General features: G+C 59.8%; 32 protein-coding genes and 2 pseudogenes (1 of these 34 only partly in view). 14 read left to right on the forward strand and 20 right to left on the reverse strand.

The window, feature by feature from the left end:
• Window positions 1-159: 159 nt before the first annotated feature.
• A pseudogene (locus BM133_RS33505) lies at window positions 160-882 on the reverse strand (IS481 family transposase); the annotation flags it as partial.
• Window positions 883-1,343: 461 nt separating this feature from the next.
• Entirely contained in the window at window positions 1,344-1,967 is a 624-nt protein-coding gene (locus tag BM133_RS33510; RefSeq protein WP_093443736.1) for a tyrosine-type recombinase/integrase, read from the reverse strand.
• 294 nt (window positions 1,968-2,261) lie between these two features.
• On the opposite strand from BM133_RS33510, the gene BM133_RS33515 reads away from it, so the two are divergent.
• The 3 genes from BM133_RS33515 to BM133_RS33525 all read left to right on the forward strand — a co-directional run bounded on the left by BM133_RS33515 (window position 2,262) and on the right by BM133_RS33525 (window position 3,844).
• On the forward strand, window positions 2,262-2,633 hold the full coding sequence (locus tag BM133_RS33515; protein ID WP_093443738.1) for a hypothetical protein: 372 nt from the start codon (window positions 2,262-2,264) through the stop codon (window positions 2,631-2,633).
• A gap of 85 nt (window positions 2,634-2,718) precedes the next feature.
• Window positions 2,719-3,009 carry a barstar family protein gene (locus BM133_RS33520; protein WP_093443740.1) on the forward strand — a complete coding sequence of 97 codons (291 nt, stop codon included), beginning with the start codon at window positions 2,719-2,721 and terminating at the stop codon, window positions 3,007-3,009.
• Window positions 3,010-3,466: 457 nt separating this feature from the next.
• Window positions 3,467-3,844 carry a DUF4288 domain-containing protein gene (locus BM133_RS33525; RefSeq protein ID WP_093443742.1) on the forward strand — a complete coding sequence of 126 codons (378 nt, stop codon included), beginning with the start codon at window positions 3,467-3,469 and terminating at the stop codon, window positions 3,842-3,844.
• 108 nt (window positions 3,845-3,952) lie between these two features.
• Here the strand turns inward: BM133_RS33525 and BM133_RS33530 are convergent, their stop codons facing one another.
• Window positions 3,953-4,603 carry a hypothetical protein gene (locus BM133_RS33530; RefSeq protein ID WP_093443744.1) on the reverse strand — a complete coding sequence of 217 codons (651 nt, stop codon included), beginning with the start codon at window positions 4,601-4,603 and terminating at the stop codon, window positions 3,953-3,955.
• 181 nt (window positions 4,604-4,784) lie between these two features.
• A complete protein-coding gene (locus BM133_RS35020; protein ID WP_143100295.1) occupies window positions 4,785-5,261 on the reverse strand; it encodes a hypothetical protein in 477 nt (158 codons plus the stop codon).
• A gap of 1,666 nt (window positions 5,262-6,927) precedes the next feature.
• Here BM133_RS35020 and BM133_RS33535 point away from each other — a divergent pair.
• The 5 genes and pseudogenes from BM133_RS33535 (at window position 6,928) to BM133_RS33555 (ending at window position 13,430) form a co-directional block, all read left to right on the forward strand.
• Window positions 6,928-7,476 (forward strand): hypothetical protein, encoded by a 549-nt coding sequence (locus BM133_RS33535; protein WP_177225032.1) that lies wholly within the window; start codon window positions 6,928-6,930, stop codon window positions 7,474-7,476.
• Between the two features lie 60 nt (window positions 7,477-7,536).
• Window positions 7,537-8,241: pseudogene (locus tag BM133_RS33540) on the forward strand (NYN domain-containing protein); the annotation flags it as partial.
• A 461-nt stretch (window positions 8,242-8,702) separates the two neighbouring features.
• Window positions 8,703-10,622, forward strand: a complete 1,920-nt coding sequence (locus BM133_RS33545) for an AAA family ATPase (protein ID WP_093443748.1) — start codon at window positions 8,703-8,705, stop codon at window positions 10,620-10,622.
• Entirely contained in the window at window positions 10,609-11,448 is an 840-nt protein-coding gene (locus BM133_RS35025) for an HNH endonuclease family protein (RefSeq protein ID WP_143100297.1), read from the forward strand. Before BM133_RS33545 ends, BM133_RS35025 begins: the two co-directional genes overlap by 14 nt.
• Before the next feature lie 350 nt (window positions 11,449-11,798).
• The gene (locus BM133_RS33555; RefSeq protein ID WP_093443752.1) at window positions 11,799-13,430 is read left to right on the forward strand and encodes a hypothetical protein; all 1,632 of its coding nucleotides are present in this window, start codon (window positions 11,799-11,801) and stop codon (window positions 13,428-13,430) included.
• Between the two features lie 323 nt (window positions 13,431-13,753).
• Here BM133_RS33555 and BM133_RS33565 read toward each other — a convergent pair whose 3' ends face one another.
• The 7 genes from BM133_RS33565 to BM133_RS33595 all read right to left on the reverse strand — a co-directional run bounded on the left by BM133_RS33565 (window position 13,754) and on the right by BM133_RS33595 (window position 28,415).
• Window positions 13,754-14,929: a hypothetical protein gene (locus BM133_RS33565; protein ID WP_093443754.1), complete on the reverse strand. Its 1,176-nt coding sequence runs from the start codon at window positions 14,927-14,929 to the stop codon at window positions 13,754-13,756.
• A 502-nt stretch (window positions 14,930-15,431) separates the two neighbouring features.
• Window positions 15,432-18,050 carry a DEAD/DEAH box helicase gene (locus BM133_RS33570; RefSeq protein ID WP_143100298.1) on the reverse strand — a complete coding sequence of 873 codons (2,619 nt, stop codon included), beginning with the start codon at window positions 18,048-18,050 and terminating at the stop codon, window positions 15,432-15,434.
• Window positions 18,047-20,005, reverse strand: coding sequence for a phospholipase D-like domain-containing protein (locus BM133_RS33575; protein ID WP_093443759.1), 1,959 nt, complete (start codon window positions 20,003-20,005; stop codon window positions 18,047-18,049). The genes BM133_RS33570 and BM133_RS33575 overlap by 4 nt, the downstream gene beginning before the upstream one ends.
• Complete coding sequence (locus BM133_RS33580; protein ID WP_143100299.1) at window positions 20,002-20,571, reverse strand: hypothetical protein; 570 nt, start codon at window positions 20,569-20,571, stop codon at window positions 20,002-20,004. The genes BM133_RS33575 and BM133_RS33580 overlap by 4 nt, the downstream gene beginning before the upstream one ends.
• A 45-nt stretch (window positions 20,572-20,616) precedes the next feature.
• Entirely contained in the window at window positions 20,617-21,336 is a 720-nt protein-coding gene (locus BM133_RS33585) for a hypothetical protein (protein ID WP_093443763.1), read from the reverse strand.
• An 805-nt stretch (window positions 21,337-22,141) separates the two neighbouring features.
• Entirely contained in the window at window positions 22,142-22,411 is a 270-nt protein-coding gene (locus BM133_RS33590; RefSeq protein WP_093443765.1) for a hypothetical protein, read from the reverse strand.
• Window positions 22,412-23,495: 1,084 nt separating this feature from the next.
• Window positions 23,496-28,415 carry an NACHT domain-containing protein gene (locus tag BM133_RS33595; RefSeq protein WP_143100301.1) on the reverse strand — a complete coding sequence of 1,640 codons (4,920 nt, stop codon included), beginning with the start codon at window positions 28,413-28,415 and terminating at the stop codon, window positions 23,496-23,498.
• 528 nt (window positions 28,416-28,943) lie between these two features.
• On the opposite strand from BM133_RS33595, the gene BM133_RS33600 reads away from it, so the two are divergent.
• On the forward strand, window positions 28,944-34,994 hold the full coding sequence (locus BM133_RS33600; protein ID WP_093443769.1) for an ATP-binding protein: 6,051 nt from the start codon (window positions 28,944-28,946) through the stop codon (window positions 34,992-34,994).
• Between the two features lie 648 nt (window positions 34,995-35,642).
• Here BM133_RS33600 and BM133_RS33605 read toward each other — a convergent pair.
• From BM133_RS33605 to BM133_RS35030, 5 genes are all read right to left on the reverse strand, one after another.
• Window positions 35,643-36,749, reverse strand: coding sequence for an IS5 family transposase (locus BM133_RS33605; protein ID WP_093443771.1), 1,107 nt, complete (start codon window positions 36,747-36,749; stop codon window positions 35,643-35,645).
• Window positions 36,750-36,881: 132 nt separating this feature from the next.
• Complete coding sequence (locus BM133_RS33610; RefSeq protein ID WP_177225033.1) at window positions 36,882-40,523, reverse strand: SIR2 family NAD-dependent protein deacylase; 3,642 nt, start codon at window positions 40,521-40,523, stop codon at window positions 36,882-36,884.
• A gap of 508 nt (window positions 40,524-41,031) precedes the next feature.
• Window positions 41,032-41,721 carry a DUF2971 domain-containing protein gene (locus tag BM133_RS33615; protein WP_093443775.1) on the reverse strand — a complete coding sequence of 230 codons (690 nt, stop codon included), beginning with the start codon at window positions 41,719-41,721 and terminating at the stop codon, window positions 41,032-41,034.
• Window positions 41,722-41,753: 32 nt separating this feature from the next.
• Window positions 41,754-43,049 (reverse strand): phospholipase D family protein, encoded by a 1,296-nt coding sequence (locus BM133_RS33620; RefSeq protein ID WP_093443777.1) that lies wholly within the window; start codon window positions 43,047-43,049, stop codon window positions 41,754-41,756.
• A gap of 371 nt (window positions 43,050-43,420) precedes the next feature.
• Window positions 43,421-44,047, reverse strand: a complete 627-nt coding sequence (locus BM133_RS35030) for a hypothetical protein (RefSeq protein ID WP_177225034.1) — start codon at window positions 44,045-44,047, stop codon at window positions 43,421-43,423.
• 132 nt (window positions 44,048-44,179) lie between these two features.
• Between BM133_RS35030 and BM133_RS33625 the strand changes: the two genes are divergently transcribed.
• The 3 genes from BM133_RS33625 to BM133_RS33635 all read left to right on the forward strand — a co-directional run bounded on the left by BM133_RS33625 (window position 44,180) and on the right by BM133_RS33635 (window position 47,678).
• Window positions 44,180-45,994 (forward strand): 3'-5' exonuclease, encoded by a 1,815-nt coding sequence (locus BM133_RS33625; RefSeq protein ID WP_177225035.1) that lies wholly within the window; start codon window positions 44,180-44,182, stop codon window positions 45,992-45,994.
• Window positions 45,991-46,671, forward strand: a complete 681-nt coding sequence (locus BM133_RS33630) for a PIN domain-containing protein (protein WP_093443779.1) — start codon at window positions 45,991-45,993, stop codon at window positions 46,669-46,671. Before BM133_RS33625 ends, BM133_RS33630 begins: the two co-directional genes overlap by 4 nt.
• A gap of 344 nt (window positions 46,672-47,015) precedes the next feature.
• Window positions 47,016-47,678: an AbiV family abortive infection protein gene (locus BM133_RS33635; protein ID WP_177225036.1), complete on the forward strand. Its 663-nt coding sequence runs from the start codon at window positions 47,016-47,018 to the stop codon at window positions 47,676-47,678.
• 452 nt (window positions 47,679-48,130) lie between these two features.
• Here the strand turns inward: BM133_RS33635 and BM133_RS33640 are convergent, their stop codons facing one another.
• The 3 genes from BM133_RS33640 to BM133_RS33650 form a co-directional block, all read right to left on the reverse strand.
• The gene (locus BM133_RS33640) at window positions 48,131-49,438 is read right to left on the reverse strand and encodes a hypothetical protein (protein WP_093443783.1); all 1,308 of its coding nucleotides are present in this window, start codon (window positions 49,436-49,438) and stop codon (window positions 48,131-48,133) included.
• Between the two features lie 229 nt (window positions 49,439-49,667).
• Window positions 49,668-51,398: a UvrD-helicase domain-containing protein gene (locus BM133_RS33645; protein WP_093443785.1), complete on the reverse strand. Its 1,731-nt coding sequence runs from the start codon at window positions 51,396-51,398 to the stop codon at window positions 49,668-49,670.
• The gene (locus BM133_RS33650) at window positions 51,385-53,142 is read right to left on the reverse strand and encodes an ATP-dependent nuclease (RefSeq protein WP_093443787.1); all 1,758 of its coding nucleotides are present in this window, start codon (window positions 53,140-53,142) and stop codon (window positions 51,385-51,387) included. The genes BM133_RS33645 and BM133_RS33650 overlap by 14 nt, the downstream gene beginning before the upstream one ends.
• Before the next feature lie 237 nt (window positions 53,143-53,379).
• Here BM133_RS33650 and BM133_RS35035 point away from each other — a divergent pair, with 237 nt between their 5' ends.
• Window positions 53,380-54,840 carry a hypothetical protein gene (locus BM133_RS35035; protein ID WP_143100303.1) on the forward strand — a complete coding sequence of 487 codons (1,461 nt, stop codon included), beginning with the start codon at window positions 53,380-53,382 and terminating at the stop codon, window positions 54,838-54,840.
• Between the two features lie 31 nt (window positions 54,841-54,871).
• Complete coding sequence (locus tag BM133_RS33660; RefSeq protein ID WP_143100304.1) at window positions 54,872-56,260, forward strand: DUF6035 family protein; 1,389 nt, start codon at window positions 54,872-54,874, stop codon at window positions 56,258-56,260.
• 393 nt (window positions 56,261-56,653) lie between these two features.
• Here BM133_RS33660 and BM133_RS33665 read toward each other — a convergent pair.
• A protein-coding gene (locus tag BM133_RS33665; RefSeq protein WP_093443793.1) for an IS3 family transposase occupies window positions 56,654-57,671 on the reverse strand; the annotation gives its coding sequence in 2 pieces (ribosomal slippage) (window positions 56,654-57,558 and window positions 57,558-57,671; 1,152 coding nt in all); it runs 133 nt beyond the window's last position.

Below are 57,671 nucleotides of genomic sequence, written 5' to 3' on the forward strand. Positions count from 1 at the left end.
GGTGTTTGGAAGCTTGCGCGTCGCTGGCGTGACCAGCCGCTGTGTCGTGCTGCGCATCGAGCCCGTGCGATTGCTTGTCTCGACCCATTCGGGCCTTCGTCGCTGACGCCTTCGCACCTTGGGGTGCTGCGCCCTTCGGTTGCCTTGGGGGGTGGCTAGCTAGATGTCGAGTTGCAATAGGTTATTCCCGCCCAAGCGGGAAGCAGGAGGCCTGTAGCCCAGAGCCGAATGAGGCCGCCTTGCGTTGTAGTAGCTCAGGAACGCAGGCAGCCATGTCGTGCGTTCATTGCTGTTGGCCCATACGCGGCCATAGGCCCACTCGCGCAGACAGGTCTGGATGAATCGCTCGGCCTTGCCGTTGGTCTGTGGGCGATAGGGCCTGGTGAAGGAGTGTTTGATGCCCAAGGCCTGGCAAGTCTTGGCGAACAGCCGCGAGCGATAGGCCGAGCCGTTGTCGGTGATCAGGCGCTTGATGGTGACGCCCAAGGCTGCGTAATGAGCCACGGCCGCCTGCAGGAACGCCACGGCCGAGCCCTTGCGCTCGTTGTCGTGCATCTGCACGAAGCCCGCGCGCGAGTGATCGTCGATAGCTACGTGAGCGAACTCCCAGCCTGCGCCTCGCGTGGCATCGCGACGATCGCCTGTCACACGGTGGCTGGGCTGCACGATGCGCCCGAGCTTCTTGGTGCCGATGTGCAGCAGCTCGCCGGGCGCTTCTCGCTCGTAGCGAACGATTGACGCAATGGGGTCGAGTGCCTTCAGGCTGGACAGTCCCAGGCGTGCGAGCAGGCGGCTGACCGTGGATACGCTGCGCCCCACGATGGTGGCGATGCGGCGCATGGGCATGCGCGAGCGGCGCAACTGCTCGATACGCCGATCCAGTTTGTAGAGCTGACCTTCGAGACGGGCGCCGCCAAGGTGAAGCCCGAGGTCACGGTTTCGCTTGCGGAGCTGGGGACCTTGGTCAGTGAGGTTGAACGCCTATCCGGGAGCTTCATGGGGCTCTAGAAGAGGTTCGAAACGAGGGTGCGTTACACGAAGGAGTGGGAGGACTCGAATCCCACTGGGTATGCGAACTGGCTGGTCTATCAGGTGACGCTCAAGGCGTAGGGCGGGACGCTGTTGTTCATGGCCGAGGCCAGGTCCGAATCGACTTCAGCTTTGGGGCTTGAAGCGGTCCTTCAGAACATCAAGTCGATCGACCGCTTCAGACTGGTTGCGGTCAGTCGGCGCGGCCCGCTGAATGTCTGCTGTGCGCCGCAATCGAGCCATCCGGCAGCGCATTGATCCGCCTCACCGCCGCAGCAAGGAGGACGGATCTGCGCTGCTCAATTGACGCTCGCTCAGATTTCTGTCTGCTCCGAGATCTCCAGGGCGTCATCCACCTCGATGCCCAGGTATCTGACGGTCGACTCGAGCTTCGAATGGCCGAGCAGCAACTGCACCGCACGAAGGTTTCTCGTCCGCCGGTAGATCAGCGTAGCCTTCGTCCGCCGCATCGAGTGAGTTCCGTAATCGGCAGGATCTAGTCCAAGCTGTCTGACCCAGCCACCCAGAATTCGGGCGTACTGCCGGGTCCCGAGGTGCGGCGAGCCGTGCATTCGGCTCGGGAACAGGAAGTCGTCCGATCGCAGGCCGGTGAGCTGGATCCACGCATGCACAGCCTCTCGGGTTCCAGGCGTGAGCTCAAACTGCACCGGACGCTGGGTCTTGTGCTGCATCACCGTCGCCCGTGGTGCAACCTGCTCCCCGTGGCAGACGTCCCTGACCTTCAGGCTGACAAGATCGCAGCCGCGCAGCTTGCTGTCCAGGCCCAAGTTGAAGAGAGCCAGCTCGCGCACTCGGCCCTCCAGTTGCAGCCGCACCCGCAGCGCCCAAATGTCCTTGAGCTTGAAAGGGGCCTTCTGGCCGACGATCTTGCCCTTGTTCCAGGGCACTTGGCAGGTTGCAGTGTTTACTGATCCCATGATGGTCTCCCATCGAGTTGAGGGAGCCTCAGCATGCTCTGGCCGGACTGCAGCTGTCCTTGATGCAGCGCCCAAGCAGCGCCTGCTTTTTTCTAGGATAGACATCAGCTTTCGCGGCCATGTTTGGCCTTCGGCAAGGGGCACAATCGGCCAGAAGCAGACCGTCGTTGCCGCGGCAGAAACCGGCGATAGCCAGTTTTCTTACGTAAAAATCGGCGACCGGACGGGCATAACGGAGTGCATGAAGTGGGGCATCAAACAGTTGTATATGGGTCCATTGAAGTCTTTCAATCCATGGACGTTCTCGGCGCCGACGCTCGTACGGACGAAGCATTGATGCGCTTGCCGGAGGTTGACGATTGGCCGTTCCTTGCACGTTCGATGTTCAGCGTCACTCCGCCTGGCTACGGACCACATGGCTCATACCTGTACAGGGTGATTTCGTTCGGCGCTTCCTACAAGGCCGTTGAATGGGAATGGGCTGAGTGGTTGCTGAAATTTGAGCGGTTGCTGGCTATGCTCGACTTCACATACGCGAGAGTGCATCTTGAGACGGAACTAGTCGGCAATCACACATACAGATGGAATGGGCATTCCGACGACCATAAAAAGATTTCACCGGCGCATTGGCAATTTTCGGGAGGGCCTCGCACCTTCTCGGATTGACGCCCCCCTTACTGCTTATAGCGGCCAGAAGCCGACCTTCGACAGCGACTCGCAGTTGTGTCAGAAATGAGGAGATTGGAACGGCATGGTGGTGCGTAAAGACGAGGTGACGATAGATCTGAGCGACGTGAGCAGCTCGCTCGAACTTCAGAATCGACTGATGATCTCGCTCGACTTTCCAGGGTGGTACGGCCGGAACTGGGACGCCTTCTGGGACGCAATCACAGGGTTGGTGGAAATGCCGCACCGACTGCGATTTGCCGGCTGGGCCGACTTCGCAAACCGCCATCCGCGTGATGCTAAGCGACTCCGTGAGTGCCTTGCCAGGATGCGAGCCGTACTGCCAACCCATGCCGCCGTCGTTGCCTATGACTAGGGGGCGGGACGCGGCCACAGCCGGACTATTGCGTTGTTCACGTTAGGAGCACCCATTGAGCCTGCCTGATACGAAAGAGGCCATTCGCCGCCGGCTCTTCATCGCGGCTGTTCGCAGCGGCAACCAGACTCCACAGTTTGGCTTTCAGATCTGCCCCGACTGCGGCGGCCGAGGCTCCATTTGCGTGGAGCGAGAAGTGAGTGGGCGCCGGAGTGCGGCGTTCGAGGAGTGCCCGGAGTGCCACGGTGAGACCATAGTCCCTGCATAGCAACTCACGCGATACAGCCGATCAAAAAGCCCGGCGGTGCATCCGTTTTTGAGTAGCGGCTACTTCTGCTCAGGGTCCGTTCACGACGGGAGCGCGACCGGCTACAGTCGGCCAGAACAAGTCGTTCAGAGATTCGGTTGAGCGGCTGTCGCTCTACCAGCTCCTAGCCACTGGCGCGACAATCTTTGTATGACATACGACAAGAATCTTTCACCGGTGGGCTGGTATGTGGTTTCGTACCTGCTGCGCTTCGTGGAGCTGAATGACGACAGAAAGGACGATGATGAAGCTCGATTCCTGTCGTGGGAGAACACAATTCTTGTGCGCGCGCGAACCCTTGACGATGCCTATAAAAAGGGCATGACGGTGGCTCGCGAGAATGCGAAGCCATACAAGGGTGGACCGGAAGGTGTACCTGTTCAATGGAAGTTGGTGGGTATCACCGATGTCCTTCCAATCTACGAGAAGCTGGGAGATGGGGCGGAAATCTTATGGACTGAGCGCGCCCCTCGAAAGCTCAAGAATCTCAAGCAAATGGTTAGGCCGAAGGGCTCTTTCCGGCAGTAGCCGCAAGCCCTGGTGCAGGGGCGGCGAAGCTGAGCTGGAGGTCCGCTTGCGGGATAAACCTATGTCGCCTTCGGGCCCAAAGCCGTCATAGAAATCGCTTGAAAGCGGTCATCCGGCAGGTACGCTGTGACCCTGTGCTAGCCGCTGCGCAAGCTGGTAGAACGTCTGCCCGCCAATGACAAAGCGACCTGAATCACCCGCGGAGATGCGAGCCTCGGCAATTGCGGTTGCTTGTTTCATCTCTCCCTTAAGACGATGGCAAATCAAGCGCTCCTTCCAAAAGTTCCATGCCGTGTTCGGCACTCTCTTGAGGATGTCCAAGTTGAAAGCTTCGCCCATTTTCATGAACGCATCGATGGTGCGCAGGTGTTGATTGGACTCGATGGATGCATTCGCTTCTAAAAGGCACTGGCGGGTAGAGTTCAACAGCCCCTCATCATTCCACTCCGCAACTTCAATCGAGCCTTCGTACAGGGCGATACCAAAGAGGGTGTACGCCCCATCGGCGCGAAGCCCCAAGGGCTCCTGCAAATTGGCTGTCATGCCCAAAATGTTCCATAGCTCAGCGTCGAAGGCCATCGGCTTACATGACAGCCTGCGGTACAGCGTTTTCTCTTTCGCGTCGCCTGAAATCAAGAGCGAAAAGAACATGTCCTCCTCAACGCGAAAGGCGTTATGGGCTTTCGTCTTCCAACCGAGCGTCTTGCCTTCGCGCTTGAGGCAAGCGCCAACCATCTTGTTGAGTTCTGATTGCTTCATGGGGTCTTGCAAGGGGTGAGGCCGATAGGCAGCTTCTGGCCGACTGTAGCCGGTCGGGGAACCGTCGTGAATGGACCCGAAGCGAACTTTTCATTGCTGCAAAACGGTTGTCGACTCGAATTCGGACGATGCCGAGCGATCGAGGTCAGACCGCACTAGGAATGCCTCCGGCGGCGCAGCATCAATAGACGACAACTAGATCACCTGAGACCCCAAGAGGCCAGTTGCCACGACAGAAGATGCGAGCTATCGCACACCATTGGCTTGGCGCGTGCCCGGCAATCTCCTTTGCGGCTAAACGCATTGCATACGCTGCGGTCTTCATCGCCGGCCAAGAATAGTCGTGCCAGGAGGAACGCAGACATGCGAGCCCGTCGCTGCTGCGAAGGGAAGCCAAAGCAAGCCGATATTCATCGTTGCCGGCGGTGCTGGAGACCTGTGGAGGCATCTCAAGTGGGGTGGGATCTTGGGGTGACTGGGGCAGCCAGACCATCGAGCCCAGAGTCATATCCAGAGCCGGGATGCCAGTGCTTGAGTTCTCGTCATCCCAGAACGACAAGGACGTGATCGCGAGGAAACCAGGTTCCGATGGAAAGGAGCCCGCACGCTCGAACCAGCGTGCGTTGGAAATCAACTCGCGGAGCTCATCGGATGTCATCGCAGGAACAGGAAGGAATCTAATGAATGTCTGGTGTTGGCCGACAGTGCCCATTCGTAGGTGCCCAGCGGATGTCGGCAATCGCTGCGAAGCGGACATCAATGAAAGCCGAATGAATGACGACACAGGGCCCCAACGCGGAATTTCCCGTTGCCTCTCTCAAGCGTTGAAATGCCCTGGTCGCCGCATCGGCGTTACCGTCAAAGCCTCGACCCCTGCGCGTGTTCGGAGATTCGGCGGATCGTCGTCGATTCCGCTCTTAGAGGAGTCCACCACGTCTCTCAAGTCTTTGTACCGCCGGAACGTGAGCCAGTCATGCGGTTGCCGGAGAGCGCAGTTGGCGGGGCGGCAAGATTGGGTTCCGCACGATCCGTCGCGATACTCCGATACGCAAGCGCGTAAGTTCTGTGTTTCGTCTGCAGTCAGCGTTGCGCCATCGGCCAACTTCGCCAAGAGCGGCTCAAGCTGGAGTGAGACATGCTGGACATTGCATCGCACTTCTGAACCTCCGTCCGATTCTGCAGGCGGGTCGCCGTCGCCTCTTGAGGTCAGATGCCCTTCAAGCATGAACGGTTCTTCATACTTGCGCTTGTCTCTCCACAATCCGGACAAGACGACGGCATCGCTTTTGAAGCCTTCAAACCTGACAGTGACGTCCGTCTCATTGGGCGTCCCGCTCCGCAACGAATCCATCCCAAACAGCGGGCGTGAACCCGAGAGGCCTTCGATGTGCACGAGACGCGCATGCTGAAGCCGCCGCCGAAGGTGCACTACATCGATGGTTAGGATCACCGTCGTGGGCCACGATGCAGTCTCGCCGGCCCAATAGGCCTCGCACTTCCATCTCAAGGCGTTGTGCCACCGTCTATTGGTAAATGTTCCCGTGCCCTCGTAGCTCGCCCAATACATAGTCTTCGCTCCTACTCAGTGTGCGTCAATTCTCCACAACGCCGCGCTGCAGTCGATGTCTCCATCGCAGTAAAGAGTCGCTTCTGGTTGAATGCCGTCTCTATTGGCCGGAGATTGGTGGCTCTAAGCGAGATTGCGAGATACTGCTGTGCGATGCCTCTTGGTAATCGCGGCCTCATCGAGGATAGACGTCGCGTATTGAACGCCGCATCGACCCAACTGCTTGCCGCCGCCCCCTAGCCCCACGCCAGACTGCGGCGCTGTGCTCCCACACGTTCAAATAGGCAGCTTGCGCAGGCATCTGTTCCCGGACATCCAGCAGCTATGCCTGAGCGGTGCGCACCTGCGAGTCGGTTGTGGACGGAGTGTCCCTGCGGTGCCGTTTCCTCGTCTATTTGCGCCGGTCGCCAGCGGTTCTGCGCTGGCGAACCGTAGCGTTCCGCCCCGTGGGCGTGAGTGAAACTGTCAAGAGCCCATCAGCTGCAGCGCTCGCGACCGACCTCGTCTTTGGGACCCAGCTCGCCCTGGAGAACTGCCATCAGCCGCGGTGTCTGTGCGGACGCAGGTCTAGGGTTTGCACCGGTCTCGCATCACCAGAATATGGGGTGTTATTGGCGTAACCAAAGATTACATTGGTTGCATGAAGCTTCTATTCCGACCTCGGCTTTTGCTTGCGCTTTGCGCCATTCTCATGGTGGCTGCCTGTGGGCATGCACCGGTACCGAAGCTGCCTTACCCGGCAGTTCAGAGCTCGAGCTTGCTGAACCAATACCTGTTCGCTCTGCGCGCGGCGGAAAAGCGTCAGATCGCGTATCCGGACGAGCCCTTGTGGTTGCGCGACGAAGGCGGCAGGAGCGTCGACACCGCCTTGAACGCCGATAACGCGGCGATGGTGTTCTATGGCCTCTCTCACGGCGCCGGGAACGACAAGGTCACCAACGAGATTTTGAGTTTGCTGTCACCGATGCTTCAGCGATATGAAGCGGCCTATGAGAAGAGCCAGGGCAAGTGGTACCAGGAGGAGTATGTCGAGACGATTGGGGTGCAGCTCGCGATGCTCTCAGCGTTCCAGCCCAGGCTCTCCAACCTCTTGCCGGGGACAGGGAGGATGATTCCTACGGGTGTCGCCGCGCCCACACCGCCGTCGGTGTCGGACAACGCTCGACAGCTATTGCAGTTCCAAAAGACATCTCAGGATGAAGCGAAGCAGAGCATCCTTTTGAAGGCTGGCGACCTTGCAAGGTCAGAGCGGCTGAAGGCGCCAGCAAAAGAGCGCTTGCAAGTGTTGCTTGCAAGATACCGCTGACCGGCCGTGCTGTCGGATGAAGGTTGCCGGAAGCGCTTTCGCTGAACCCGCATCCCTCGAATGAATCCTTCAAACGCCAGCGGTGAAACGCGAGTGGCGGTGCTTGTCGACTGCGACAACGTTACGCCGGAGATACTTGAATATGCGTTGCGCGTGATCGCGCAGTTCGGACGTGTCGTCTTGCGCCGGGGCTACGGGAATCACGGCACGTTGGCTCACAAGTGGCAGGAAGCGCTGGTCCGGCTGGCGTTCACACCATGCCTGCAATATCAATATGCTCCTGGCAAGAACACCGCGGACATTGCACTGGCCCTCGATGCGATGGAGGCCATGTTCGATCACCGGGCCGACACGTTCTGCCTGGTCACCAGCGACTCCGATTTCGCCTACCTGTGCCGGAAGCTGCGTGAGCGTGGCGCGACTGTCTGCATCGTCGGCGAAGCCAAGACGCCAGACGCTTTGCGCAATGCCAGCGATCAGTTCTTCGAGTGGGTCAAACCCGAGTCGCCTGAGCCTGCGATGGATGTGCAGGAAAGGGTTGCTGCCAAAGTTGCGGCGGCGAAGCCGGAGACGGCCAAGGCGGCGGTCAAACGCAGGCCGCGCTTCTTGGTCGATGCCGTCAGCCTGTTGGCCGGTGATACATCGGAAGGCAAGGTTGGCCTCGGTGTGCTGGGCCAATACCTTAAGTGCACCGATCCGGCCTTCTCGCCGAAGTCCTATGGTCACTCTGGCCTGTTCGACATGGTGCGGACCTACGACATGATGGCGTCTCTGAAAACTTCGAACCTCAGTTTGAGCATGTTTGCGGACCGTAGTCTTAGTAATAACGCGCCACCGTCGCAATCACGAGATCGCGCTGTGCAAGTTCGAGAACCGATCCGGCATTCTGTCGCTGGCGTCAAGCAACGGCTCCGCCCTACATCAGCCGTTTTGACCTCCACCACTCCGCCGAGTTTCATTGAGCATAGAAGCGTTCGGCACGGCACCCCTAAACTGCCAGACAACGCTAATTGGAGGCGCCGCTTACCGAAGCAGCGCAACGGCTCGGAGGCAACGCCACATCAACCATGGCATACGACGATTGAGGAGTCTCTCGCGTGAGAAGAATTTTTCGCCCGCAGTGTCCCGACTATCTCGTCAGGTTCCTTGCGGATCGACCGAACGAGATTCTCGAAACGGACCTGTCGTCCAGCGGACCTTCCAGAAGCCGCTCCCTGGACTTGCCTATGCTCCTGGGCAAGAACTACAAGCCATTTAGAGTGTTCTTGGGTGATGTGTTTGAGAACAAATGCTGCTACTGCGAATCTCTACTTGGATCTGTTGCCGACGGAGAGATGGATCGCTTTCGCCCAAGAATGCTATATCCACAGTTGGCTGCGGACTGGAGAAACCTCTATCTTGCCTGTCCAAGCTGCGCCCGAAGCAAGGCACGCCGGTTTCCTGTGGTTGAGCAGCGAAGCGAAGGGGCGGCAAGCTACTCCGAAATTCTCGCAAGCGAAGCGCCGCTCCTGCTAGATCCGTGCGCTGAAGATCCGGCGATCCACTTGTCGTTTACGACAGACGGCGAAGCTGTTGGGCTGACGGAACGCGGTCGGACGACCGTCAACGTCTTGGCACTTAATCGCGTCGGGCTGATGTTGGCTCGTCGCCAACAGATGCGGATCGCCCAGTCGGCCGATCGTTCCGAGCAACGAAAGATGCTGGGCCCGGGCGCACCGTATTCAGCAGCAGTCCGAACCGTCGTTGGCGGGGACGAAGGCACAGCGGCTGCGCCAAAAGATGGAATCGCCATATCCATTCAACGGAGCTCGGAGCAGGCGCTCTCGCAGATCGATACCGAGAAGGGCGAAGGACTCGAGAACTATCGCTTTCTCGCAAGATATGTTGAACGACTTCGCATCGAGAATTTCGGGCCGATTCGACTACTCGATCTAGACCTTAGTGCACCGCATTCCCCGCAAGGACCATGCTTCGCTCTTTTGGGCGAGAACGGAGTTGGCAAGAGCACAGTGCTTCGAGCACTCGCGATGGCGTTGTCAGGAAAAAACTATATCAAGCGTCTACGGCTGACGAGCAATCGCCTGCTCGCCAGAAATTCGTACAGTGGCGAGGTACGAGTCCGGATTTCCGGCCAATCAGATGAGTTGGTCATGACGATGCGGAGGAACAAATCTATCGAATTCAGCTCCACCACCTCGAGCTCGCTGGTGCTGGCGTATGGCGCCACGCGTTTGCTTCCGCGCAGGGGACATAGGCCAAAGCAGGGACTGCGTCACGCGAAGATCGACAATCTTTTTGATCCATTTCTCCCGCTGACGGATCCGATCTCGTGGTTGAGTCGGTTGGAAGCAAAACGATTGACTGAAGTCAACACTGTTCTGGCGAGCCTGCTTCCGTCTGACCAACAGCTTCAACTCGTTCGTGACGAAGTCGGCGCCGAAATTCGATTTGTCGTTGGTGGCGATCCGGCAAGAAGCATCGCCGATCTGAGCGATGGGTACCAATCCATGCTAGGAATGGCAACTGACATCATGGAGGTCATGTACTCGGTCTACGACTCGCTGCAAGAGGCTCAAGGCGTCGTTCTCATCGATGAACTCGGCAATCACTTTCATCCGTCTTGGCGGATCGCGTGTGTCAGCGCGCTGAGGCAGGCATTTCCGTTCGTTCAGTTTATCTACAGCACACATGACCCATTGTGCTTGCGCGGGTTGCACGCTGGCGAGGTGGCGGTATTGAGACGAGACAGACTTGGTCAGATTTACGCGATGGAGAATTTGCCGCCGGTCGACAAGCTACGCGTTGAACAGCTTCTGACTTCCGAGCACTTCGGCATGAACAGCACGCTTGATCCAGCGATGGAAAAGGCAGTGAAAGAGTACGAAGTTCTCTTGGGAAAGAGCGCGCGCACGCAGGAAGAGGAGCAGCGACTCACTGAACTTGTGGCGGAATTAACTGACGCTAAGTATCTAGGGTCTACCCGTCGAGAACGGCTTGCACTGCAACTCGTTGACTATGAGGGCGACTCGCCTGCACCAGCATCCTCATCAATCGACGCGGCAGCACTCTCGCAATCCACGCTGTCGAAGCTTCGGCGTTTGATGACAGCAGTCGAGCCAACGCAAGAAAAACATGATCAAGGTTGAACGACCGGTCGGAAGCATCCCGGATGGGCTCGCACGAAAAGCGGCTGCTGAGTTGCGCAAGCATCGCGCAGAACTCAAGCTTGATCAAGACGCAAAACTGACCTTCGATGCGTACTCGGCGCGGCCAGTTAAGGCGGCGCTGAACGACGTATTCGCTAGAAAATGCGCATTCTGCGAATCGTTTTTGCTTGGCACGCAACCGGGAGATGTAGAACATTTCCGTCCAAAAGGAAGGGTCGTCACCTTCGATCCAGTGACCGGCGTAAAGACGAGTCGGCGCGGCTATTACTGGCTCGGTGCCAAATGGTCAAATCTCTTGCTGTCGTGCGCAGATTGCAATCGACCGAGAACACAACCAGACGCCGACGGCAACGACCAAGTCTTCGGCAAGTGGGAATATTTTCCAGTTCTTGACGAAGCGACGCGCGCGAAGGGGCCGGGCAAACTGTCTGGTGAGATCGCGTTGCTATTGAATCCATGCAGCGATGACCCGGCGGAGCATCTTGTTCTGCGCGAGGATGGGGCCATCGAGCCACGTCAGATAGCGGGCGCGGAAAGTCCGAAAGGCTTAGCGACCATCAAATACTGCGGTTTGGGCCGACTCGAACTGCTACAAGCGCGCGCGCGACACAAGCGGTTCGTGATGGCAGCGATCCGCCACACAATTGGCGCACTCGAGGAAGGCCGCGATCCAGGCGCCGATCTCGACGATCTGGTCGCGCTGCTCGACGTGCGCGACGGCGAGTATGTGGCATTCACGCGGATGCTAGTGAAGAAGCATATGAGTGTGTACTTGAAGACGCTCGATTTGGACCACCTCGATTGATACTACGTGTTCGATCGAGACGGCAATCGACCGCGAACTCGTGACTTCAATCGTGCGCCGAACCGGCGAGAAGCGCCAGCTTTCGACGAGTCAATTTATCGATGGTTATGAACTGCTGCGCCATTCCGTATGGCGCCCACGCCCCGATGCCAAACTCGCAGCGTGAGCGTCATCGAGAGAATCAAACAACATGGCGGCAGCCAAGCTAGAGGCGCGACAGGCCGGCTCGAAGGTCGGCTTTTTTTTGAGCGAGGCTGTGTGGAAATGCACTCGTCGCATGATTTCAAAACTAGAGTACGGTCGCCTGTCAGCAACCCCCAAGCGATGGGCGACGTTTCACGAAAATCGCCATGATTAATGTTGAGTCGATCCAGAACCTGCATGTGTTGCTCTCTCATCGCGATTTTTACGGCGCGGCGCGCAGCATCGACGACATACTTTATCGCCCCATCTCCACAGACTTGCTTTGCTTGCTCTCGATCCTTGCTTTCGAGAACAGTGAAGAAAAACGATTCCGGTCTTGGGCTGCGTCCTGCCTCCCCGTGTCCGCCTGCCAACAAGCGAACGGCGCAGAAGTTATGCGCACGCGTTCAGTATTCGGCCGCATCCAGATCTTCGAATGTTGGAAGCAGCTATTGACAAGGGCAAGTGTGCTCGAAAGCGGAAAGCAGAACCGCATCGAACTGGCCGCAACGCTCCATGAATTGTTCGCACGCATCAACGACCGCAAGGAGGAGGGAGATCCACACCAGCATCTTGTTAAGGCAGGTATCCATTTCGCGCGCGACGATTGTCTGTTCAAGCTTTATCGCGCGCAGAAGATTTTCCTAGATGGACAACACCTCGCGCCTTATGTCGCGGCATTTGAGCAGCAGCACGGCTTCGAACTCGAGAGCTACCTCGGAGTAATCTTCACAATCGTCATGCGATGCCAGGCGAAGCGGAGGGTGGAACGATTCAATCCGCTCGATCTTGACGGCTGGTGCATCGATCTGAATGAGGTACACCGGGAGCTAAAACTCGATCTCGAATTGCTGAGGACGATGATGAACGCTATCGCCTTCACGCTTGATGAGGGCATCGCCTTCGCGCGCGGCACTGTCGACGACCCTGCCAGCTTTGAGCTATTCAGGAATCGGCCATTCCTGAAACTGTCGGAAACACGTTTTCTGCCGATTGAAGGGAAGCTGGTCGAGGAATTGTTGTTCGACAACCTCTTGCATCGACTGCACTTTGCATCAGGCCGCGATGTCCGGTTTTACACGCATCTTGGCTATGACTTCGAGCGATATACACAAAGCCTAATCGAAGATTTCTGTGCGTCCGATACCCGTATTGCATACGAATGCATTCCAGAATTCGCTTACGGCAAATCCAACGCCAAGTCGCCTGACGCCATGGTGCACTGCGCGCAGAATCAGACTTTAATTGCCTTCGAGGTGAAGTCTGCCCGCTACCTCGACAGTATTCTCACTAGCGGCAATGCGCCGGAAGCTGTCGCTGATAGCTTCGAAAAGCTCAGGGATAAGCCCTGGAAACAGATGCATGACGCGATCGAGCGGATCGTCGATGAGCGTCGACACGCTAAATTGACCGAAGCGCTTCGTTATCTGTTCGTCGCCATCACGATGAACGAAATCCCACATTCGTTGCAGGATTTTGGAATAAAGATAAGCGGATTGGACAGAAGCTGTTGTTTTTTTTCGTTCGGTATTCATACATTTGAACTGCTTTTGATCGCAGCAAGTCTTTCTAGCGAGTACACGATTTACGACATGCTTCGCAATGCCTTCAACGAACGACATCGAATATCGAACCGCACGACCTTCATAAGGTTTCTTCGTGCAGAGAATGGCGCGAGCCCGCTTTACGCAAAAATCAGGAGTGACGCTATTCGCAGGCTTCAGGTCTCCCTTGATAGGCATCTCAGCGAATTCGGAGGCAGCACAGAAGACCCTCTGTCTGGCCGCAGTCGGGCGTAAATCGAGCAGATTCAAGATGCTTGGGTCAATTGACAGTGCGCCGGTCGGTTTCTTTCTCATGATGTGCAACACATATGCGGGCCTGTCCAAGCGGAGGCCTGCGAAGCAGCGCGCTCGGCCTGCTCCAGCCGCACCACGCGCCAGGCGCAGAGGCTGCTCACCACAGCCAGCGGCGCTGCCGCGGTGAACATTGCGGGTAGCCGAACTCCTGCGCCACCGCGCCGCCCAGCAGCACGCCCAGCACGCCGCTGAAGCCGTAGCCGATCACGGTGAAGAGCGCCTGCCATCTGCCGCGCAGCCGCCTCGAGAAGCGGCGCGAAATGTCATGCCGTTCTGTTCGTCGAACGATCAGCTTGGCCTGTTGAAACCCATGCGGCTGCGTTTGTGATCCATCGAATCGGCTTGATCAAAAGCGTCAGCCCTCGCAGCAGTGGCAGGATCCCGGCGATCGCGACCAGCGCGATCCCCCACCAGCCCATCAAGATCGACAACCAAGCCTGAAATCCAAGTTGCTTCCCTAGTGCGCCGAACACGCCGGAGAGCAGGCTGGGGTGGCGTGCCAGAAGATAGATTGAAGCGACCTTCGAGCCCTTCTCCGCCACACGCTTACCGACGGCCTCGCTTGTCAGGACGGTGCGGCCCATCATTGCTCGCCGGCGCACCGACGCAGCCTCCTCGACAGGCTTGCCCACCACCGAGGGCTTTCCGAGGTATTTAACGGCCTTGGTCACGCCGAAGACCGACAGGACATCGGCTCCCGCCCAAGCGACATCCGAAACCGCAATGGCTTCGCCCTTTCGGTACTTCTGCTCTAGGTCCGTGACGCCGCCTGCGAAGAGCTTCTTGATGGTTTCCAGCACGCGATCCGTTTGGACGCGCTGAATCTGCCCGTTCTTGTCGAGCACGAATTGGCCCAGGAAGTGATGCCCATCAACGACGATCGCCTCGATCGCGTAGATGCCCCGAAGCCGAGGGCCGTACGCCGTGGGCTCGTCTTCACCAGAAGGCGCGGATTTGCGCTTGAAGAACTCGAAGATCGATTTCCAGGCGCCCTCCAGCTTCGCCTTGGTCCAGAGCGTCGCCATGTCCGTCACCATGAAGTGATCGACGATCGGAATGACGCCTTCTCCGTACGCAAGCAGGACTTGCTGAAAGCGCGCATCGCTGCCGAACAGCTCGAGCACGCTGCGAGCGCGGTCCTGGTACTTGATCAGCGCGAGTTCCAGCTTGAGTGTGAGCTCGCGATCGCCCGCTGCGTCGATGAAGAGTTGCGTCAGGGCCGGCGATTCCCGGGTGGCCTCGTATACGTGCGGAGAAAATTGGCGCGCGGCCACGATGTCGGCCAATTGCTCTTCATAGCTTGCGGTGCCGGTCCAGTAGCTCATGCCGGCCGACAAGACCAGGGCGATGACTGCCAGAGCGCGCCAGCGAGTGAAAGGTGGCCCGGGTGCGTTGGGGCTTGAAAGGGCGTTGGGCGATTCGGCTTCGCTGAGGCTCATTGATTCTTGAGGTTCTTGATGAAGTAGAAGGCGCGGACGGAGCAGGTCAGGGCCAAAGCTCGGGGAGGGCATCCTGCCATGGCCGCGCGTCCGACGATCACGGGTCGTGAGAGAAATCAGCTCCTGGGTCAGATAGGACCAGTACCAGGAGGAGGGCGGTAGTGCGAAATGTGGGGTCGTGCGGCTGATGAGGGAGGGTAGCTGCGGGAGTCTTCGCTTTCGGGTCGGAAAGGGGGCCTGTGTGATCGCATCTCATCCTTCGACCAGCCGTTGATTGCCAGGCTCTGGTTCTTTGCGTCTCTGGCGTGGCCAGCCGCTGTGTCGTGCTGCGCATCGAGCCTGTGCAGGTGCTTGTCTCGACCCGTTCGGGCTTCCGTCGCTGACGCCTTCGCACCTTGCGGTGCGGCCCTTCGGTTGCTTTGTGAGAGGCGCTCGCGCGCTCTCTCAAGCATGGCAAAAACAAACTTTGCCGCCTCACGAGCTCCAGCTTGAGTTGGGCTTATCAGCTAAGTCGATCAAACCCTCCGCCCGGCGAAAAATTAGGCGCCATCTCGTTAATGGCCCGGGCGAGCGCCGCAAGTTCTGAATCGTCGCCATGAGTTGAAAGCGGGATGACGACGCCGTGCAACTGCGCCCGCAGGTCGCCCCAGCGGCGGCGCAGCACTGCCCAATTGTGCTCGTCGTAGGTGCCCTTGAAGATCACCGGCAGGATCTCGATGCGCGGCACTTCGCCGGGGCTTTCCGCAGGTCGGTGCTCGAATTCGGTCAGCAACTGCTCCCAATGGCTACCTAGACGGTCCACGCGACCAATCTGCTGTTCCACCACGCCCGGGTTCCACTCGGGGTGCAGCAGAACAACCGTCCTGCACGCACGGTGCAAGTTCAGGCCTTCCCGGCCAACGACCGATTGCGCGACCAGTACGCGCGGGAAGCTGTTATGGCGGTTGAAGGCCAGTTGCAGCAGTCGCCGCGTCGAGGACGGTGTCTTGCCGTACATCAAGCGGGCGAAGCTGCCTGCGCGGCGGCCGAACTCCTCGTTGAGTCGCTCCGCGACCTGCTTCCACAGGCGATCCGCCTTGAGGGCATCGAGCGCGCCGTCGCCGTGTTCATCACCTTCGTCGCGCTCGAGCGCGGCCTCTACGACGTGCCGGAACTCCGCCGCCCAAGCGGCCGTCGATTCCTCCTCCGGATCGAGCACCTCGGTCAGCGCGCGCACTACGACCGGGATGTCGCCGGGGCACCGGCGGAACGCATCGAACAGCCGCAACAGCAGTCCCTCCGGCGGCTCGGCCGCGAGCCCTTGCTCCAGGACGCCGACAAGGCCTTCGCGTCGCCTGCGCTGCCGCTCTTCGATGGCCTCGTACTGCGCGGCCAGTCGCAGATTGATGTCCTTCAAGCCCTCGTCTTGAAACAACCCGAGTTGGCGGCTGGCTGCCAGCACCGCGGGTTCATCCTCCGCCCGGATAACCGCTTGCCCCCAAGGCCGCTCCTCTTTGAGCGCGAGCAGCATCTGTCGCGCATTGAGCAGCGACACGAGCGCGCGCATTGGGCGTGTGTAGCGGCCGAACACCAGCACCTTTTCGCCAGCACAATGGGCGGCCTCGATCGCACGCACGGCGGCCCGCAGTCCCGGATGCTCCATCAGCGCGTCCTGGCCGTCGCCGCCGGCAACGCTTTCGCGAATGACCTGCAGCCACCAGTCCACCCGCTGAGAACGCTTGTCGGCCGCTTCCGCGGGCGCCGCACCTGTCGCGCTGCCACTGTGCTCCTGTGCATCCATCGCTTCGTCAAGGGCGAGTTGCACCTTGTCCTCCTCCTCATCGAGGTGGCAGCGATCTAGCAGTTCGTTGATGCCATGTCCACTGCCCATCGTCAGCCGCAGCCGTTGCGCCCTCGGGTCGAGCCCTCCGGCGGCGGTGATCGATAGAGATTCCGCGGCACACACGGCGCGCCGCCAGCGCAGGTCTAGGTCCTCTGGTAGCACCGCGATGGCCGACTCCCTGCGGTAAGCGTGTAGCGGCTCGCCCGTCAGCGCTTGGAAGCTGCGAACCTTTTCGCTTTCGCGCTTGTCTCGCCGCAGCAGGTATGGGTCCAGCAAAGCTTTGAAGCTGGCAGCGGCCTGCTCGAATGCCTCGCGGCGATCCGCGCTCGTGGGCAACTCCTGCACCTTGCGGCACGCGTCTACGTAGGCGTCGATCGCCTGATTGGCTCCTTGCGGCTCCGCACCGATGCGCTGCAGAACGTCCATCCACTGGCGGGCGTTCAGTTCTACTGGAGTGGCGGTCAGCGCGAGACGGCGGGACCCGGGGTTGGCCACCGTGACCTTCTCGAGGAGCCGAGTCAGTCCGGACGCGTCACCTCGGCTTTTGTGCGCCTCGTCGACTACGACCAGGTCGAAGAGGCCGAGGCCAAGCCCGACCGCGCCCTCAAGGGCGTGACGGTACTCGCCCCGGCGGCCGTATGCGCCGGCCTCGAGTACACCAGGCCAGAGGCTTTCCTCCAGCAGGCCATCCAGGAAGTTGGCCAAGTAGCCTCCCTCCCTGACGGCACGCAGGGTGATGTGGGCGGCCGCCGCATGGATGCGGGGATCCTTCAGCAAGGGATTGTCAGCCGAATTGCGCGGCACGCGATTGCGGCGCACCTTGCGCCACTGCGCGAACAGCGCCGGTAGCATTGTCCAGCGCCAAGGCTCGGCGTTGGCTCCGAGGCGCCAGTTCGTGAAGGCGTGCGAGAGCAGAACAACTTGTTCTTGATCCCAAGGCCGCGGCTCGGCGCCGGCCCATGCATCAAGGTACTGCTGTAGGCTTCTTAGCAGTGGGCTGCACCTAACTCCGCCGGCTTCGAGTTCGTCTCGCCACTGGAACCCCAAACCCGGTGGCACGAGGATCACCACCCGGCCTTCGGCTTGCACGACGGCGCGCACCGTGGCCACCGCGATCCGTGTTTTTCCCATGCCGACCTCGTCCGCGACGATAACGCCGTTAGACGGGAGCCGGCTCGCAACGGCGCGCAGGCTTCGGCGCTGCCCATGGTCGAGCCTCCAGACGGCGTTGGCCGCTTCAGGTTCTTCCGAGAGCTGGCGAAGCGTGTCGGCCACCGTCGACCAGCCGCAGAATGTCATCGCGTCTCCCTGAACGATCGGAGATTGCAAAGTCCCCAGGCGGCAGCTACGCGTGCGAGAGCTGCCTCGTGCCGTGTCGCGGATTCGCCGCCGCGCACGCATGCATGGGCCGGGCGCGAGGCGTCGATCCGGAGCACCTCGAGCGGGTCCAGTCCGAATTGCAGGAACTCGGCAAGCCCTTTGCTGCCTGCGGCTCGAAATAGGACTTCTTCGAGGCGAACGCACCAAAACGGCCAGTCCGACTCGTTCACCGTCGTCTGTTGCTGTGCAATTTTCTCGAGTTGCCACATCATGGTCCGCACTGGTGAGGAGGCCGCCTGGCGCCCGGCATCAACGGGTTGCGGCGCGCCGGCAGGCGTCCCGCCTTGGACGAAATCGTCGTCGTCGCCATCGTCCAAGCGCGCGGGGAATTCCATCAAATGGGAAGCGAGGTCGACGACTTCGAGAGCCGGTGCTTCGCCAGCGGCCACTCGGCCCAACTCGTCGACAATGGGCACGGACGCACCTCTGTTTCCGCTATCCCAGCGCAGCGCGGTCTGTCGCGGCATCGCCCCGAGCCAGAGCCACGCGTCGCCCTCGCGAGCGCAGGGCTCGCCGACGGCATCGAGTACGCCGAGGTCCGCGGGCGCCGCGGCGCTGCCGGGTGGAAGAGTAAGCAACCCCTTGCCGTCGGCGTGCTGCCGCCATTGCAGGAAAGCTACTGGGCCCGCGATGAATGCGGGTGGCCTTGGGGGCATGGGCTCACCTTTGGAAGGAGGAGCGTTCAAGGAAAGCCCGCCCTCGCCATTGCGCTGCAGCGGGACAAGGGTTGTGACAGCCAGCGTGCCGGCCGGCGCGGACCAGGGCAGACGCGGGAAGTCGAGGAACACCCCCACTTCGAAGTTGCCCGCCTGGCCGGTGCGGTTGAGGAAACCCGCGGGCGTGAGATTGCCCGAGCCGAGATACAGCCATGCACTCGTGCAGGCTTCAGTCCGGCTGTTCGCGCTGAAGATGAATTTCGCGTGCAAGGTCCGCAACGATTCCGCGCCAAACATAAGGGGCCGCGTCGGCGTTCGCACGCTCCAGCCGGCCTCCTCGATGGCGCGCATCGAAGTCGCGACCGACTGGCAGGCTTTCTCGTTGACATAGACGTCCACGTTGGCCGATTGCGTCAGAAGTCCGAGCGCATCGATCTCCCGCACTATCCGATCCAGCACTGCCGGCACGCCGCCGCCGGTGTTGGCCTCGAAGAAACCGGAAGCGAGTGCAAGCAGGTTGCGTCGGGTGCCGCCCGCGTACTCGCGCAGGTAGCCGAGCATGCCCTCCAGCAGCGACCGCTGCCGGTTGTCGAAGATGCGCGGCTTCGCAGTCCCGGCATGGCCGGCGCACAGCGCGGCCCACGCGGCGAGTTCTCGCACGGCCAGTGAAGTCTCGCTGTCGCGGCCCGCAAACTCGACAAGCGAACCGTCGTAGTGCCTACCCAGCCAGCCGAGGATCTCGCTCGCCATGCCAACGTCGGCGCAGCGCTGGGCTAGAGTCTCATCGCCCTGACTGAGTTCGCCGCTATCGACGTCAAAGCACCAAGCGAGGTCCAGGCTGTCTTCCACCGTCTGCTGAGTCCAGTTGGCCGTTGTGACAATGACGCGCAGACGCCAACCAGCAGTACGACTGCGGAAACCCAATAGCGCAACCTTGGCGTGCATGAGCCGAAACGCTCCGCCGGGTGCAATGCGCAGCGGCAGGTCAGCCACGCCCGGCACGTCGAGCACCGAGACAGGCTCGTGGAACGGGTCGAGCATGACCCCCAGCACCAACTGGCCGTAGCGAGCGCGGACGCTCGCCGGCTTGCGCGTGAAGCGTTCGGCCGCCGCGTCGAGAAACCCCGCATCCGCCGAGAAACCGCACACCCAGCCGAACAGGCCTTCGCAGTCCTCGGGCGGCTCGAATAGGTGAAGCAGCGAAGGTGCGGCGCTCATTCCGCGCCATCCTGTGCAGCAAAGCGCTCGTGCAATTCGCCTTGCAGTTCCAGTTTCAGCAAGTACAGATTTCGCATCCGGAACGACAGGCCCTCGGGCCAGTCGATCTCGCCGGCCAGATGTACGCCGGCTTCTTCGCCTACCTCGCCGACAGCGTCCTCCGCATCCAAATCGTGAAGGGTGGGGGGCGCAGGACCGCGGCGAAAGGCCGCTCCCGGCCGCAGCACATTGCCCACGAGCGCGACGACTCGGCCATCGCGCTCCGCTAGGCTGCGCAGGACTGCGGCTGGGTCCGCCGTAGCACAGGCGCGGCAGAACTCGTTGGCCTCGGCATCCTTGTGTTGCATCCGCAGGAATGCATCGGCGGCGATGTGCAGAGCCTCGAGCTCTTCGCGGACCGCCGGCACCGCATCCGCGAGCGTCATCCGCTCCGACGACGCGTGGGCGATCCGCGCTTCGAGGGCGTCGAGCAGTTGCAGCGCCGAATCTCGCGCCTGCCACAAGCGCGCCCCGGCTTCGAGGTCTTGCCAATGGGCGTCGTCCTGCACTTCGGGCGGGCGGTCCAACCAGGTCAGCGGCCCTGTTGGCGGCTCATGCCGCAGGCGCTCCACCTACGCCAGCGCTGCGCGCCGCCGTGATTTTTCTTCTGACGTCTCATCCACGCCACCGGAGCGAAGCCGGCAGTCGAGGTGCTCGAGCGCTTCGCCGGGCAAGCGGGTGCAGGGCGAGAGCCCATCAGTAACGGTGCGCGTCGTCATGGTGACAGCCTCGCCGCTGACCCATTTCGACAGGTGCTCTTCCATCGGCCGGTTCGACGGCCGATAGTTACCTAGTGCCGCGTCAAGGAAGGCGCGGCCTTCGGCGGTCGTTTGCAGGGAGTTGAAACGCCGGTTCAGCGAAGTCGCGAAGCCGAGCGGCACCAGCGCGCTGCCGGCCGCCATACGCATCGGCTGCGTTACGTAAAAGCCGCGGGCCCGAAAACGCGCATAGAGCGGGCCTTCCTCTAGGTCGTGCTCACGAGGGAACTTGTTCCGGCCGCGCAGTCGGGGATCCGAGGCCCAGTCGGTGTCGCGGTATGCGAGCCAGCAGGCCAGTGCCTCGATGGCGTTGGTGCATTCCATCTTCGCGACGGCGTGGCCCCGCTCGGCCTGAAGTTCTGCAACCCGCACTCCCAGTAAGGCCAGCATCAACTGCTTGCCGAACCAGACGCCTCCCAGCCCCGGCACGGCTCGGTCGTTGAACCGGCGGACCGCGCCTGCGATGCCGAGCGACCGCAGCCGCCGAGACGAACCCAACCTGTCTGGCCCCAATAGGCCGCAAAACAACTGCATGCTTTCTCCCAAGCCCTGTCATCCGTTCGCCTTGTGCCGATCAGGCGGTCTGGCGCTTCTCGTGGTCGCGGAGGATACCTTGCGGTTGCGCGGCTTCCGTTGCTTTGATTCCGGTTAGCTATCGCCGTCATCGGCGATGCCCTTGATCTGGTAATAGGTTGTCTCGATCGGATGATTCCGCGCTTCAGAAACTGCACGTATTTCCTGGCGTGCGTCGCCTAGCTTCGATGGTCGATGAAGATGGGTCAGGGCCCAGGCTGGTCAGCCGATGGCGGCCGAGGTTTATTGCCGGCTGCGCGCACATGGAAGTGGGCCTTGGCGCCTTCCCAAGTGACCGACTCACCTGCGGCTTGCAATGCAGCCCAGCGCCTGTCGGCGATTCGATGCAGTTCCTCGCCTAGGTCGCTGTGCTCGACCGCAGCGGAAAGCATATCGGGGTTGGACTCACGAGTAGACCTGCTCAAGCCGGCAATCGAAGGCGCAATGTGGGCCTCGAGTTCTTCTTCAATGCAGATCGTTTTTGTCGAGATGTTGATAGCCTGATGGTGTTTTGGGCGCCTGCACTTGCATCACACCGGCTCTGGCATCGCTCGCGCCGAGCAGCCCATTGCAAGCTGGATCGTTCTTCCACGTGTGATCGTTGATGGTGAGCTAAAGATTCGGAAGCATGCGTTGCTACTGTTTGCTTGTTTAGTTGACCTGTTGATGTGGAGTCGTGCGGCTGCTGGGCGAAGGCAGTTGGGTATGGATCTTTTCGCGTGAGAGGGGCGAGATGCGTGAACACACCGCGCCCCCAGACAGGCTTTCAGGAGCCAGTCTCTGGCGCCTTGCGTCGCGCCATCTCACTCCTCTGGAAAAGTTCTCCGGCCTGATGCGCCAGGTCGGCTGCGAGCCAGAGCAAATTGTCCAGATGCCGGGGCCCGTCCCCGCTGCACCAGTCGATGTCTTCTCCGTGGCATGCCCACAGCAGCGCTTCGAGCTGCGCGAGGGTGTTTTCGAGAAGATCCGTCGGATCTTGGGCACTCCCGTCGCTGGATACGGGCGTGCGAAGCCGGGCTATAGTCTTGGTAGCCATTGATGTGCGTCCTTTTCTGAGGCAAGTGCACGTCTTTTGGTTAGACGGCTGGGGTGCTAGAACACCCCGGCCGTCGCCTTTGATACCTCGCATTTGCATCGGTGCTTTCGCATCGACAACCCGCGGCGAGCTGCGCGGTCCTCTCATTCGTTTTTCTCTGTGTTGCTGCTTCCTTGCCCTTGTCGGGACTGAGTTACGGGAGCATTCACTTTAGAGAAGAGCGCTGGGGTGTGAATGCATTTGCGCATCACGAAGTCGCGATTCGCGCCAACAAATGCAGCTTCAGCGACATGGAGTGCAGTGCACTTGCCCGGTACTTGATCGTGGGGCATCAAAGCAACAATTGGCCATGTTCATTGAGGCCTGAGCGGCAATCAGCGCCTGGAGGAACCTGTTTCAACAGGCCTCTGATCGGCGGCTTGTGCGTCGCTGGTGTGGCCAGCCGCTATATCGTGCTGCGCACCGAGCCTGCGCAGTGGCTTGTCTCGACCCGTCGGGCTTCCGCCGCTGACGACTTCGCACCTAACGGTGCTGCGCCCTGTCGGTTGCCGCTTTCCCGGGGCGATTTTGTATCTCCGTGCAAATCTGATCCGGGTGTCGGTGGTTCGATTCCGCCCCAGGCCACCAACATTACTTTCGCGGTTGTCCGCGTAAGTCCAAAAGCCCTAAGTAAATCAACTACTTAGGGCTTTTTTCATTGCGCTTGCTTCCGCATCTGTCCGGGTGCTTCCGAGGCATTGTGCAGTAACTGTTCCAGTAACCGCGCCTCCAGACCAAGAGGCGATTAGAAGTTACTGCAGCGCGACAAATCCAACATCCAACGTTTTCCCTCATGCCGTCAAGTGAACCTCGGCCGTCAGTTCACGCTGAAGCCTGCCCGTTGAGGATTCAGATCTCTTGGGCTGCCAGTCAGGCTTTTCCGTCTACCTGTCAGATGTAGTTCCATAGTCAGCTTGAAACTGCAAGCAGCCGCCCACGGTCGAGGTTCTGAACGACAGCTGTTGCATATAGCGGTGACTGGACACTTCAAGCGGAGGCCAAGCAACTGCACCGGCTGAACGAAGATCAAAGCGAGTCAGCGCAACTAGCGCATCAGGTCCGGCAACTCGTAGAGCAACTTGAGTGCCTCGGGCCATCCCGCATCGGAAAAGATGTTCAGCACTCCAATCAAGGCAATTCGCCTCGCAGGGTTCTCGAACAAGTCACGGTGATCCGCAAGATAACGTCTGACGATTCGCACTACGACATCAAGCCCGAGGCTCTCAAAGTGATAACCCTCGCGCGCCGCCGGCCCAACGAGCAGCGCGGCGATCTGATCGAAGACTGCAGCCGGATCGCCATCCGCAATGAACTCGTAGAGTTCGACCAGATGGTGAGTAGCGGCGGGGTCGCCCGACTGACCGATCGCGACAAGGATCGTCTGATACTCAAGGAGGAAGCTGCGTTTACTGGCTGGCGAATCAAGCGCGACCTCCCTCTGGTCATTGCTGGCCTTGAACGCCCCCGCCCCGAAATACAGCTGGTTGACGCAGTGTTCAAGAAGGCGCACAGCCGATCTGTATTCGCGCTCGCTGGCGGCCCGCTCCTGCGACCCTTCTGCAGAAGCGTTGTAGGTCGAAAACGCGGTCGGCATGGCGTTCGCAGCTGCCGCCACCGCAAGTCCCAGCACCTCGCGCGCCCTGTTCTGGATCGCGCTGTCGTCATCCGTGGCGTCTTCTTTGTACTTCAAGAAGAGCGCCTCGCGCAGCGTTGATACCGCGGACCAGAGTAGGTCGCTGGCGCTACCGACATGGTGCAACCACGTCCGAAGATGAGCAAGACAGGCCGCTCTACCCTGACCCACGTAGAGGCCGGTCGCCATCGCTCCCAGCGCCTGCTCAAGCTCACGTTCCTTGTTGGAGTCGCTGCCGCCTTCGAGCGGAAAGCGCTGAATCACCGTCGCAAGCAAGGGCTCCGCTCTTGCTGCGTCGGCAGTAGCCACACGTCTAAGCGGGCCGTGAACAAAGTGGCCCATGGCACACCGATCTGCCTCCTGCTGTGCCACCTTTGTCATCAACGCCCACATGCGTTCGCGGTCCACCTCCCACAGGCGATCGAGTGAAGCAGACACCTGATGCCGGACCGTCGCTTCAACATCATCAAGCATCGCTTCGAGACGAACGAAAAGAGTGGCATCGGAAGTCGCGAAGCGCCGCGCAAGGTCCATGAAGCTGGAAGCCACGTATACGCGAACATCCCAGTTGCCCCACGACATGGAGACCCGATCGGTGTTTGACCGCGGTTCGGGGTACACACTTCGAGCCAGCCGGTCCAGCAGGGCCACGAGCGCAGCGAGCGTAGGATGCGCGTTCGCTGGGTCGTAGTTCTCTTCCCCTGCAATACGTTCCAGCGCGTTGCTTATGTTTCCCCAGGCAGCGTGCAGGGTTGCTTCATGTGCGGGCACAGTCAGGCCGTCGATCGCAGCGACGGTTGCGAGCACCTGGTCCCACAGGCGTGCCAGCAAATCTGCGCTCGCACTCTCGGAGGCCTGTTTCAACAAGTCATCCAAGGCTTGCCGTGCATCCAGCACTTGCCGGTCTGGTCCCTCCTCTACATCGGCCCCGCGCGACCGAATAATACTTTCAGTGATGTTGCCAGGCTCTCCCCATCCGGTTGTCACCGTCATGTAAGGACGATTGCCCCTGAGATCGCCATTTGCCTGCAACTGTGCCTTGAGATCGCGGAACGCGGGAGTCACGATCAGGTCGTCAGGAAGAACGGAAAGAAGGCGGGCAGCGCAGTAGCGCGTCCGTTCACCCTCGCCTTCATCGGTTGATCGAGCGCGATCAACCAGAACCGCCTCCAATGCAGTTCGCTGCTCCACCGACGCTGTCGCATAGGCGGAAGCAAGGTATGTTGCGCAGTCGCGCGCGATATCCACAATCCGTCCCATTTCGGGAACTGAGGCGATGGGCCAAAGCAGATCGTCGGCAATTCCGGGACGATCCGCGGCAATGCCCAGGATACGGGCCCAAACTGATGCTGAACCCAGATCCTCCTGATGAACAGCGACCACGGCCTGTCGGAACTCCTCCGGCTGGCATGCCCTGAGAAAGGCGACAAACATGGATAGCACTGCTCCGCCGCGTTGGTCCGAGTGGTCGTCACTCCCACGCCACTCTTTAAAGGAGAGCCCGTCCTCGGTGATACGAATCGATTGCGCACCGGACTGCACGACGTGCGGCGGACGGTCTGCGTAGCGAGATTCCGACGACATGCCGATAGTTGCCGCGTTCACTGCTCTCGTCGCCTCGGCAGGGAAGGCTCGCAGGAACGCGGGAAGTGCTTGCCGCAGATTCCAGCGACCGTGCTCGTAATCCTGGCGGCGGTTCGAGCGCAGCGGCATGATGCGACTTACCGCTCCACCCATCCAGCTATCACCGTCGGATGGGGCCGGTCGTCCAAACAACGCCGCATAGACCGAAGTCACAAACGCGGGGTCATGCGGAACGATGTGCCTGACCCCCTCAGCCAGCCACGGCGCCTCATCGTGCGCATGCTCCGAGAAGCGAGGTTCGTCGAGAGTCTGCTGGAGTAGACGCCTAGAGGCTGCAGAGTCGCTGCCAAATGACTTGGCGACGAAGCGTATGGCGTTGCCTGAGAAGCCAGCCACTCGCGGATCACCTGACCAGGTCAAGGTGAGCAGACCGCGGGCCGCTCGACCGAAGCTCGCCAGAAAGTCAGCATTGGCGAAGTTCGCCTTCTCGAACAACGAGAGCAAGATGATGCGCACACCATCCGCATACTCGCGCTGCTGCATATCGGCCGCCGCAGCCGCCACGTTCGCCCAAGCGGTAGCCACGGAGTCGGAGATTGTCCCTCGCTCCGCCAGACCCAGTGCTGCGAACCGAGCGAGCTTCGACAGCACCGGACCCATCCGGCCTGCCTGACCTGCCTGCGCGAGCATTGAGCAAAGAGATGCCACGTCATCAGACCCCTCTACGCGCTCAGTTGTGGAGCGCAGGGCGGCACTCGACACCACAGGATCAAGGCCAGCCGTCGCCACCAAGTCGGTAGTCAGGCCCCAACTGAGCGGACGACCGACAGAGTCGTCCTTCCATATCCGCTCAATGACAAACCGCAGCGACGGCCCGAGCAACAGGCCGAGACCTTCAGGTCCGGACATCTGGGTGACGAGTTGTGAGGTGTCATTCCAGTCGAGAAAGTAGCGCCCCGCAGCGTGGTCGAAAAGAACATGGTGCGCAAACCCAACGCGGTCGCCACTGGCAACCAGCACGCCTGCAGCCAGCACACCATCGAGGGCAGGGTGTGCCACATCCATCTTCCGAAGGATCAGACGACGACGCTCGACCATGACCTCAACAGCTCTGGCAACTGATGCCTGCAACTCGGTGGTAGGCAGCCGTTCATCCTCATACCGATCGATCAGATCCGACTGCGTCGTCACTGTCGCGATACTTGCTGCGGTCGTGCCGCCGTCAAGGAGTTCGGCGGCAAGCGACAGGTTGAAGACGTTACGCAGCAAGTTCCGAACCGATGTCGGTGCGGTAGCTAGAAGTTCGTCGATACGTGCTTCTCTGCGGCCCACCTCTGTAGCTTCGTCATCCGTCAGTGCACGTATCAAGAAGTGCCTCACGTCAGCCGCCGAACTTTCAATGTGTGCAGCGTCGGGCGGCATCCCTGCCATCGCCCGTCGGAAGCGCCTTCCGTTCTTCAGGTCGAAGGTGCGAATCGAAGCAACCACAGACCATCGATCTCCAAACCTCGTCTGCGCGGCCTCTATCAGGTTGGCGAACACTGCCTCTGAATACCCTCCCCGCGATGCGTCGAGCGCATCGATGACCAGCACGCCCCGACTTCGGCCCGGCCAGGCTGCGAGAACGTCGATCAGAGGATGTTGAAGGTTCAGTGCAACTCGCAGTGCATCATCCGTTGCAACGCCGGCCAGATCATCCACGGAGATGAAGATCGTCGCCAGGTTGGCTGCAAGCCGCTCCTGCACAAACGCGGTAAGCACACCCGTCTTCCCTGCACCTGGCTCCCCGACCACTAGAAAGCTGCCCGCTTCTGCTGCAGCCTTGAGGGCTGGCATGCACACACGTTCGATCGGCACCCCGCCGGCGATCGGAAGCGCCGCATGACGGTGTAGCCGCGCAATCTCCGACCGGGTCTTCCCGCGAAGCGCGGCAATGTCGTCGTCGTACTGCGCCGATCTCGTGTCTTCGTGGCCAGCAGCCCTTAGGAGTCGAAGTAGGCCATCGCGATCTGTCGGGGCGGCGCTGCGAATGAGATCTCTGACGATAGTCAGCAAACTTGTGAGCGGCGCCGCTCCAAGCTCCTCGGCGCCAAAGAGCCGAGAGCCAAGAATGTTGGAAGCCTCACGCCAATCGGCCTCACCTCGCGCGACGGCAAAGCGCTCTATGTGAAAGAGGCGGGCCAACCGGGCCAACTCCGGTTTTGTGGGAGGCGGCAAGCTCATGGCCGTGCGGCCCCTCGTCACATGCCCCTGCAGGATGCCCATCGCGTCCCGCTGGGCTTGACCTATTCGGGCGAAAACTGCCGGCCAGTTGTCCCCAGTTGCGAACATCCTGCAGACTTCGTCCAGCCCGTTGAGCGTAGCTGGCGCGTCCGGAGCCACAGCCATTACTGCGGCCGACCGCTGTAGATCAACAGCCGGGGTCAGAGTCGGCGCCTCGGCGACGAACTGAACGGTTTGCACAATCGTCTCGCCAAGGTCAGAGGCGTCAGACGCCGACAGGCTCGGACGCGTCTTGCACTGAACGGCGATCCTGCCGCCGTTTGACAGTGTCACAACGATGTCATCGAGGCCCACGCCTGTTTCAAGCTGCAGCGAGACCGGATAGGCCGTCACGTCCAGGCCGAAGCGGCTACCCACGGGCATTCTGGCCAACAAGTGAGCGGCGAACCACAGCCCGACACCCGCCTGAAAGGCCATCCCGGCTTCCGTTGCGCGCCCACCTGCCGGCAATGTGACTGTTGGCATCTCCGAGGTCCTCTCCTGTTGGTAGGTTTCTGATTTTGACAACGGCCGCGGAGTGCACGACAAGGAATACCTGCGGTGACCAGCAGCTCATTAGCTTAAGCGACTGCGCTCTTCCATACGCATCAGAGTCAGCTAGCCGTCATAAAGCTGTCGTTGGCCGAGGCGTGGCGAGGGGCGGCTGCCGCTGTGTAGCCGCTCTTCGGGGATGCCCGCTTCAGACTGTGGAAGCGGTCGTTCGCTGTGAGCAACTCGACTGAGGTTTGTGCTCCTCTGCTGCAGTCCCCGAGTGAAAGGCGAACTCAGGCATTTAAGAGCATGGTGGAGGTCAAAATTCGGTCCCCGCAACGAATCCCGCAGACCCGCTTCGTAGCAAGAGCCGCTCCGCGGGCTTTGTCGTTTCTGGTGCCTTGTGAAGAAGGTTGTGCTATCACAGTCGTGCGCGGAGTTTCAACCTACGACCTGTGGGAAGGCATTGGGGCACCGTGATCGCGAAGACAATCGTTGTAACTCAGCTTGATCTCACGCGGCATGTCAACAAATCCGGGTTCGAATAAGAAGTCCCCTATAGGGGTTTATGCGACGCCCCCGGCCGAAGGAGAGCGACGGGCGCTTCGAGGGTATGTCGGCCAGTATGAGAAAGCTGGAGCAGCAATCTACGCCGCGCTTGAACGCGATCAGCTGCGGTGGGTCGGCGTGGCTGACCGCAGTGCAGGTATCGCCGACGACCTGGTGCTTGGATTCGAAGGGTTGGTGATCGGCCATCAGTTCAAGACTTCCAAGTTTCCAGGTACTTTCACGGTCGAGACGATATTTACTGGGGCAGACGGCCTGCTGAAGCCGCTGATCCATGCTTGGCAGAGTTTGAGCAAGGACAACCCTGATGCTCGCGTCGAGATCCGACTGGTCGTGAACGACATTCCTTCAGTCAACGACAAGCATGGAGACACAACACCTCCCCACAGCGCGGCGTTCCTGGATGATTTTGAACGTTTCCCCGATCGCTCATTGCAGGACTGGCGGCTCGCCGGTTGGAGCCGCCTGGTGGATCTACTGCAGCGCGCATCGGGCTTGAATGAAGCCGAGTTCGAACAGTTCCTGCACAGCCTGCGTGTAGTACATGGTGCAGCGGCGGACTTCGTTCAGTCTCACAAGCTCAGTCCCGAACACGCTCGACTGGCTTCGGAGATTGCCAGGACACTACCGAAGCTGGTCACTGACGCCAGAGACAAAGACAGGTGGTCACGAGACGAACTCCTGCAGGAGCTCGGGTGGCGAGATCCGGCCAAGACGTTGCACATCCATAGGTTTCCAGTGGGAGCCTACGTGCAGCGCAATCGTGACACTGAGATTTCCTTGCTCCAGGCGTTGCGCGCCGTCGACCAAGGCTACCTTTCGCTCATAGGTCCGCCCGGCTCGGGCAAGTCAACCCTGCTACAGGTAGCACTGGCCACAGAGCCAAACATCCGCTTGGTACGCTACCTAGCCTACGTGCCGGGTGCCGCGCAGGGCGTGGGGCGGGGCGAGGCTGACAGTTTCTTGGAAGACGTCGACACGCAACTGCGCAACGGCGGACTGCTCGGCCTGCGTCTACGCGACAACTCGCTGCATGAGCGCCGGGAGCAGTTTGGCGCCCTCCTAAAGCAAGCTGGCGAGCGCTACAAGCGCGACGGAATACGCACCATCATCGTCGTCGACGGACTCGACCACGTACCGCGGGAAGAGCGGCCAACTCACTCATTGCTGGGCGAGTTGCCGCTCCCTGCCGCCATCCCCACTGGCATCACGGTCGTGCTTGGCACCCAGCGCCTGGATCTCGCACACCTGAAGCCAGCAGTCAAAGAGCAGGCGGAGAAAGTTGACCGGCTTGTGCGGATGCGCCCACTGGGGAGAGAGGCGGTTGCGCGCATGGCCGATGCACTTGGCCTTGACCTCGCGATTTCCCGTCGGGAGGTGAGCAGCCTCAGCCAAGGACATCCGCTGGCGACGCGGTACCTTATTCAGGCTCTGCTACACGCTGATGATGCGGGCCGCAAGCATCTGCTCGCCGGTGGCATGGCGTTTGACGGGGATATCGAGTCCGTCTACACGTCTGCCTGGCGCGAGATCGCCGGCGACAGCGATGCCATGAACGTGCTTGGGTTTATCTCCAGAGCCGAAGCACCTATGTCGCTGCAAATGCTTGCCACGGTAGTACCGGAGCTTGCAATTGAGCGGGCGCTGGTGGTCGCACGCCATCTTCTACGTGAAACACCGCAAGGATGGAGCGTGTTTCACAACAGTTTTCGGCTGTTTGTGATCGCTCAGCCGCGGACGCGGCTCGGTAGCATCGATGCAGACTACTCCCAACGCGTCTACCGCGACCTCGCACAGCTGGCCAAGAGTGCGCCGCCGGAGTCCTCGCAACGATGGCTTGAACTGCGCTATCGCGCTCGCGCGGGTGACCGCAACGACGTGTTGGCGCTGGCAACGCCTGAGCATTTCCGGCTACAGCTGGCAGCAGGTCGCTCGATATCCGACATCCAGGCTGATATTCACCTGGCATTGTTTGCTGCTCGCTCTACGCTTGATGCAACTGTCCTCACACGGCTCCTGCTGTGCCGTGATGAAGTGGGCCGGCGCGAGACTGCGCTGGAGTATGCCGATCGGCTGCCGCTCGCAATGTTGGCTGTTGGCGAGCTCGACGCTGCCGTGTCGTTTGTGCATGATTTTCCAAGTAGAGGCTATGAAGTTGTAGATGCCCTGATAGAGCGCGGCGATTTCGACCGGGCTAAGGAACTGTTCGAGATGCTCGAGCCGCTATCACAACTGCACACGTCGAAGTTCCAGCATCACGGTGACCAACACAACATCAACGAGTTCGAGAGGTGGGCACAGCGTGCCTTTCATTTCCGGGATTTTGAGCAGATCCAGCAGTCGATTGATCACCTGGCCGCCGAGGGCATAAGGCAGACGCCGGGGGGGGACTCCGAAAAGACGATCGCCGTAGTAAAACGTCGCCTTCGGCGAGAGGCAGCAGAAGCCATGCTTCGGCTTGATGGGGCAGGCCCTGAGGAACTCTGCGACAAGCTGGGGGTCGCCGCTGAAGATAGGCCAACTGTGATGATTCACGCCGGGCTTGCCGCAAGTGAACGCGGCGACTCTGCGCAGGCACTTGCTTTGTTCGATGTGGCCTCTCAGCTTCCCGAGTTCGACAGAGTTCCCAACGGCCTGCGACGCTCCATGGCACTTGTTGCAGTGACATCGGGCCGCTACGACCTTGCCTCGGCCATATTCGCGAAGTTGGTTGCACCAATGGTTTCAATGGGCGACGACGACACGGATCTCTCGGGACTGATTGACTTAGTAGGTGCTGTGATGCAGCACGCGAGGTTATGCACCTTGCTTGGAAAGCCATTGCCGGATACCACATCTTCTAAGCACCCATCCTGGCAGCCCCTCCAGAAGCACGCCTCCAAAGTCGGCGTGCTTCTTGCGCGCGTTGCGAAAGATTCTTCGTCTGTGTCCGCTGACGGCGTCCAGATACTGGCCCGCAACGCAATGGGGCACCTGTTACGACTTAGCCCCAAAGAGGGCGAAGATTTTTATCGCATCCAACAAGCTGTGAAGGCCGTGCCGGTGGTCGCTCGCGCCCTTCTCAAGGTCGCGGCCAAATGTGGCGAATCGAAGTACCGTGCTGTCCTTAGAGAGATAGATGATGCGATTGACACATCGACTCTGACCGGCACTTGGTACATCCGGCGGAGGTTGGCTGTCGCGGTGTATCGGATCGACGGAGACCGCTTCTCCGCAGTGGCCCGACTCGAAGCCCTCGCGGGAGAGCTTCAGGAGGACACCCCGAGTGCTCAGCTTGATGGGCTGGCTGATCTGGCCATGTCCTTCGTTGCGGTCGGAGATGTCGAACGCGCAAAGCTTGTACTGGCCACAGTGCCCGAACAATGCCTCGGATACGCGTTGCCCCCGAAGAAGGATCCGCAGTACGCCATCTGGCGAGACATCATGGTTCTTGCGAACGGCGTCGACCCAGCGCAACGAGCCCAACGAGTCTCACTTCTGATGCGTCAAGTCGCAGGCATGACTGAGACGGAGGGCTCATATGCAGCGCATCGCTTAACGATGTCGCTCATCGATGAAGCGATGCAGGTCGGTCCTCGCTTCGGATTTGACGTATCGAGGTCTCTTGCAGATTGGGGTCTGATCTCATGGCCCAACCGTGTTGACTTGTTGATGACCGGGATGGTTCGGCGACGTCCGGAGATTTTCATGGCCTGCGCTGCGATCTGGTGTGGACTGTGCTTGCCGTTCTACATGGAGCCACGTTACCGCGACCCGGATCACGTTGGTGACTTTATTGACGTCGCCGCCGACGCAGCAGGTCCGGCTCAAATTGCCCAGCTCGCGCAGATGCTGCTGGACGCGATTGAAGTGGCCAGCCGAGCGCACGAGCGGCTCGCGCTTCTTCGACGCCTTCTCATCGCCGCTGCCAGGCATGGGATGAAGTCAGCCAAACTGGAGGCCGCTGTGGAACGCTGGTCGTCAGAAGCACCAGAGCCCCGCCATTCGTATACGCCAAGCAAGTATGCCTCCGAGGCGACGCTTGAAGAGCTTGAGCGCGCTTTCGAGGCGGACGGCGACGAGCTGAATTACAACGCTCCATACCGCTTTGCTGAGCTAGCCGAGTCTGCGCCTCTCTATCTCGTCCAGCGGATGTATGAGCGTTGGGACAGCCTGCAGGCCGATGCTCGCTGCCGATTTATGGTGGTAAAGCGGCTTGCCGAGGCCGGTGACGTTGAATATGCGAGAAAACTGGTGCTCGGCTACGAGAAAAGCAAGGATCCCTGGAGCTCGTGGAGCCAGTGGATGGGCGGCGGCAAGTTCCGCTATTTCGAAGCGCGACGGCTGCTCGACGGCGAGAGCATGCATCCTGCCGCATTTGAGAATCTTGTGGATTCGATAACCGCTGGCCAGGAGAATACTCAGTCGTTACTCACTGAGCTTGATTCGATCTTGCCGGTGATCAGTGCGGCGCCGGACTGGCCGGCCATCTGGTCGCTATTGGCAGAGCAGATGGCTTGCACACGCGAGTTCCAGCTCGGCAGTTCGTTCGAGCCGGCCGAAGAGCTGCTAAATGACGAGGAGATCCTGGCGGAATTGCTGCACTTTGCCTTGCGGCTGCCAGTCACTGAGGTTCAACGACAAGCACGAAACTGCGCTCTGAAGCTGGCTGTGCAAGCGGCCCATGGTGAAGCGGCATTTGAACGAGTCATCCGACGTCTCTTGGGTGGCGACCTGGATGCGCCGCTGCAAGCACTTCAGGCCTTGCTGGTGGGGAAGCTCGACTGTTTCGCGCTTCTACTAGGCCCCATCGTCGCCGCACTCGTGAGCCACAGGGATTTCGCAGTGGCAGAGGCTGCTGGGCTGCTGGCCAATAGATGGGGCATTGCCGTCTCGGCGGAGGCGCAACCGCTGCCGCTTTTTTACAAGCTCGAGCTGAATGGCCCACTTGAGGTAGACCGCGCTCTGATGGACGAGAGAACGGGCGCCATGCGCGTGGAGTCGGAGCTCGGATGGACGCAGATGGTGCGTCCCACAGCACAGGCGCTTGCGAAGGCGGCAGACGTTGACGAGCTGACGATCCGCCGGCGGGCTGCCATGTTCATCCACGAATGGGGTGGCCTCGATGCGTTCGGGCCACAGGCGGTCGCGCGCCTTGAAGGTCAGTTGCGTGCCATTGACATGAAGGTCGAGTATCTGAAGCCCCATGCGCTGATAGGCGTGATAGCGCTTCGCCACGTGGCAGGAGAGCTTGGTCAAGCAGGCCTTCTGAAACCCCGCGACATGTCGGTGCTCCTGGAACGGTTGAATGCGCCAACTCCAGCTCAACCCCTATCGCTTCCGCAGGTGCGCCCCTGGGGTGTGCACCGGCCACTCATCGCGCGGGACGCTGGCTGGACGGAAGGCGAGAGGAAGTGGGCAGAAGGCGTCGAGAATGACGTTGCTGCTTGGACAGATCAGCGCGACGAGCATGTCGTAGCAGAGGTTTCACGATTCAAAATTTACAAGCCGCGGCAAGCAGAACTTCTACTTCACCGTATTCGTGCCCCGGGAGCTTCCATCGATCACGGGAAGTTTGATAACTGTTATCTGCAGTTGCCTGCCGCTGTTTGGATTGGGGAAGTTGTGCCGCTCGACAACGAGCTGGCATTGACGCTCATCAGGAGGCTAGTCTGTTCAATCGACTTTGGACTCGACTCGGCGACCCATCCCATCGTGCTTTGCCCGAACTGGTTGCGCAAACTCCAGTGGCGTGTGCATGCAGATGCTCATGGCATCTATATCGACGCCAGCGGAGCCGTGATGGCAAGGATTGTCTGGTGGCGCGACGCAGGACCAGTGGATATAGACGACGATTCGATTTGGGGCGAAGGGTGCCATGTGGCGTTGACGAAAGAGGGCCTAGCCCAGTTCACAGCTATTCAGGGCAAGACTGTTATCAACGTTTTCGCCAGCCGAGAAGTTCAGAAGCCGCGCGAGTACGGCGAGAGATTCTTCGGGATGGCCACGAACAGCTACTCGATTTGAGCTGCCAAAATGCCTCTATCGCGCAGTCGATGCTGACGATTCGGCTCATCGCTGGAATGGTCGCGGAGGATCGCCACGCTCTTAAGCAGCGCTCTGCACGCCACAACTTGATCCTCCGATATTGCTGCAGCCCGTTGTGTCCGCGCTTGATACCGGATGCGGTCATCGAGCGCCCCGCGCAACCGGCAATCTTTGAAACGACTTCCTATGATTAGTCTTCCCTTTGAGCTTCTCGAGCCACGGTCTTGAGCAGACTGCCGTGCGCGAATGCCGCATGCACCTTAAATCTGCAATGTTGGACCGAGCAGCGAGAGCCGGAGCGACGCGCGGCCAAGGCTTCACCAGAGTACGCTTGTAGTGGCCTATTGAACATGCGGACTGGATGGATCGTTGGGGCAGGAGACGGTGAGCAGCTCGAACTAGTCGTTGCAGGTCAAGCACTCGCGTGCTGTACATCCTGCTTGGTATGACCCGTCCGCGAAATTGAGTTCTCCGCATTTCATGCCTTCTAGCAGGCTGTTGAATTTCGGCCCTCGACGCCGATGCGGATACTCGTGACGTGGTTCGTGAGGATGTTTTCCGGCTGTTTGGCTGCGTCGTTGCTCGCTCGGGGCGACTCCATCGCGTCTTGAGCGACGGTACTGCGCCTTATCGCGTCGTCGTTTGCGGCATCGAACTGAAGATCCGAGCCATTCGCACGATGTGGCTCGCAGTCATCGTCAACTTGAACTGCTGGTCCACACGCTGGAGCCCACGGTAGACCGTCTGGCGAATCCTTCCTACCGTCTTGCCCCAGCCGAAGTGCTCTTCAATGCGCTTGCGCTTGGTCTGGCTCACTGCGTAGCCGGGGTGTCGAGTCGTCCTCGCATCGATCGCGCTGCCACCCCAGCGCGTCGCGTGACTGGCCACGTGCGGCGTGACGCGCCGCTCGCGACACGCCCGCACGAAGTCGCGCGTGTCATACGCCTTGTCCGCAGCGATCGTTCTGGGATGTCTGCCCGGCAGCGTGTCCAGCATGGCCAACGCCGCGGCACGCTCGCCGTAGCCGTCTGCGTGCGTGACCACCGCGCCCACCACCAAGCCCGTTCGATGTTCCATGAGCACATGGCCCTGGTACGCAAGGATGGCAGCCGTGTTCTGACTCTTCCTGAAGAGTCGGGCATCGGGGTCTGTGGTGCTCGCATGAGTGGCGTTGCTCCGCGGCTTGCCATGCCAATCGGCCTGCGCGTTGCGCCCGCCACCGTCGCTGGGGCCGTCATCGCCCCCGCCCTTGGGCGTGAAGCTCTTGTGGCTGGCCCAGGCCTGGATGAGCGTGCCGTCCACCGAGAAGTGATCGCGACTGAGCAGGTTGCGTTTGTCGGCCAGGGCCATCACCTCGGTGAAGAAGCTCTCCACCACGGCATGTTCGAGAAGGCGGTCGCGGTTCTTGGAAAAGCTCGAGTGATCCCAGACCTCATCGTCGATGGCCAGTCCGATGAACCAGCGATACAGCAGGTTGTAGCGAATCTGCTCGACCAACTGACGCTCACTGCGTACCGAGAAGAACACCTGGATGAGCATGGCCCGCAACAGCTTCTCAGGAGCGATCGATGCGCGGCCCGTGTCCGCGTAGATGAGATTGAACAAGCCATTGAGCCGCCCCAGTGCTTCATTGACCAAGCCTCGGATCGGCCGCAGCGGGTGATCTGCGGGCACGAAGTCCTCCAGCTTGGCTACCGTGAACAACGCCTCTTGCATTCCGTCCGATCCACGCATCGTCTTCACTCCATGATGAGCATGAACACGGTATCCACAACGATGACCCCGTAGGCCCCGTTTACGCAGGGGAGAAATTCAACAGCCTGCTAGGTCCTTCTCGACGCCCGGGCAGGGCGTGGTGAGGGGCTATCAATTTTTGATGCTGAAGCGTGAAAATCTCAGTTCGGGAAGGGGATCCGATGCCGCGGCTTTAAGCCAGTGATCGATGATCTCAGCATTGGTCACGCAAGACACGCTTCGCCTAAGCGCGTCGGCAAGTTGCACGCAAACGAAGCGGTGTGTCGGAACGCCATCGTCGACGACATCATGGGCTCGGGCAGCAGAACCGTAATGCAGCTCTTCTGCGAAAAGTTCCAGTGCCGCTCGGCACGCGTGCCAATGCCGTTCGGCAAGCAGCGAAGGTCGGGTTAGCGCCACATTCGCGAGCAATTGCATCGACCGCAGAGTACCTGGCAATCTGCGGGCCATGGCCGCTGCAGCTAAGGCATCAAAGATTACTTCAACCTGCGCTGCATAGAACATGTCCGCTGACTCGATAAGGGATTGGACAACAGCGCCCGAAATGTGGATTTGCATCTCGTTGTTGCCAAGAAAAGCATGCGCGATCTCGTGCAGCTGGTGATTGGCCTCCACGAGGTCATTGGCTTCTAAACTTCGCTGCAGTGACAAGCGTTTCAGTGGGCGCCCCGCGTCTACAAATGCATCCACAAGAGCACGGATGCCTACTTCAACGCCACTTGTCGGGAATCCGCGGTCGCTCCGGAGCAGGCACATTCCTTCCCACAAAATTTGGTCAACTAGGTCGAGGCGTGAATCCAAGTCGTCACCGATCTCAGGCAGTCGTGGAATCACTTGAAGGATTGCTGCCCCCTCTTCGCGCCACCAAGCTGCGATTGTTTTGGTCACGGCACCGTAGTCGTCAGCGGTCAAGCTCTTGCATTCCATCGCGTCGACCACGGCTTCAAGAAAATGGTCGTCCGATTCGCCACGCCATCCTTTGCCGAAGGAGCCGCCAGCATCGACCCGAAACTTCGCGATAGGGCGCTCGCGCAACCATTCGGCAAAAGCTTTTCTGATGTCCACTCCACTTGGCGGCGCTGGCCAGCGAAACGCTGCACTCGGACGCAGTACCTGAGATGTGGGCCATGCTGTTTTGCCATTCCACAGCACAGCCGACCCACGCTGTTGATCTTCAGGGGTCAGCATGCCGAGCGCCTTAAGGGCGCTGAAAGCAGCCCAATTGAATGAGGTTTGCTCTTTTTCAAGCGCCTGCGCCGCGGCGATTACAACCGGTCGCCAATCGGCTAGCTCAGTCGTCGTGGGCGCAGGCGGAGCCGGTTCGAAGAGAAGTTCGGTGAGATGAAACCAGCCGTGCGGCCTTCTTGACACCTGCGGCGGCGTCGAGACTGATGCTGCTGCTTTGATGAGATTGCGTACCAGTGTGGAAGGCAGGGCTTCGGCGCAGCGCTTAAGCGCTGTTGCAAGATGTGGCCAGTTCGCGCTGTCTTGCACTAGACCCGCATTCTGGTGGAATCGAACGATTCGCTCGCCTAACTCCAGAGCGACTGCGGGATTCTCTATCCTCACAACGAGACGAGAAAATACCTCTAGCTCGAACGCCACTGCAACGCGATTGTCGGGATGCTCCGCGTTCCGTGAGACGCAATCTTCGACCTCCGCCAAAAGACGAAGACAGATCTCTGTGGCTTCCTCGCTCGAGAAGAGTGCAACCTGGAACCGAGAGAGCCAGCCGGTTCGGTGCGGAGGCATCGTCGGATCCTTGGGCTTAAGTGCGTCGAGCGACACCGTTCGCATCAAGATGCCATGAACCCGCGCCCTAGAATCGTTGTACTGAATCCACCACGCGGCTTGGAGATAGGACCAAGAGTGAAATTGCACCCCAGGCATTCGCGGCAGAAGCCCGGTGCGCTCTGCCAACTCCAAGAATTCGGACGCAGCAGTCATTTTGGCCCGGAACTCGCTCGTAAGGCCGAATCGCCGAACGGGGGCGGTGCGCCCGATGTCAAAGGTCCTGAACCGATGGTCGCGCTCGAACGATGCCATCGCTTCGGCACCCAACGCAGACTCCACCTGTTCTAGTTCCCGCTGAGGGGAATAGCCTCGTGCGGCGAGCGTCTGCAGCCGCTCGCTCAAGTCCTCAATTGCAATTTCTTCAGACTTGAGTTCTGCGGGCAACCACACATTGCGGCCTTGCTGCAAACGATCAGTGATCAAGCAAGCCCATGCTTCCTGAGACACAAGCAACGGATCTTTGGGTTTGATTTTCTGGCTTTCTCGTACCTGCTGGATCGCCGCATTGCAGGCCCCGATTGCGCCATCGATGTCACCGACTTCCGCGGTCAGCACGGCATGGCGGACCAACATGTACGGATCAGCAGACCTTACCTTCCAAGCCGTCAGTGCATCTCGCGCCTTTTGCCGCTGCGCGCGCTGGAGCAGGAGATGGACTCTTTCATTGCTGATCACGTCGCTGGCAAAAGCGTCGTTGGCATTGCCGAGCAAGCGCGAAACGAGGTCAAACTTGTCATCTCGCAGCCCTTGGCGTGCCCACCGCAGCAGTGACAATGCAAGTGACTGCCACTGCTGCTTAGCGTCCGAGAGCGACGCGACTCCGAAGCGATGCAATTGCAGACGAAGCTCGTCCTCGCTGCCGTCAATCTGCAATGTCGGTGTCGAAGGAAGCAGGGAAAGCGCGCACTCTGCGACTTCATCGTCCAGCGGAGCCAACAGCACTTCGCGTTGCCATGCGTACAACGCGAATAGTGCCATGCGCAGCGTGGGCGATTCGCGTTCGAGCCTTTCCCGTAGCCACTGCTCGTGTAGCAGTTCGACGAAGCGGCTCGTGCTTAGCCTAAATCTCTGCCGCACGGACCGGGGCGCCAGCAGCCAGCCTGGATAGCCGCGGCGCAACGCTGCAAGTTGCTCGCAGTCGTCGAGCCAGAGTGCGTACTGCTGGTCCTTCGTTTCGCTGCCTGTTCTCGCAGACGACGCCCGATGGATGGCACCCCATTCCAGCGCTGGTCGCTCCAATGGTTCGGCGAGTGCGTTGAGTAGCTTCCGGTATCGACCTGCATAGTCACGAGGGTCCCCGCTGTCCGCCTCAGGCAACACCACCGGCGTCACTCCACGAGCTTCTAGCAGTCGTCGTTGGCCAAAGGCCGGTGGCCTGTCAAGGAACAGATAGACGGGCAGCGAAGCGCCATCTAGCATGTCCCGAACCCACCCAAGCCAATGGAGGAAGTTGGGGTCGTCACCCGAAAACCCGACGAGGCAGAAGACGTTCTCTAACAACGATTGGCGAACCAAATTGACGAAGGGCGCGAACCTCTCCGGATATGTGCGGTAGTGCTCCTCCGTAAAAATGAAGGGGCGCTGGGACGGGAAAGAACCGTGCAGCTTGACGATCCGGCGAGTGCCAAGCACCTTTGACAACGGGATGTCTTCGCGACTACAAACAGTAAAGTGGGCCCGCTCGAACATCTTCTCGGCCGCTCGCTCCAGCAAGGTGTCGTAGTTGGTCGTAAAAATCTCTGACCATTCGAGTCGAAGCAGATCGTCGTGCAAGGGCCCGGGGCGAACACGTTCATCTGGCACCATCTCTTTGAGAAAATCTTCGAGTGCTGGCTCTGAGAAAACGCGTGCAAACTGCTCGCCGAGCTGTGTCACTGTGCCAATTGAGAACGCGCTTGGGTCGGCCGTTGGGTCAAGGCGTCGAACAAGCTCTGCGCTCAGTTGCGGCCATGTGCTCAATCGCTCTCCGCCCTCGGCGTTACGGCTGAACCCGGCACCCACCATTACTGCAGCGTTTCTTCGCGCCAATGCTCGACGGATCGCTGTGAGATGAACGGCACTTTCTCGATCAGTTTGCGGCAGCATTTCACCTAAGATTTTTGTTTGGTAAGCCGGGCAGCACCGTAGGACGCATGTTGGTGGCCGCTTGAATAGCGCACCTGCTATCGACACGCGCCGCATATCCTCCTTGATTGTGTATCAAACGCAAACATTCGACGAGCACGACATCCATCACTGAACAAATGCTATCGGTGCACATCCGCCTATCACAAATGCGAAAGCGGTTTCAGGTTGGCCGCAGACATTGACGGGCGAGATCGGGATGTCCGCGAGATTCTTCAATAGCCATTCGCGAGTCGAGGAGCATTGGACTGCTTGGCCGCCGATAGCGGGCGTCGTACTAAATCGGCGGACTCGACTCCGTCAGAAAATCCTTCATGGGCTAATTGCCTGACGCAGATCGCGCTCACTCCCGCATGATTTGAATGGGCTGCGGCGACTTGTAGAGTACCGAAGGCCCAACCCGGCGCTTGTAGCCCAACTTCTGCTGGAAGTAGAACTGGAAGGCGTCGACGAGTTCCTTGGGGGCACGCGGGTCGAGGAGGATGTTGTCGATCAACTTGTGCGGGTCTATCTTTACCGCAAGCCCCGGCGCCACCTTGTCCGGGTCCGCCTCTGGGCAGTAGATCGCTGCACGCCATTCGGTCTCATGCCTGAACGCCTCGCGTTTGAGATACAGCAGATTGGCCGCCTTCTGGACGTTGAAGTGGCGAGCGAGCCCGCTGGCGATCTCTCTAGTCCGCTTGTCAAGGTCGTGCGGGGAGAGGTATTCGACTTGCCGACAGTCCCATCCATATCCCAAAGGGCGAATTGCGGCGCGAACTGCCATCGACAACTTCTTGGTGGTGGTCGAAATCCGGACGCCCATTCCGTTGTGGGAATAGATGCGCCACATCGCGTCGGAGATGCCGATCTGGCACCAGCACTGCGCGAACAACGCATGGCTGCTTTGATGCTTCACCCGTTGCTCGAAGGGATCGTCCCAGCTCGTGGGATGGGCGAAGTAGAGCTCCTGGCGCTCAAACAATTGGACGACGCGGCTGAAGTCCATGATGCGATAGAGGCGACCGGCGGTGATGCTCGACGCGTTGGACATGGCGACCTTCTTGGATCAGGAGCAGTGACGGGTCATAGCTGACGCACCTTGGATCCGAAGTATCGGAGCACTTTAGTGGTGCGACCGTTGATGATGGGCAAATCCTCTCGGTTGCGCCATCCGATTAGTTCTTGGACGTTGGCCTGGCCGAACTCGTTGAGCTTCCAGAGCGGATCGAAGATCGCGTTGGCCATGCGCTGGACGATGTCACCTTCGCCGTAGACCAGATAAGCCAATGTCTCGCGGGTGCGTTTAGGGTCGTTGAAGGTCGGGAACTTGGCCTTCCAGCCCGCCACGCCTCCATCGAAGAACCTGAATCGGTCGTAGAAAGAGTGCAGCGTTCCCAGGGCATTGAACAATTCAGAATCGTCCGCCGCCAGGATCGCTTCGCGCGAGCCGAACACGCGGTTGAACCGCGGGTAGCGCTCGCCGACGATGGTCTCTTCGAAGTGCTTCCAGTAGACGGTCCTCCACTGCGTGATCAGGTCGCCAATGTGCTTCTCCTGCTCCGAGGCAGTCCGAAGAGGACCGGACTCCCAAGATTCGCCTGGCGCGATCTTCTCGCGCACCCAGCTGATGAAGGAGTCGATTTCGATGCGCAGCGGTACGGCTGACTCCGGCGCCTTGCGGTAGCCGCTGGCCCCGTAGGTCTTGCGGACGATGTTGAAGGCGGAAACTGCCTCCTGGTAGGTGCGCCGGAAGTTGGAGAGAAAAAGCGACTGCTTCTTTGGCTTGGCCAGGCCTCGATTGATGTTGGCAGGCGATTTGTCGCCGAGCTTCTCGAGTACCTTTTGGGCTAGGGCATCGGACTTCGCCTGATGCTGCTCGTTCTGCTTGTAGATTTCTTTGTAGAACGCAAGCTGTTCATCGGTAGGGACCTCAGCCCCGTCCCAGTAGTCCTCGAAGATCGCCATGAGCTCCAAAAGCCTCGCGTCATCCGATCCGATGCTGACCATGATCTCCTGGTTTGTGAGCAGGGCGGCTTGGGTCAGGTTAGCAGAGCCCACCAAGGCTAATTCGTCGCCAAAGATGTAGAGCTTGGGGTGAAACGCGTGCCCGGTGTAGATACGCAACTGCAGGTTGGGGTGCCCCTTTACCTTTTCGATGGAAAAAGGGCTGGTGGGAAATCCGAGGCGGACGACCATCAGGACTTTACAGCCCTTCTGCAAGATCCGCTCCACTACGTCCGAATGCGTGAAGAACGCCGACGCAATGTAGACGGGGCACTCGTCTGTCGCGCGGCGCTCCAATTCGTTGATAACGAAATCCCGCTTCTCGTTACGGTTAGCGAATACCCCCTCCAAGGTGTCCTCCTGTGTTTTCGCCATTCTCGTTGAGCGCTCAGCGCCGCAGCACGGCGCTAACCCGGAACCGGACTCACCCTTGCGTGGTGAATCGACGCGTCCGTCATCTCGCTCGCAAAATCTCTTCTCGTTCGGTCAAAATCAAAGATGCGGATACCCGTGATCGTTGTGCCGGGGAAAATCCACCCGTCTCTGCAAGTATCCGGTGGATCAATGAGTGGGCGCGATCCAAGAGCTTGCCTATCTCTTACAGCGTCCGGCGCTTGCTCCAGCGCTCCCAGATCTGCGCCTTCTGGCTATCCAGTGACCGCAATGTTGCCGAGACCCGGAGTTCAGAGAGTCGCCCCACGACCGCAGCAATCTCTGCACAGCAGTAGCTCAGACTTGACTTAAGGCTATAGCTGGACCAGTAGCGACATTGCCCATGAGTGAATCCTTTGCTTCCGCCGCTCATTTGGTGTTGGCGCACGCAGAGCTGCCGAGTTGTGCCTCGAATTCAAGCCCTGATTGCTCGTATGCGAGCATTGAATGACATTCAGACCGGCCTTGAGCAGGTCCTCCTTGAGGTAAGTCGCCCTGTTTCCGCATAGAACCACCAACTGCATGCCCTCCAACTCCTGCCTGACGCGTGCAACGTTTACTGGATCGAGAATCTCACGTCGTGTCGCTTCCGTTCGCTCATCACCAAGGCTTCTCGCTAAAGCCGGCGCAAATGCGTTTGTGATTCTGTAGTCGAATCTAGCTGGAGATGGAAAAGCCTCAGGCCGAGCCTGTGTCAGGATCGCAAGCGCTTCTTCGAGATTCTTCCCGGTCATACCTGTCACTGGCATTCCGCTGTCCTTTTCTTTAGCCCCAGGCACGCTGAAGCAAAAGGCGGTTGAATGCTTGCCCGCATGAAAATGCATATTTCGCTCCAGCGCGACCTGGAAATTGGCAACGACATTGCTAAACCACATCGCGACCGGCCGTTTCTTGTCGTCGGCGCTGAGGCCGTCGTACAGGTCCGCCTTGTCAATCGACAAGAGAGCAGGCGCCTGCATGCGCTGAATCGATGCGAACAGGGTCAGCGACGACTACGGTTGACCGTATCGATATGTTACGGTAAGTTGTAATCTCCTCCTCGACCTGTCGACTGCTAGGCGACCGAACCTTCAATGGCTGTCTTGATTCCCGCGTTCAGCACCTGCGTCGCCCGCATGACCTCCGGCGAGCGCCGTTTGGCGGAGCGACTGCAGCAGAAGCTCGACGACGACTACCTGCTGTGGTTTGACGTCCCCATCGGGCCCAAGCAGTGCCACCCCGACTTCGTCGTGCTGCATCCCAGGCGCGGCTTGCTGATCCTCGAAACCAAGGATTGGCGCCTGGACACTATCCAGAAAGCCAGTCGCGGTGACTGGCTGATTGCGCCCGACGGCGTTCCCAAGAGCGTTTCCAATCCGATCGAGCAAGCCCGGCATCAAGCGCTGCAGGTCGTCGATGCCCTTAAGCGCGACGCGCAGCTAATCCAGCACGAGGGCAAATGGCAGGGCATGCTCACCTTCCCATGGAGCTACGGCGTCGCCTTCACGCGCATCACGCGCAAGCAGTTCGACGCCGCCGGGCTCGGGAGCGCGATCGAGTCCAACCGCGTTGTTTGCTCCGACGAAATGCTGGAGGACGCAGAACCAGAGGCCTTCCAGAGTCGGCTGTGGGACATGTTTCCGCAGCTCATGCGCGGCGCGTTGTCCTTGCCCCAGATCGACCGGGTGCGCTGGAACCTGTTTCCCGAGGTGCGCGTTCCTGAGCAAGGTGCGCTCTTCGACGATGCGGACGACAAAGCGACCATCCCCGATTTTCTGCGTGTGATGGACCTGCAGCAGGAACAGCTGGCGCGCAGCCTGGGTGACGGCCACCGGGTTATCCACGGCGTTGCAGGGTCCGGCAAGACCATGATCCTGGGCTACCGCGCCGAGTACCTGGCCAAGGCCGCGACCGACCTGCACAAGCCCGTGCTCGTGCTTTGCTACAACGAACCGCTGGCCGTCAAGCTGCACGCCACCATGCAGGCCAAGGCCCTGGCCGACCGCGTCCATGTTCGACACTTCCACAAATGGTGCCGTGACCAGCTGGTGGCGTTCGGCCAGCCGCTGCCGCCAAACGACCTTGCCGTGGGCGCCAAGATGGACCAGATGGTGCGCAACGTCATCGACGGCGTCGACCGCAAAATGATTCCGTCAGGCCAGTACTTGGCGGTGCTGGTCGACGAAGGCCACGACTTTGCGCCCGAGTGGCTCAAGCTGGTCACGCAGATGGTCGACCCCACGACCAACAGCTTGCTGCTGCTGTACGACGATGCCCAGAGCATCTACGACAAACGGCGCGGCAAGCCCTTCAGCTTCAAGAGCGTGGGCGTGCAGGCGCAGGGCCGCACGACCATTCTCAAGATCAACTACCGCAACACCCGGCAGATTTTGCAGACGGCGAGCGCGATGGCGACCGAGCTCTTGCGGCCCCAGGAGAAGGACGACGATGGCGTGCCGCTCGTCCAGCCCGTGAGCTGCGGCCGCGAAGGGCCGGAGCCCATCGTTATCGACCTGCCCAGCACCCGGGCGCAGGCCGACAGGATCGCGGAACTCATGGCCAGCGCGCACAACGAAGGGCACGCCTGGGGCGATATGGCGGTGCTGTGCCGAAGCTGGGCGCTGATGGACGAATGCGCCAGGGCCTTGGACCGCCGTCGCCTGCCGCACAAGGTGCGCAAGGGCACGCACGATTTCGACCCCGGCGCAGACACCATCAAGGTGATGACCCTTCACGCAAGCAAGGGGCTGGAATTCCCGGTGGTTGCGGTGATGGGGGCGCGCCAGGCGGTTGCGGGCCTCGAGGTGCTCGCCAAGGACGACGACGCCTTGGAGGAGATGCGGTTGTTCTACGTTGGCGCCACGCGCGCCACTTCGCGGCTCATGATCGCCAACGCCGTTCGGCAGTGACCAAGACCTACCTGCTGATCGATCTGCAGAATCGGCAGCCTGCGCCGAAGGATGTTGCGTCGTGGATGGGACCGAACGGCGAGGCTTGGATTTTTTTCGGTGAGCACGAGATTGGCCTGCTCGCGCAGTACATGGAACTGGGCGACCAAGTCTCTCTTGTCGACATTTCTAAGCCCGGCAAGAACTCGCTCGATTTCCACCTAGTGCTCTATCTGGGCTACCTGGTCGCCCGTCACGAACCAGGAGCACGTTTCGTGATCGTCGCGGCCGATGGAGACTACGACCCTGCGGTTGTGCATGCGCGGTCGAAGGGGCAGCAGGTGGAGCGCGTAGAAATCCTAGGACTACCGCCAGTTCAAGTCAAAGCCGTACCGCCTCAACAGTCGCTTTTGTCGCAGTCCCCGCCGGCCGGCAATGTGATCGCGTACCCGTCACTCGCGCCAAAGATGAAGAAGCCGAAGACCGTGGATCAAATTTCCGACGAAATACGCCAAGATCTTGTGAAGGCGGGCAAGCCGAAGACACTAATCGCACTCAAGAAAAGAATTCAGTCTCGATTTGGCCCCGAACTCGCACCTACAAAGGTAGCTGAAGTGGTGTCCGCACTCGCGACATCGGGCGTGATTAAGCTCGCTGGCGGATCGCTGGAGTATGGGGAACACATCATTCGCGACTGAGTTCGACTTCAGACTGGTTGTTGACATTCACGCGAAGGATTTGAGAGTGTTGATTTCCATGGAGTCCTGACCTGCAAGTGGGGCACTTCTAGATGGAAATCAACAAGCGGCGAATGTGAGATCAAGTCCCGACAGTCAAGGACCACCCGGCGATTCACCAGACCTTTGGCGACCGGTTGCCCTCGTGGAACTTTTCGAGCCAACATTTCGACGTGCCTAACTGCACAGGCAGCCCAGAAGGCGCAAATCGATTCGACCTTTTTTTCAGCCAAGAGCAGAGTCGAAGCGGTCACTGCCCCGAAAATGGTGGAATGCCGTTAACACCTGAAGCTAGATCCCTCGCCATGACCCTCATTGAGGGCGCCGTGAAGACGATCAAGAACGCTGATGAGCTCTTCGATGAGGCCCGTCTGTTGGCGGATGCGGGCCGTGTCGCGCGGGCTCTTCTGCTGCACCAGATTTCGCTGGAGGAGTGCGGTAAGGCGGAGCTGCTCTACGTCTCGCTGATTGAGGTGCTGAGGGGCCAACTGGTCGACCTCAAACAGCTTTCCAAGGTTTTGGCCAGACACGCGGCCAAGAACAAGACCAACGCATACTTCTTGCCAACAACCGAGGCTGAGATTTCCGCTGGCGAGCGGAACGACTCGAAGGCGAGCGTTAGCGCGTTCAACGAACTGAAGGAAACGTTCCATAAGGAGTCCAACGACTTGAAGAACGCATCGCTGTACGTGGACTTCGACGGCACGTTCGTGGCGCCCAGCGAGGTCATCCTGAAGGAGCATCTGGCTGAGGCCCTAGACCGTAACGGCCAGTTCATGCTTATGGCAATGGACAAGCTGAGGCTGGTGATGCACTGGGCAACCGATCTCGATGCTGCCGCGGGCGAGGTTGCCGCCCTGCGGGCAGCACTCGGCATGGACGCTCTTGACCGCAGCAAGCCAGAGACCTTTGAGGCATTCTCGAAGCGCCTCGAAGGAATGTTTGCCGCGTTGGATAAGAAGACGTAGTACCTTTGCACTGACATCAAGCAGCGCTTCCGTTGTAGTCACTCTCTATCAACTTCGGCGCCCAGCGGCCAAAGCTCGCAAGTTGTCTGACCAACCCGGGCAACGCAGTCATCGTAGCCTTGCTCCCGTGCCGCAGCAACGTAGCACAGACCTGCTGCAAGAACGCACGCGATAGATGCTGATTGCCGGGGAAGCAGTTATTGCCCAAAGACAGTTCACGGCTGCACCCGGAAGTCTCGCTCCGACCAGCGAAGGTCCGCCCCCACCCAACCTCGGCCGTTCGACGAACAACGCTTCGAAAGGCCGCTGAACCAAATAGCGTACCCAGAAAAACGGCCGGCTGACGCCCGTGGAACCGTCGCTCGCAGGCAAAGCGATCCTCGCACTAGTCTTGGCCTGCGCCGGCACAGCAAGGGAAACTGCGAGCAGGCCGCTCGCACCTCCTTGCGACCTCACACCGCCACGTCCCGTGTTCGTACCGTCCGCGCCGCGTGGATGTACTTCCACCGGTTCGAGCCTTCGTCACTTGCGAACCCGTCCGGGTACCGCGGCGCGATCTGCCAGCGCGCGGCGAATACTGCGTTTTCGTAGGCAATAGAGGCTTCCAGTGCCCGCGCCTGCAGCGCGTCGCGCATCGCTTGCGCATCTTGCGTGAGCAGGTGTTTCAGCCGACGCTCGGCGCGATCTTTTTTGACGGGCGTATCGGCCCTCTGCAGTCTTTGCTTAGCCTTGACTAACGCGTTTACGGCCTCATGCGTAGCTTGGGCATCCTGCAGCCACCGCGCCAGGGCGTGGATGTACCCCGGGGTCGCCAGATCGCAGGACGGGGCGCTCAGCAGGTCTACAGGCCGGCGCTCAAGACCGTAACCCTCGGCCTCGGTTGAGATGGCGAAGTGCACCAATGTCCAGTCGACGAAGCGCGCACGCAGGAAGGCGGGCGTAAGGTCAAGCTCCTCAACCGCCACCTCCTGCGCCTCGGCCACTAGTGCGTTCATCACCGGCTGCACGATGCGGCGGTAGGCGTTGGGCGCGCGCGACCCGACCAGCTTCGATTCGAGATAGTCAAATGGCACCGGCCCATTGCCCAGCCGCCAAGTGCGCCGGATTTCGGCCTGCACATTAGGCAGCATCGAGACAATGCGGCACACCCAAATGTCGGGCTTGAACACCGGCAGTCCCAGATCAGCCAGCAGGTGGCATGCGGTGGTGAAGCCGAAGCCCGACACCTTGCCGATGGGGCCGCCGCCGATACCAATGTCCTCGGCGATAGCTACGGCACGCGCCTGCAGCGCGTCGACCTCGAGGGTACCTGTCAGCCACTCGTCGTGGAAGCGGTTCACCGCCTCGGTGATTCTGGGGACGGCCCTTGCGAAATTCTGGACGCGCTGCAGTCGCCAGGTCACGGCGCACGCGCCGGTAAGCTGGCCATGAGCGATGCCGGCTTGCACCAGCGTGCCGAATTTGCCGTCGTCTAGGAACGCGGTAGACGCGACCTCGGTTGGGTTCTCGAGCACGCCGGACTGGCGCGCTAGATTTACAGCCGGATCGACCTGCGCCGCCGCGTTGTAGGCGAAGAACGGTTTGTCCCAGCCCGACGCCCAGACCTCGTGCGGTGCGCGTGGCGCTAGCCGGCTGGTCGTCAGCACACGCTGTACGCGATCGATGTAACGCTGGCGCTGCGTCCGCGAGCGCTCATCGTTATCGGCGGCACGCGTGCAATGGTCAAGCAGCAGGCGATGTATGTGGGCAATGAGCGTCATTGATCGCAGGACAAAAGTTGCCAGTTGGGGAATGGTTCCTATAAACCACATCGTCGATAGCCGAGAATGGCGAGCCCGCCGCAATTACCTCGACTAAAGGTATCAGCGCCATGCAGGCGAATGTGTCATGACTTCTTCAGACTGGCATGGGACATCCGAGTTTGGCGCCTGAACGACCGCTGCCTATCGACCGATCATTCACCGAGCGAGAGTCTTGAGTGATCACTCGCTACTTCAATCCCCATTCGCTGAATCCAAGGGCTTTAAGCTTCTTGACCATGTTGGTACTTGTTGCTTGCGGAATCGCTATTACAAACAAGTCGCATGCTCTAGTAGCTGCTACATAGCCGATGCGCCCTTCCTCCTCCGCTGTGCCTGCCACCAGGGCGTCGAGGTTCTTCTTGAGCGCCAAGTACATGACGGCTGGAATTCCTTCACCCTTGGCGGAGTGCACGGTTCCCACGCGGATGCCGTTCCAGTCGTTCTGACCGAGGTCGACTGCGAGCAGAGGTCCTGCTTCCGGCAGTTCTCTGGCGGTAACCCGCGAGGTCCATGTGGCCACGCGCCGTAAGGCTGTGCCTGTTTCGACGCGGTCTAGCCATTTCGTAAGGTTGGCCTTGAGGTTCGTCAGCCAGGTTCCTCGGGCGTCCAAGGTGGCGGACGGAATGCCGGACCCCGGCTGGCGGATGAGGTCCCAAATCAACCGCCGCATCCTTGAGGCATCGCTGCCACGACTTGGGCTGCCCAGATCTCGCGCAAAGGACTGAGGGACCTCAACCAGATGAAGGACTGCTCGCACGCAGTAGCTGAAGGCCCTTGAGATGTCGCCGTTCTTGTCACGCTCAAGCGCTGCAGCAGCCAGATGCTTCACGGCGGACACCCCGAGCTCAGAGTTCCCTGTGATCAGCCGCTCCAGTAGCCCCGTGCCGCGGCACAGTACAGCTGCTTCGGAGAGCTGGAACTTGTAGGCCTGCAACGAGGTTGCCCAGGCTGACATGAGTTCGTTGAGCTTGTCCTCTTCATACCGCCAGTAGAAGGCACCCGACTCCCTATGAGTCTTGGTCCGGTGAGGCTTTGACTTCGTCAGGGCGAGGGCATTCGCGACGCTGACGATGGCTGGAAGCGAGCGGCGGTTCTGGGTGAGAGGTAGTTCACGGACCTCCGGCCTCTCGGCAAACGACCTCAGGTAGTCGCCGCTCGCGAAGTTGAAGCCATAGATGCTTTGGTGAAAGTCGCCGATGAGCGAAACGGTGCTTCCAGCCGCGATGAGCAAATCTAGGATTTCGCCTTCGAAGGTTCCCACATCTTGCGCTTCGTCGACAAGAATCTGAGGAAAGCGAAGCGCGAGCGCTCGCGCAATCGCAGGTTCCTTCTCAAGCAGAAGCCGTGCCCAGGCTCTACCGTGCGTATGCGTGTACCCGCCGGTGGCGGCGAACGCCTTGAGCTTCGATACGGCTAACCCCCGCATCGCGCTGCTGAGTTTCACGGGGTCGCCGCGGCCGAGCTTTCGATAGAGGATGGTCTTGCCGTTGACGCGGTTCAGCAGAATGTCCGCCACGCTCATCGTCTCCTTGCCGATGCCGACCTTGTAGGCGTTGAGGAAAGGCTCGTCTCCGATGCACAGGAATGGCGCGCGATTTGCCTTCATCACCCGAGCGCAATGCGGGCGAAGGATGTACGTGGTGAGGAATGAGTCCACCGTCTGGATGATGACCTTGGCATCGGCAACCCGCGTCCCACGAAGTTTCTGGTACTCCTCACGAAAGGTGTCGACCGCGATGTTCGAAAAGGAGAGTAGGGCGACTCGGCCTCTTTCCGCGCTCAACCGGTCGCGGAGCTCTACCAGTCGGCGGACCGCAGTCGCTGTTTTTCCGCTGCCGGGGCATGCGACGACGGCCATCGAGACTAAGTCAGCGTCAATGATGGCCGACTGCTCTGCAGTGGGTTCAAAGGACTCCATCGTCTTCTGAAGCCTTTGGCACGACGAAATCAAGGGCGTCCGTCAGGTAATCTGGCGAGGTCACATCCTCGTCTGTTGAGTAGAGGTTGAACGCGAGCAACTGTGCGAAGCGGCCCTTCTGAACGCTCTCGAGATTGGGGCCGCGCTGGAACATGCCGCAATAGAGCGCCTTCGCCCGTTCTCCCGGGGTCGACAGGTCGTCTATTTCCGCTTCTACGTCCTTGCCGATAACCGGATGCATCTCCTTTAGTGCCGAGAGCATGTGCATGCGACAACTTCTCTCGAGGGCTAGGTCGTACTCCAGCGTCTTCTTGGCAAAGAAGCATTGAATGAACTCGTCTTCGCTATCCTGCAGCTTCAATGCATTGGGTGAAAGGGTGAGCGAACTCTTTTTCGTCGGGAAGACATCTGCAGCTGGGTCTGCGTCGGTGATGACAGCCACAGGAATTTGCATCGCGTCCTTGCCGAACAGCGGCAGAAAACAGTCGAAGTTCAGGCCATCGGTGCTAATGATGCTGACCGAATGCTTGCGCAGGTCGATGTTTGCCTTCTTCGCCAGCGCCTCAACGATGAACAGTTCGGCGGTTCCTTCAACGAGTATGAGCCTCCTTGCGAAGAACAGTTCGGCACGGGTGACGTTAAGGTAGCGCTGGAGCTTTTCCTTCTTCCCTTTCCCGAACTCCACGTCACGAGGTGCGAAGACGGCCGGGCCCGACGGACTCTCATACACGCAACAGATAGAGTCGATATCGGCAAGGGCGGCAAAGTTTGGGGAATGGCTGGTGACGAACACCTGTACGGCACGTTGACCTTTATCCGGCTTCTCGACCGTCTTCAGATAGTCCAGAAGAACGGCCTGTAGCTGAGGGTGAAGGTGGGCTTCCGGTTCTTCGACTATGAGCCCGCAGTAGGACGCCGAGTTGTTCAGCGACAACTCGCTGAGCACGACGGCCATGAAGATGAGGTTGTTGAAGCCCAGACCGTTCTGTTCGACCTCCATTCCCGCCACGGAAAGGCCAATGCGCGCGGCGAAGCGTGCGAAATCACTTGGGCTGAGCTCAAGGTCCAGCAGTTGTGCCAGCTCGGGACCCAGCATCGCCTTGTGCTTGTCGCCGATAACCGTGTTCGTAGTTGAGAGGGGTGGCTTCGGCTTGATATCTTCATCGAACGCCTTCAGCAATTCTTGCAACTTCTCGCGCTCCGGCTGCTGTGAGAGCCGATGAAGTAACTTGGACAGCTGACTGAATCGCCCCGGCTTCAGGCCGGAGGCCGGGTCACGAAGAGGCTGGAGATAGACCGCCCGAAGCTCTTCCAGCATGTCAGTCGTCAGCGCGTTCTCTTCGTGGTCGCCAACCCAGCGCCGCACTTTTAGCCGCCCGCCGAGCTCGGCTTGCGTGTACTGAATGGTGAACGAGGCTTCGTACGACGCTTTTGTTGCATCCTCTGCAGTAAAGGGCTTGAGCGCGGTGATGAAGTCTGCCTCCTCCTGGGTCTTCAGTCCTCGGAATGCGAACGTGAAGCGGGCCTCGGTACTACGCGCGCCGGCCTTCGGCTGATGCAGGTCGAGTTCCGTCAGCCTCAGGTTACCTTCATCATTTGCCGAGAGCAGCACCCGCAGTGCGTCCACCACCGCGGTCTTCCCGCCATTGTTCGGGCCGATGATGACGTTCAGGCCTTCCTTGAATTGGAGCGTCAGGTCGTTGAACCGCCGGAAACCTTGAATGCGCAGTTGGTGCAGGTACATCTTTGGACGAAGGACGACTGGGCGAGGTCGCACAGCAATGGAGATAGGGGCGACCGAAAAGCTATGCTCAAGGTCGAGAACACGCTTTGTAACTCACAAGGGATTTCAGTTCGCTGAAGTGGTGTGGACTTGAAGCACGGCGGCGGCCGGTATCCCCGGCTGGCACTGAGACTGAAGGAACTGAATCGCTTGCGTTGGCCGAGGCGGTTGGCTCCAATTCTTGAACAAAGATAACCCATGACTCCGCCTGCACTTCCTGTAAAAAAGGGCTCACCAAAGCTACGGAGCTCGGGCAATGCGTTCGACTACTACGTTCCGCTGAACCTGGGCGTAAAACCCAACCCGCCGGTACCAACGGGAGGGGCCAAAACGGTCAAAGCCTACAAGTTCATCAAAGCGCATTTCAAAAAGGTCCGCCGCTCGCCGTTCGGCCCAAAGTCAGTCCTCCCAGCTCGCAAGGTGGTGCGAGATATCGAAGTCATCCGCGCAGCCTTGGAATGTGGTTACGGCAAGCGCGTCGACTGGACCGCGATGCTGGTCCTAAGCCGACTTGACGCGCAAGACTTGACCAACTACCTAATTGCGCGGCTGCAAATGCTGCTGGCCTGTATCCGTGTCGACGGCCAGAATGCTCGGGCGCTGCGAACGTTCTACAAGAAGATGGAGAGCTCAGAAAAGGCAGCTATCTCTTTTCTGGCCGGCAGCATTGGCGCCTTTCTGACCGCTCGAATATGGCTCAAGGGGGCGGGGGAGAGGATGGATGCTTTTCTTCACGTTGGTATCTATACAAAGGCGGTTGTCGGCGGGTCGAATCATGTAGGGTATTTCTCGACAGCCAGCAAGTGGCCAGACTACCTGGCCCGAACCGTGTCGGGTCAATGGCATGTGTTTGAGAGCAAAGGCGGCGCAAAGCGGTCTCGATGGCAGCGCCTTGCCGAGGGCTTGCTGCAGCTTCAAGGTACGCCTCACATCGGCTGGGCCGGGCAGCCTCCGGTAGCGGTCACATCGGTCGTCTGCGTGCACACCAGCGTAGACGCAGGGCAGCCCATGCAAGTCACAGTGGTTGACCCCCCGCCTGACCAAGGTCAGCCCATGCATCTACCGCCGCTGGAACTTCTTGCCTCGGTAGCGACGCTGATGAAGTATCTCGAAACGCTCCAACAGTTCAGAGCGCTAACCGATACCGTCGTGGATGTCGCGCTAGATGGTCCTGGGTTCTGGGTACAGCGTGATAGCCGCCAGTTCCCAGGCGTAAAAGTTGGGGTGCCGCGAAGATTCTTCGAACTTGAAGACGATACCCGTGACCGATTGGGCATGTTCATCGCAGCTAGAGATGCACTTGAGCCTTCAGGGTCTCCAAGCTCTCGTCGTCAGACGGACGCGGCATTCGGAAAAGCTATGGATACGCTGCTCGGTGTCGATGCACGACGACTCCGAGATAGCCCGCAACGTATTGCCATCGATGGCTTGTTGCCTCTTCGACAAAATCGAAAAGAATTTCTCGTTAAGACCAGCCAGATGCTGGAGCTTGATCGGCTGGCTGAAGGCGTGCATGGGCTTTTGGTGGAAGCCTCCATAACGACGCTAGATGATGACGGAAAGGATATTCGGACCACGGGCGGACTCCGGCTAATGGCGGCGCCACCAAAGGACGACGTTGACTCTGCGGCCCAGGTTGTGGAGCGACCACGAGCCTAGGCTTTGATGACTACGGAGGTAGATTGAGCACATGACGGCCGCAGAACTTCGTATAGTCAATCGCTTCGGCGTTGAGGCTCCCGCTATCCCAATAGTTTTCGACACAGAAGCTGGCGTTGAAGTGCATACAGACACCTTGCTCACATCGGACGAGGCAGTCGTCATGCAGCTCCGCTTCGACGTGAAGCGTTTGATTAAGGAGGACCGGGCGAAGTACCTGTGTCCGGAGTGCTTTGTCCCGGTTTCCTTGGTTTCACGCAAAGAGTCGCGGCGCTTCTTCTTCCGGCACTTGGTTGAAGACGGCAGCTGTAGCGCCGTTACTCGAGGCGAGCTCTCTCAGGCCGACATAAACGCACGCAAGTACAACGGTGCAAAAGAGAGCTTTCTTCATCGGGAGATGAAGCAATGGCTTGCAGACTCCCTTCGGGCGAGCAACTTGTTCACGAACATCGCCCAAGAGGCCAGATGGAAAGGGGCCATCACGGGGGCATGGCGCAAGCCAGATGTCAGTGCGATGTATGGTGAACTGAAGATTGCTTTCGAAGTCCAGCTCTCCACCACGTTCCTGGATGTCATCGCAGAGCGATGGAGCTTCTATCAAAAGGAGGGCGGCCTCGTCATTTGGGTGTTTGCGCGCTTTGACGATGAACGCCGCCGACTGACGCAGGACGACTTGTTCTTCATCAACAATCAGAACGCCTTCGTTGTGTCCAAGGCCACCAGGGATGCCTCTCTGGCTGCCAAGAACTTTCTCATGGACTGCGCGTGGGCCGAACCTGCGCTTTCGCATATCTTGCCAACCCTGGGTCGCGCTCGTGTTTCGTTCTCCGAGCTGACGCTCGACACCGTTCGTCAACAGGCCTATTACTTTGACCACCAGGGACAGAGGGCTGAGCTCCAGGCGGATTTGGAGGAAGAGCGTCGTAACTGGCCAGCCTATTTCGAGGAGTGGTGGCTGGAAGTGGCCGGTCGAAGGTCTTCACATGAAGACCAGGAGGACCACATTTGGGGGTTCCCGGAAAGTGCACCAGTACATTGGAACGATTGGGGGATGCTGCGCGAAACCTGTCTTGTCGCATACGGCACAGAGAAATCGCGGTACTTGCCAGTGGCCATGCTGAATGTTTTCTACTCGGCCAAGCACGGCAAGCCTATAGGAATCCGCCGGCGCCACTTTATCGAGGTCGCGCACTATGTGGTCGAGTCGTATCCGAAGTACCTGCGCTGGTTCCGCCGAGCGCTCGATGTGTTCGAACGCGGTCCGCTTCTGGCGGCGCAGGACCAAAGCGGGAAATGGGCAATCAAGGTCAAGCGCTACAAGCAAGCGATAAAGGACCGGGACACTCGCTACGAGGTGGACGAGACGCACAGACAACTGTTCGAGTGGCTCTTCCCCGAACTCGCCCCGTTGCCCCGGTAGTGCACGAGGATGGGCTTGTCATGGTCGTAGATCGGCACTTGCCAGCCTTGCTTCTAAAGCAACGTCAGTTCTGTACAAGGGAAAGTCATCAACTGCGGCGCCCTGTCCGGCTGCTTTGGCTGCAAAGCCTACGCCCAGAGGCGCAGACCCTATGCCAGTATCGGACCTAGTCCATGCATAGCGGCTTCTCGAAAAGCGGTGATTGGCTGGCTCTTGCAGATTTAGTCTTGTTGCTGTACTACCGACCTTCACTTAACCCCCTTAGGCGCACCAGTGAACAGTCCGAGGGCGCGGTTCGAATTACCCGTAACGCATACCTCTGCGGAAGGACCCGTGCCGTTGGTCTGCCTGCCCGACACCTCGTTGAGCCGCAACTGAATCGCCCCGGATTCCCTAGACACTTTTGAGCCGTTGGAAATGGCGTCGCTCGAACTCTATGGGCGACAAGTCGCCAGCGGTGTTGTGGCGACGCCTGGGGTTATAGAACATCTCGATGTAGTTGAAGACATCTGCCTTGGCCTCATCGCGCGTCGAATAGATCTGTCGGCGAATGCGCTCTCGCTTGAGCAATTGGAAGAAGCTCTCTGCGACTGCGTTGTCATGGCAGTTGCCGCGCCGGCTCATGCTGCTCACCAGGTTGTGATCGCGCAGGAAGCCTTGCCAGTCATGGCTGGTGAACTGGCTGCCTTGGTCGGAATGCACGGTGACCGTCGCTTTGGGTTGGCGCCGCCACAAAGCCATCAACAAAGCATTGAGGGCCAATTCGGTATCGATGCGGTGCCCCATGGACCAACCGATGACATGGCGCGAGAACAGGTCGATCACCACGCTCAGATACAGCCAGCCCTCGTGGGTACGGATGTAGGTGATGTCCGTGACCCAGGACTGGTTGGGCTCGCTGACGATGAAGCGTCGCTGCAGATGATTGGGGGCGACCACGGCAGGCTTGCCACCACGACTCCCAGGCCGTCGGCGGTAGCCCGTCTGGGAGCGCAGCCCCTCGAGCTTGAGCAGACGAGCCACGCGATGCTTGCCGCATGTCTCGCCCAGATCGCGCATGTCCATGGTCAGCTTGCGGTAGCCATAGATGCCGCCACTCTCCAGCCAGGCGTGCTTGAGAAGGCCCAGCAGACGTTGATCGTCCTTGCCACGAAAACTCATCGGCTCGACCTTCCAGGCGTAGTAGCCGCTAGGGTGAACGGCCATGACCTTGCACAGCCTGCGAACGCTGTGCTCGCCTTCATGGCGCTCGATGAATGCGTACTTCACCCGGACTGCTTGGCAAAGTACGCTGCGGCCTTTTTTAGGATGTCGCGCTCCTCGGTCACACGCTTGAGCTCGGCCTTCAGCCGCCGCAGTTCGTCTGTCTGCGACACCTGCGCCTGCCGATAACCGGTCGGCACGCGCTGGG

It is taken from the genome of Variovorax sp. 770b2, from assembly GCF_900115685.1.
GTDB lineage: Bacteria > Pseudomonadota > Gammaproteobacteria > Burkholderiales > Burkholderiaceae_C > Variovorax.

Bases quoted from the DNA above. Each gene is read 5' to 3' on its own strand.
- BM133_RS33555 (WP_093443752.1), top strand. From the start codon at position 11,799: ATGATTAATGTTGAGTCGATCCAGAACCTGCATGTGTTGCTCTCTCAT.
- BM133_RS33640 (WP_093443783.1), bottom strand. From the start codon at position 49,438: ATGACGCTCATTGCCCACATACATCGCCTGCTGCTTGACCATTGCACG.
- BM133_RS33650 (WP_093443787.1), bottom strand. From the start codon at position 53,142: ATGTACCTGCACCAACTGCGCATTCAAGGTTTCCGGCGGTTCAACGAC.
- BM133_RS33635 (WP_177225036.1), top strand. From the start codon at position 47,016: ATGACCCTCATTGAGGGCGCCGTGAAGACGATCAAGAACGCTGATGAG.
- BM133_RS33600 (WP_093443769.1), top strand. From the start codon at position 28,944: ATGTCAACAAATCCGGGTTCGAATAAGAAGTCCCCTATAGGGGTTTAT.
- BM133_RS33575 (WP_093443759.1), bottom strand. From the start codon at position 20,005: ATGAGCGCCGCACCTTCGCTGCTTCACCTATTCGAGCCGCCCGAGGAC.
- BM133_RS33510 (WP_093443736.1), bottom strand. From the start codon at position 1,967: ATGGGATCAGTAAACACTGCAACCTGCCAAGTGCCCTGGAACAAGGGC.
- BM133_RS33595 (WP_143100301.1), bottom strand. From the start codon at position 28,415: ATGCCAACAGTCACATTGCCGGCAGGTGGGCGCGCAACGGAAGCCGGG.
- BM133_RS33660 (WP_143100304.1), top strand. From the start codon at position 54,872: ATGACGGCCGCAGAACTTCGTATAGTCAATCGCTTCGGCGTTGAGGCT.
- BM133_RS33545 (WP_093443748.1), top strand. From the start codon at position 8,703: ATGCTCCTGGGCAAGAACTACAAGCCATTTAGAGTGTTCTTGGGTGAT.
- BM133_RS33530 (WP_093443744.1), bottom strand. From the start codon at position 4,603: ATGAAGCAATCAGAACTCAACAAGATGGTTGGCGCTTGCCTCAAGCGC.
- BM133_RS35020 (WP_143100295.1), bottom strand. From the start codon at position 5,261: ATGACATCCGATGAGCTCCGCGAGTTGATTTCCAACGCACGCTGGTTC.
- BM133_RS33520 (WP_093443740.1), top strand. From the start codon at position 2,719: ATGGTGGTGCGTAAAGACGAGGTGACGATAGATCTGAGCGACGTGAGC.
- BM133_RS33645 (WP_093443785.1), bottom strand. From the start codon at position 51,398: ATGGAGTCCTTTGAACCCACTGCAGAGCAGTCGGCCATCATTGACGCT.
- BM133_RS33585 (WP_093443763.1), bottom strand. From the start codon at position 21,336: ATGCAGTTGTTTTGCGGCCTATTGGGGCCAGACAGGTTGGGTTCGTCT.
- BM133_RS35035 (WP_143100303.1), top strand. From the start codon at position 53,380: ATGACTCCGCCTGCACTTCCTGTAAAAAAGGGCTCACCAAAGCTACGG.
- BM133_RS33570 (WP_143100298.1), bottom strand. From the start codon at position 18,050: ATGACATTCTGCGGCTGGTCGACGGTGGCCGACACGCTTCGCCAGCTC.
- BM133_RS33515 (WP_093443738.1), top strand. From the start codon at position 2,262: ATGGACGTTCTCGGCGCCGACGCTCGTACGGACGAAGCATTGATGCGC.
- BM133_RS33620 (WP_093443777.1), bottom strand. From the start codon at position 43,049: ATGGCGAAAACACAGGAGGACACCTTGGAGGGGGTATTCGCTAACCGT.
- BM133_RS33590 (WP_093443765.1), bottom strand. From the start codon at position 22,411: ATGGCTACCAAGACTATAGCCCGGCTTCGCACGCCCGTATCCAGCGAC.
- BM133_RS33525 (WP_093443742.1), top strand. From the start codon at position 3,467: ATGACATACGACAAGAATCTTTCACCGGTGGGCTGGTATGTGGTTTCG.
- BM133_RS33565 (WP_093443754.1), bottom strand. From the start codon at position 14,929: ATGAGCCTCAGCGAAGCCGAATCGCCCAACGCCCTTTCAAGCCCCAAC.
- BM133_RS33625 (WP_177225035.1), top strand. From the start codon at position 44,180: ATGGCTGTCTTGATTCCCGCGTTCAGCACCTGCGTCGCCCGCATGACC.
- BM133_RS33615 (WP_093443775.1), bottom strand. From the start codon at position 41,721: ATGTCCAACGCGTCGAGCATCACCGCCGGTCGCCTCTATCGCATCATG.
- BM133_RS33605 (WP_093443771.1), bottom strand. From the start codon at position 36,749: ATGCGTGGATCGGACGGAATGCAAGAGGCGTTGTTCACGGTAGCCAAG.
- BM133_RS35025 (WP_143100297.1), top strand. From the start codon at position 10,609: ATGATCAAGGTTGAACGACCGGTCGGAAGCATCCCGGATGGGCTCGCA.